The following is a 45,351-nucleotide window of genomic DNA, read 5'->3' as shown; positions in this document are numbered from 1 at the left end:
TTAGCGTGGGACATGAAGGCCTCCAGGTCGTGAAGCAGTGCATTCAGCAGCTCCACTTCACAACCGGAGGCCTTCACCTGTCAGACGAATCCGCTACAACCACGGAACAACGTCCCTGGACATCACACCTAGCGCGGCTGCCATCCGGCTTCGTCTGCCTGCTCGCCGCGGCAGGGGCCTGCGGATACGACACCGAAGGGCCCGCCGCCTCGCGAGCGGACGAACGGACTCGGATACCGCCTCGCCCGCCTTGAAGCGAAGGCCCTAGGCCGTGGAGCCGGGGATCCAGGAAGTTGCGCACGAGCCTATATACGTATAGTCTCCCTATACGTAGATCATCGATCTGCGCTCGAACCGCCATCTCCGAGGAGACCCCGATGTCAGCACGTGGCTCAGCACCCGACACCCCAGTACCCGGCTCGGCACCCGACTCCGCAGCGTCCGACACCGCAGGCGAAGCGGCGATGCCGTACGGCATCACGCTCGAACGCGAGCACCCCTTCGACCCGCCCGCCGCGATCATGGCCCTGCACCGCGGCGCCGAGATGCGGCGCATGCGCTACCACCCCAACGGCACCGTGGGCTGGCTCGTCACCAGCCACCGCCTGGCCCGCAAGGTCCTGGCCGACCCCCGCTTCTGCGCCCGCCTCGGCGGCCCGGCCCAGGCGCCCGTGCCGATGCCCGGCCTGGAGCTCTACGGCGACTTCGAAGGCGACTTCCCGGTCACGCCCGGCATGTTCATCGAGATGGACCCGCCGGACCACACCCGCTTGCGCCGCAAGCTCACCGGCGTCTTCACCGTCAAGCGCATGAAGCAGCTCGAACCGCGCATCGCCCAGCACGTGGAGGACCGCCTCGACGCGCTCGCGGCGGGCCCCAACCCGGCCGACCTGGTGCGGGACTTCGCGGTGCCGGTGCCCTCGCTCATGATCTGCGAACTGCTCGGCGTCCCGTACGACCAGCGCGAGCGATTCGAAGCGGACTCGGCCGCACTGTTCACCATGGACGCCGGCGCCGAGGCCAAGACGGCCGCGATCGGGCGCCTCTTCGGCTTCGTCGGCGAACTCGCCGCCGCGAAGCGGGCCGAACCGACCGACGACCTGCTCTCCGACCTCGCGGCCGACCCCGACCTGAGCGAGGAGGAGGTCGCGGGCATGGCGGTCCTGCTCCTCATCGCCGGGCACGAGACCACCGCGAAGATGCTCGCGCTCGGCACCATGGCGCTCTTGGAGAACCGCGACCAGTGGGACCTCCTGCGCGACCGGCCCGAGCTGATGGCCGGCGGCGTCGAGGAGCTGCTGCGCTACCTCACGATCATCCACACCGGCATCATCCGCCAGGTCAAGACCGATTTCGAGTTCGAAGGGCACCGGATCCGGGCCGGCGAGTACGTCACGGTCTCGGTCCAGACCGCCAACCGCGACGAAGCGCACTTCATCGAACCGGACCGACTCGACGTCACATCGGACGCCAAGGGCCACTTGACGTTCGGCCACGGCGTCCATCAGTGCCTCGGGCAGCAGCTCGCGCGCATCGAGATGCGGATCGCGTTCTCCCGGCTCATCGCGCGCTTCCCCGGCCTGCGCCTGGCCGTCCCGGCCGCCGAGGTCCCGATGGTCACCGGCCAGAACTTCTACGGGGTCGCCGCACTCCCGGTGACCTGGTAGCGGAGGCCACGGTGAAGATCATCGCCGACCGCGACCGGTGCGCCGGCGCGGGCATGTGCGCACTGACCGCCCCGGAGCACTTCGACCAGGACGACGCGGACGGCCTCGTCGTGCTCCTCGCCGACGAAGCCGAGGACTGCGACACCGAGGTCGCCGAAGCGGTGGACCTGTGCCCGTCCGGAGCACTCCGACTCCGGTAGGCCGGTCCGGCGTCTAGTACCCGGGAGCCTGGTGTTCCGTTGCGCTGCAACGGGGCACCGGGCCGCCCTTGCGCCCGTCCGGTCCGATTGCGCCTACCGGCGGTGCGCACCGCCGCCGATCGGGACTGATGCCGTCCGGATGCGGCCGCGCAACGCTGAGGCGGGCGAGGATCGCGGGACCCGCGGTCCTCAGCGCAGGCCCCGGTCGCGCGCGTAGATCGCCGCCTGCGTCCGGTCGCGCAGGCCGAGGCGGGTGAGAATCCGAGAGACGTGGTTCTTCACCGTGCCCTCGCTCAGGTACAGCCGCGCCGCGATCTCGCGGTTCGAGCTGCCCGCGCCGAGGAGCCGCAGCACCTCGATCTCCCTGTCCGACAACCGGTCCGAGAGCGGCGGCCGCGCCGGGTCGCGGGACTCGAGCGCCGCCGTCAGGCTCGCCGCCGCGGCCGGATCGAACTGCACCACGCCGGTGCACGCGGTCCGGATCGCGTCGGCCAGGTCCTTCGACGGCCGGTCCTTGAGGAGGTAGCCGCGGGCGCCCGCGCGCATCGCCTCGACGATGCTGTCCTGGTCGTCGAAGGTCGTGAGCATGACGACCAGGCACTCCGGGAGCCGCTCGCGCAGCGCCCTCGTCGCCGCGATCCCGTCCGTGCCGGGCATCCGCACGTCCATGAGCACGAGGTCCGCCGCCGAGGCCACCGCCGCCTCGACCGCCTCCCGCCCGTCGGCCGCCGTCCCCACGACCTCGATGCCGTCCTGCAGATCCAGCAGCGCCGCGATGCTCTCGCGAACCAGCCGCTGGTCGTCGGCCACGACCACCCGGATCGCCCCCGGTTCGCCGCTCATGCGCACTCCGATCGAATCGGTACGGGCCGGCCACCGTTCACGCACGCCCCTCGCCTCGGCGCCGGCCGTCCACCGCCCATACCGCGGTCCTCCATTCGGAACCATTGCGCGCCTTTGCCGTTCATGCGGCGGCCGCACTCGGTACGACGGCCGTCAGCCGCGTTCCCGCCCCGGGCGCGCTCTCGACCGCGAGCGATCCGCCGACCAGCTCGAGCCGCTCCCGCATCCCCGTGAGCCCCGACCCCTCAGTCCCGGCCGCGAACCCGCGCCCGTCGTCGGCGACCACGAGCCGCGCCCGGTCCTCGCCCAGCCGCAACCGGATCTCGACCCGCTCGGCCCCGGAATGCCTGCGCGCGTTCGTCACCCCCTCCTGCGCGGCCCGGAACAGCGCCACCAGCGCGTCCCGCGTGAACCGGCGCTCGTCGCCGCCGGCCTCGACCACGACCGCGGGCACCCGGCCCGACCGCAGCGCCAGCTCGTCGAGTGCCGCCGTCAACCGGAACGGCTCCGCGTCGGCGCGCAGCGTCCGCACCGACGCCCGGACCTCCTCGAGTGCGCGCTGCGCCGAATGCCGCGCATCGGCGACCGCCGCATCCGCCACGGCCCCGTCGCGGTCCCGGTACGCCTCCGCCTTCTCCAGGAGCACGCTGATCGCCGTCAGATGGTGCCCGAGCCCGTCGTGGATGTCGCGGGCCAGGCGCCCGCGCTCCGCGGCCGCCGACAGGTCCGCGACCTGGTCCGCGTAGGCCCGCAGCCGCGCGTGCGAGGACTCCACCCGGGCGCGCTGGCGCTGCTCCTCCACGGCCGCCGAGGCCATCGCGACCGCCAGGACGAGCCCGATCGCGAACATGAGCACATCCGCCACCGCCTCGGTCCGGCCGTGCCAGCCCGGATCGGCGGCCTGGAACGCGATCACGATGCCGCCCAGGCAGAGCGCTCCGATCGCGACGCTCGCGACCGGCCCGAGCACGAAGTACGCGCCGAACGGCAGCAGCAGGAGCAGCACCCGCGACAGCCCCGACCCGTCCGCCGCGGCCACGACCAGCACCAGCCCCAGCCGCACCGCCAGCAGCAGCGTCCCGGGCAGCGCCGGGGAGCCGGCCGGCCAGCGGCGGCGCTCGAACCGGTCGAGCGCGGCCAGCGCCGCCAGGCCGGCCGCGAACGGCACCGCGTCCGTGTCGCCCAGGCCGCGGGCGCCCGCGTAGGCGCCGGCGACCGCGACGGCCGCGTACAGGACCGTCGAGACCCACGGGACCGGTGCCGCGGGGAGGCCGTCGGAGCGCCGCAGCGGGCGGGGGAGGGGCATGACCGCAGGATATGCAGCAGGGACGGGCCGGTCAACCTGCCGGAGGTCATGTGCCGCCCGGCACCCCGCGCGGGTGACATGCGGCCGCCGGATCCGGTCTCGCGGCACTGTCCCGGCGGCCCCGGCGCCCTTAGCGTCGACGGCATGACCACGACACTTCGCCTCGGCGCCGCCACCGGCGCCGCCTGCGGCCTCATCATCGCCCTCGCCTCCGCAGTGGAGATCGCCACCGGGGAGACCGTCGCCACGAGCTTCGCCCTCGGCATCGCCCCCGCGCTCGGCCTGCCCCTGATCGTCGCCCTCCACCTCGGCCACCGCGGCGATGCCCGCGGGCTCGGGTCCGCCGCATACGGGCTCAACCTGGTCGGCCTCGGCCTCTTCGGCGGCGCCGGCTTCGCCCTCAACCTGGTCCTCGTCCACTTCGACCCCGTCGTCACCGACGCGCTGCCCGGGCCCGTCACGGCCGCGCTCCTCGGCAGCGCCCTCGTCTTCGCCGCCGGGACGATCCTGTTCGGCATCGCGATGCTCCGCGCCGGCGTCTACCCGCGCCTGCCCGTCGCCGTCTACGCGTTCGCGTTCCCGCTCATCGCCCTGCTCGCGCCCCTGCCCGACAACCTGTTCATCAGCGCCGTCCACATCGCGAGCGGCGCGGCCCTCGTCTGGCTCGCGTCCGCGGTGAACGCGAGGGCCCGCACGGCGCCGCTCCCGGTTTAGCGCCCGCGCGGAAACCGGCCCCGGACACGGCGGCGCTCTTCGTCCGATTCGGAGAGCGCCGCCGGTCCAGAAGGTACTGTCAGCGCATGGGCGGCCTGGCACCTGAGGAGCGCAAACGACTCGAAGAGGTCGTCGCCGCGCGCATCGGGGCCCGCTCCGGCGGCGCCGCCGCGCTGACCGCCGCCTACCTCGACGCCGTCGAGCGCAACGCCTACGCCCGCACCGTCGGCCCCGGCCCCGTCCCCACCAGCCTCACCTCCGAACGCGCCGAGCTGCTCTTCGAGATCTGCAGCCGGCTCGAGCGCGTCGTCGAGGACTTCGAGATCCAGGCGCTGTTCCGCGTCACCGAGACCCAGGCCCGGTCCATGCGGAAGATGCTCCTGGCCACCCACACCGACGAGGCCAACCGGCTCGACCACGCCTGGTCCCTCGTCGGCGCCCGCCGCGCCGGACGCAGGAAGGGCGCCAAGGTCACCGGCGAGGTCATCGTCTTCGACGACGAGGACCGCCGCAACGCCTTCACCGCCTTCGCCGCCCGCACCGGCGTCCAGGTCGAGCGGGTGCTCGGCGAGGGCGACAGGCCGTGGCAGGTCATCGTCGCCGATGACTACCCCGCGGACCGGCTCCCGGAGTGAGCCGTGGACGCCGAGCACGCCCGGGACCTCATCCTCATGGCCGCGAGCCCGCCGTTCGTCGGCGTCTGGGCCCTCGTCCTCTACGCGGGCCGCACCCTCGCGAGCGACGTGCGCCGGCCCGGCCGCGGCTGGATGACCCTCGTCTTCGGGGTCGTCCTCTTCGCCTGGTTCGGCGTGTTCCTCGCGCTGGCGACGCCGCTGGTGCTCGAGGCGGTGACGGCCGAGGGCGCGGTGGAGCCGGTGTTCGTGATCCTCGCGTTCACCTGGCTCGCGGTCGTCGGGGTGCTCGTGTTCCTGGCCGCGAAGACGAAGACGGTGTGCCGGTACCTCGTCGAGTCGTACCGGCGCGGCCAGGGCCCGTGGCCGGTCGCCTGGATGCGCCGCTGGGTCGGTCGCTGACGGGGCCTGCGTCGGATTCGGTGTCGTACGGTTTCGCTAGTATGTGCGGAACTGCTGCTCTCCATTGAGCATCGGGACCGCTTCCGCACTCGTTGCCGCGTCGCCGTTCACGGGCGCTCCGGTGCCGCGGTGCGCGATGGACATATTCCTGTTAGGAAGGCGACGCAGTGGCGAAGAAGACCGTGGTCACGTTGTTCGACGACATCGACGGGAGCGAGGCGGCCGAGACGGTCGAGTTCGGCATCGACGGCTACCTGTACACCGTGGACCTGTCGAAAGCGCACGCCGACGAGCTGCGGGACCGCCTGACGGCCTACCGGGAGTTCGGGACCGAGCTCGGCCGGTACCACGCGAGCAAGGCCCCCGCGATCCGCTCCCCGCGCCTGCCCGGCCGCGAGGACCGCGACCGCAACCGCGACATCCGCCGCTGGGCCGAGGAGAACAACCTGCCGGTCAAGGCCCGCGGCAAGCTCCCCGACGGCGTCGTGGCCCGCTACAACGAGGCCCACGCCTAAGCACCGGCATCCGCCGGATCCGCACGGATCCGGCGCCGGGCTTCACTGAAGGCCGTCCGGCCGCGAACCGCAGGGCCCGCGGCCGGATTCCGCGTTCCCCGCTACCGGTCGAGGACCTCGCGGAGGGCCGCGGCGAACTCGTCGGGCTTCCCGGTCTGGCCGTACTCGCCGCCGAGGAAGGCGCCGTGGTCGCCGGGGAACTCGGTCGCCGGGACGCCGATCCGCTCGGCCACGGCGCGCGCGCCGCGGGCCGCGAGCGTCTCGCCCGAGTCGGCGCCGACGCCCAGAACGATCCTGGTGGTGGCGGCGCGGAGCGCCTTGAAGTCGTGCTCGTGCTCGCCGCACGTGACGATGTTCTGGCCCACGAGCGGGTCGTCGCGCGTGCCGTCGTCCTCGGTCGGGAGGCCGAAGTCCGCCGGGTTCGGCGCCGGCTGCTCCAGGTACGCCGAGGTGAGCGGGCCGTCGTGCGACACGAGCGCGATGAACTTGGCCATGGCCGGCCCGAAGCCGGACTTCTGGTAGGTGTCGCGGATGTCGTGGAGCACGGGCAGGACCTCGTCGCGGTCGGGCAGGGCGCTCGTCGCGGGCGGTTCGTGCGCGACGAGGGTCCGCACCTGCTCCGGGTGGCGGGCCGCGAGCACGAGGGCGTTCACGGCGCCGCCGCTGCTCGCGAACACGTCCACCGGTCCGCCGCCGACCGCCTCGATGACCCGGTGGAGGTCGTCGGCGTGCTCCTCCGGGGTGGACTCGGCGGCGCCGTCGGTGCGGACGCTGCGCTCGGCCCCGCGGGGGTCGTACGTGACGACGCGGCGGTCCTCGAAGTGCGACGCGAGCGTCACGAAGCCCGCGGCGGCCATCGGCGAACCGATGACGAGCAGCGTCGGCGCGTCGCCCCCGCCCTCGCCCTCGCGGATGTCGTAGTGCAGCACCGCTCCGGGTACTTCCAACGTGAACGTCTGCGGTTCGGTCATGGTGATCTCCTCATCTCATGGGTTCCTTCGCTTAGGACGAGACTGGATCACCGGATTCATCGCCGCACCGGATATCTCCGATCCGCCCGGACAGGACGGCGCTCGGGCGGGCACAATCGAACCGAGCCGAGGAGGACGAATGATCATCCACGTGGACCGCTCGAGCGTCGCCATGGGCGACGACGTCGACCCGCACCAGATGGACGTCGAGCTGCCGGAGGCGAGCACGATCGCCGAGGCGGTGGCCTACCTGCGGCAGCGCAAGTACCTCGCGCAGATCGCGGGCGGGCGGGCGACCTGGGTCCTGGAGGTCAACCGCCGCCCGACGGCCGTGATCGCCCAGCAGTGGGCCGAGCCGAAGTTCCTGACCGACCCGACCGACACGCTCGGCTCCTTCGGACCCGACGTCCGGCTCGTGTTCCGGTACCGCGCGCAGATCGACCCCCAGGACCTCTACGACACCCTCTCCCAGCGCGACTAGGGCGGGCTAGCCACTGAGGACCGCGAGGCGCTGGGTCGCGCGCGTCATCGCGACGTACCGGTCGACGGCTCCTTCGATGCCGCCGCCGAAGTCCTCAGGGTCGACGAGGACGACCAGGTCGAACTCGAGGCCCTTCGACAGCTCGGGCGTGAGCGAGCGGACCCGGCGGCGCGGCTCGAACCAGGGGGCGCCGATGACGCAGGCGGTGCCGTCGGCGTGCTCGGCGAGCCACGCCTCGAGCAGCCCGTCGAGATCGGCGACCGGTCCGTACTCGACGGGGACGCCGCTGCGGCGCACCGAGGTCGGGACGTTCGCGTCGGGGAGGGCGGCCTTGATGACCTGCTCGGCCTCGGCCATGACCTCCTCGGGGGTCCGGTAGTTGATGCTCAGCGACGCCATCGTGATGCGGCCCATGCCGACCCGTTCGAGCCGCTCGGTCCATGACTCGGTGAACCCGTGCCGGGCCTGGGCGCGGTCGCCGACGATCGTGAAGCTCCGCGACGGGCAGCGCTGGAGCAGCATCTGCCATTCGGCGTCGGTGAGCTCCTGCGCCTCGTCGACGACGATGTGCGCGAACGGCCCCGCGAGGAGGTCGGGGTCGGGGGTCTCCAGGTCCTCGTAGTGCACGAGGGCGTCCTGGAGGTCGGCGCCCTTGAGCAGGATCATCTCCTCCACGTTGCCGTCGCCGGCTTCGAGGATGTCCTCGACGACCTTGTCGATGACCTCCCGTTCGGAGGCGATCTCGGCCTCCCGGCGGCGGGCCCGGCGGGACGCCTCGGGGTCGCCGAGGCGCCGGCGGGCCGCGTCGAGCAGCGGCAGGTCGGACACGGTCCACGCGAACGGGTCCGGCCGCTGGAGCCGTTCGACGTCGGCGTCCTCCAGGTGCGGCGCGCACCACCGCAGGAACTCCGGGGAGGCCCAGAAGGCCGCGACCAGGTCGGTCGGTTCGATCAGGGGCCACGCCTTGTCGAAGACCGCCAGCAGTTCCCGGTTGCGGGCGAGGGAGCGTCGCAGGAGCGCCTCCGAGACGTCCTCGTCGCCGGGGAGCTTCGCGAGGACGATCTCGACGAGCTCCTGCCACACCTGGTCGCGCGCTTCGTTGTGCGGGGTGTCGGTGCCGGCCGCGGCGAACGCGTCGGCCCAGTCCTCCGCGTTCAGGTACACCTCGCCCCAGTGCGTCTCGACGCTCAGGCCCCGTTTCGGCGGCTGCTCGTAGCGGCGGGCGGCGGGTTCGACCGCCTTCACGAGGTCGGCGGAGGCCTTGAGCCGCGCGGTCTCCGGGTCCGTCTCGGGGGCGGCGTCCGCGCCGCCGGGGACGAGGTCGCGCAGGGTGCAGGTCTGCACGCCCTCTTCGCCGAGGCTCGGCAGGACGTCGGCGACGTAGGCGAGGTAGGGCTCGTGCGGGCCGACGAACAGCACGTCGCCGCGGTGGTGCCCCAGGCGCGGGTCGGCGTAGACGAGGTAGGCGGCGCGGTGGAGGGCGACGACGGTCTTGCCGGTGCCCGGGCCGCCGTCGACGACGAGCGCGCCGCCGGACCCGGCGCGGATGATCGCGTCCTGGTCGGCCTGGATGGTGCCGAGGACGTCGCGCATCCGCTCCGAGCGGGTCCCGCCGAGGCTCGCGATGAACGCCGACTGGTCGTCGAGCGCCGCGTGCCCTTCCATCCCTTCGGGAGTGAACACCTCGTCCCAGTAGTCGGCGATCCGCCCGTTCGTCCAGCGGTAGCGGCGCCGGCTCGCCAGTCCCATCGGGTTGCCGTGCGTCGCACCGAAGAACGGTTCGGCGGCGGGGGTCCGCCAGTCGAGCAGCAGGCGCCGGCCGTCCGCGTCGGTGAGCCCGAGCCGTCCGATGTAGACGGTGTCGCCGCCCGCGGCGACGATGCGGCCGAGGCACAGGTCGAGTCCGTAGCGGCGCAGGGTGTTCAGGCGGGCGGTGAGCCGGTGGATCTCGCGGTCCCGGTCGGCCGCGTGCTGGCCGTCGAACTGCCCCGTGCCGCCGGGCGCCTTGCGCGCGGCCTCCAACCGGGCGGACAGGTCGCGGACGGACCGGTCCAGGCTCGCCGCGATCGCCGCGAAGTGCCGCTCGTCGGCGGCGATGAGCGCCGGGTCGGCCTTGGCCGCCAGGTTTTCGGGCAGGTCGAACGCGCTCTCGTGCCGGGTGCTCATGCGGCGGCCCCTTCGATCAGCAGCCGCGCGGCCCGCGCCGCGCCGTCGGTGCGGAACTGCGCGGCGACCGCGGCCGCCCGCCCCGCCGTCTCGGGCGCCAGCGCGGTCTCGAGCGCGGCCGACATGGACTCGAAGGTCGGGACCGGGCCGTCGTGCCCGGCGCCGATGCCGAGCGCGGCGACGCGGCCGGCCCAGTACGGCTGGTCGGCGATCTGGGGCACCACGACCTGCGGCGCGCCCGAGACGGCGGCCTTGTGCGTCGTGCCCGCCCCGCCGTGGTGCACCACGGCCGCCATGCGCGCGAACAGCTTCCGGTGGTTCGCCTCGCCAACGGTGAAGCAGTCGTCGCCGTCGCCGGCGAGGTCGGCCCAGCCGCGCGAGAGGACGATCCGGCGGCCGCGGTCGCGGACCGCCGCGACGGCCGCCGCGGCGGCGTCCTTTCCGGACTGCCACGGCATGGAACCGAAGCCTATGTAGACCGGCGGATCGCCGGCGTCGAGGAACGCCTCCAGGTCGGCCGGGAGCGGCCGCTCGTCCGGCGCGAGCCACGCGCCGGTCTGGACGACCTCGGGGCCGGCGCCGGGCCACGGCCCGAGCACCGGGTCGGTGGCGAGGAGCGGCCGGTCGGAGAGGACGAACCCCTGCACGTCGTCCAGCGGCCCCAGGCCCATGGCGGCGCGGTGCGCGTTCAGCGCCGGGCCGTACAGCGCCCGCAGGTTCTCCGCGTCGATGTCCCACAGGACCCGGTTGTCGGTCTCGCCCTTGGGGAACGGCTTCCCCGGGCGGCCCAGCGGCCGGTGGAGCGGCGAGGGCAGCACACCCGGGACGAAGGCCGCGAACCGGTACGGGACGCCCAGCCGCTCGGCGGCGAGCGCCGCCCCGGCCGGCGGCAGGCCGGTCCCGACGACCACGTCGCACCCCTCGCCCGCGCGCAGGACGGCCGCGAACTGCGCGTCGACCAAGCGGCCCGCGAGCTTCGGCGCATCCGCCGCCGACGGCGGACGGTCCCCGCCGACCATCGGCCGGACCGGATCGCCCATCGGCACCAGCTCCACGCCCAGGCGCTCCAGGAGGTCCGCGAACTCGCGGTCCGGCGGCGCGCACACCACCGCCTCGGCGCCCAGCGCCCGCAGCGCCGCGGCGAGTCCCGCGATCGGCTCGACGTCTCCTCGCGACCCGAAGGTCGTCGCCAACACCCGCATGCCCAGCTCCCGTCTCCGCGGTCTCATGCTCAGGACAGCCATTGTGCAGCAGGTCAGCGGGGTTGTCGGCACCCCGATGCACCCCGTCGCGCGGGAGTCGGGATATAAACTGAAGTGGGAAGGAGCGATGGGCCCCTTCCCTTCGCCGTCTCTAGGGCGCTCCGGCCGAGGCCCGCTCCACCCTCCGAAATGAACGATCAAGTATCGGTGAGTTTCGATCTACTTTGGGTACCTCGACATCGGGCCGGAGTTTTGTCGCCACTGCGACGGCGGGCGGCCCACCGGCCCGCGCCCGCCGCTGAGGAGTCCGTCATGGCCACCTTTCAAGCCCTGTTCTACCTGATCGCGATCATCCTGCTGGTCGTCGCCGCCCTTCCCCTCGGCACCCGCCGCACCCGGGGCCTCGGCCTCGGCCTGCTGGCCGCCGCCTTCGCCCTGACCGCGTTCGCGGCCCCGACGTTCGACGCCGCCTTCTAGGACCTGCCCGCGGCGTCGCCGCCCACCCGTCCCGACTCGTAGGCCCACATCGCGGCCTCCACCCGGTTCCGCACGCCGAGCTTGGTGAGGACCCCCGCGATGTGGGTCTTCACCGTGCCGAGCGACAGGAACAGCCGCTCGCCGATCTCGATGTTCGTCAAGCCGATCGCGAGGAGCGCGAGGACGTCCTCCTCGCGGGCGGTGAGCGGCGCGGACGGCTCGCGCACCCGCCGGGACGGGCGCGAGAACTCGCCGAGCAGCCGCGCGGTGATCTGCGGCGAGATCAGCGCGTCGCCGTTCGCGGCGGCCCGCACGGCCTCCCCGATGAGCTGCGGGCCCGCCTCTTTCAGCAGGAAGCCCTTGGCGCCCGCCCGCAGCGCGCCGTGGACGTACTCGTCGAGGTCGAACGTGGTGATGATGACGACCGCGATCGGCTCGGCGATGCGCTCGCCCGCGAGCAGCGCGGTCGCCTCGATGCCGTTGAGGCCGGGCATCCGGATGTCCAGCAGCGCGACGTCGGGCCGCAGCCGCTGCGCCAGCCGGACCGCCTCCACCCCGTCGGCGGCCTCGCCGACGACCTCGACGTCCGGCAGGGATTCGAGCAGCAGCCGCAGGCCCGTGCGCACGGGCTCCTGGTCGTCGGCGACGAGCACGCGGATCATGCGGCACCCCGCAGCGGGAGCGACGCACGCAGCGTCCAGCCGCCCGCCGGGTCGGGCCCGGCGTCCACGTCGCCGCCGAGCAGCGCCGCCCGTTCGGACATGCCTTGCAGCCCATGGCCGTTCCCCGAATCGGGGCGCGCCGGGCCGCCGTCGTCGCGGACGACGATCCGCGCCGTCTCCGCATCCGCGGTGATCACGACGTCGACGCCGGTGGCGTCGCGCGAGTGCCTGCGGGCGTTCGTGACGCCCTCCTGGGCGATCCGGAAGAGCGTGGTCGCGACGATGCTCGGGAGGTCTTCGGGCGCGTCGATCCGGACGGTCACCTTCGGCGGCCCCGGATCGGCGAGCCGGGCGAGCTCCTCCAGGCCCGCGGTGGGCGCGTAGTCGGCGGGCGCGCGGAGCGTCCGCACGAGCGAGCGCATGTCGGCCAGGACCGCCTGCGCCTCGGTCTCGATGACCCGCAAGGACTCCGCGACCCGTGCCGTGTCGCTCGGGTCCGCGCCGGCGACCTGCGCGCGGATCACGATGGCCGAGACGTGGTGCGCGACCGTGTCGTGCAGGTCGCGGGCGAGGGCTTCGCGTTCGCGGGCCCGGATCGTGTCGACCCGCCTGGCGCGCGATTCGACGCGCTCGCGCCGCAGCGCCCCGATGAGGCAGGCGCCGCCGAGGAACGCGACCCCGGCGACGGTCTCCGCGATCGGGTCGCTGCTGAGCGAGCTCGAGAACAGCAGGCCGGCCCCGACGACGGCGGCGCCGACGATCCGGTCCCGCCCCGAGCCCCAGCGGAACAGCGCGTACGGCACCAGGAGCAGCGCGAAGGAGCTCACGAGCGCGTTCGGTTCGATGCCGGCGACGGTGTGCGCGAGCGCGAACGCCGACGTCGAGGCGAACATGACCGCGACGGCGGCGAGCGGCCGGGTGCGCCGCCACATCAGGACGGGCAGGAGCGCGAGCGTGAACAGCGTCGTGGCGACCGGCCACTGGAGGTCCGGGCGTACGGCTCCCTCGATGACGGCCAGGACGGCCGCCAGGACGACGAGTCCGGCGTCCCGGGGGCGCGGGCCGTCGGCGCCGGCGGCGCGCGGGCGCGACCAGGCGGCGGTGATGGTTCGCGGCGCGGTCCTCATGGCGTTCACACCGAGATCGTCGCAGGGCGGCGCTGCGCCGCGCGCCGGCGGGCGATCACCCACTCGGCGAACAGGGCGTTGATGATCCATCCGGCGTCCATCTGCACGAGCCGCATGAGCGCGTCGGGCTCGCCGAAGACGAGCAGCGCCGGCCCGGAGGTGAGGACCTGGGTGCCCGCGCCCATGGCGAGCGCGTACGCCCGGATCATCCACGACCCGTGCGCGACGTAGTCACGGCGGGCGATCGCGGCGACGCCGAGCGCGATGAACGCGAGCATGAGCCCGCCGACGAGGTACCGCGAGACCGCGACCGCGCCGACGTCCGTCGCGGGGACGTCGTACGACGCGGTCATCCACAGGCCCGTCGCGCCGACGACGACGCCGGCGGGCACGAGCAGGTACCGTCCCGCGAACCGGTGCCACCCGTTGTGCCGGCGGCGCAGGCCCGGCAGGAACTGGAACGCGCCGACGATCGAGTAGACGAGCGCGCCGGCGATGTGGAGGACGACGGGCAGCGGCATCTGCATGAACCGCGCGTTCGCGGCGGTCTCCGGTCCGCCGGAGGCGATGTCGCCGACGCGGAACACGCCGGCGATCGAGGGCACGAGGGCGAGCAGGAGGAGGCCGACCGCGATCGGCCAGTCGCGGCGGGCGCGGGGCTGAGGAGTGTCCATATCGCCATCCTCGGCTCGGTCGCGGCCGGCCCGCTTCAGCCATGTGGCCGGACCTCGGACCGGGCGGCGCGGCGCAAGCCGGGCGGCACGCGCGGCGATGCCTCCTGCCTGGCACCGGTGCCGTCTGCTCGGGGAGGCGGCCGCAGTCCGACCGGGCCGCAGGCCGTGCGAACGGATCACGTCCTCGTCGCCGACCTGGACGAGTACTCGGCCGTAGCCGCCGGGCCCGCCTCGGGTTCGTCTGGGCGGTCACCAGCCGACCGCACCCGATGCACCCACCGCTGCGCGCCCGCCGCTGCGCCGGCGAACGACCGAGCACCCCTGCCGCCCCGGTGGCACCGGCGGGTCATCCTGTACCCGACCGATCCGCACCGACCCGTGGGAGTCGACATGGCCGCCGCCGCGCGCGACAAGGGCGCGCAGCGCCCGCACCCCGCCGTCACCGCGGTGCTCCTCACGGTCGTCGGCCTCATCCTGCTCGCGTTCCCCGTGGCCCTGTACGCCAACGCGGCCGCCATGATCGACGGCTACCGCGCCGCCAACGGCCAGGCCGGCATCCCGGGCACGGCGACCGTGGAGAGCGAGTACGACAACCGCGGCGAGCAGGTCTGCACCGGCGTCTTCACCCCCGCCGACGGCGGCCCCGCCGTCGAGACGCGCATCGAGGTCTCGGGCCGCTGCGAAGTCGGCGAGCAGGTCGAGGCCCGCCTCATGGAGGGCCGCCAGTCGCCGTTCATCGGCTACGACCGGCCCCGCGCCTGGGCCGCCGGCTCGAACGACTGGGCGATCTACCTGCCCCTCGTCATCCTCTTCGGCCTCCTCAGCCTCCCGATCGCCCTCTTCCTCGCCATGCTCGCCGCCAAACTCGGCAAACGCCTCCTCCACGGCAGGTCCACTCCCGAGCTCTAGCCCGGCTCCGAACCCTAGGATCGGCGCATGAAGCTCGGCGGCTCGTTCTGGCGCCGATGCTGCTCGTCGCGGCCCCGGACCTGTGGTCCGCCGTCGCGGTCCTCCTGGTCGCGAGCGCCGCGTTCGGCGTCTTCAAGGTCGCGGTCACCTCGCTGCGCCACCGCCTGGTCCCGTCCGACCTCCTCGGCCGCACCGTCGCCGCATCGCGCACCGTGGTCCTCAGCTAGGAAGCGGTCGGCGCCCTGGTGGGCGGCCTCGCTGCGACCGTCTGCGGCCTCGACGCCCCGTTCCTCCTCAGCGCCGTCTTCGGCATCACCGGCATCGCCCTCTGGCTCCGCCGAGGAGGCCGCCTCCGCGGCACCGCCCTCACCGCACCCGCCTAAGACCCGGAACTGCGGTCAACGCGCCAGGCGCCCTGACGACTGGATCTCCTCACCGTAAGAGGGCGGTGCGCCTCCTGTACCCTTGCTACGGCCGTCCTCTGGGGCGGATCCGGGACGTGGCGCAGCTTGGTAGCGCACCCCGTTTGGGGCGGGGGGGTCGCAGGTTCAAATCCTGTCGTCCCGACATATAGGCGGACACGACCATTGCGTGTCTTCGGGCGGTCCGGCGACCGCGATTCACGCCTGGAAGACCGGGCTCGTGGCGTGAAGCGGCGGCCCTCATCAGAGGACCGCCGTTCGGTGCGTTGGGGTGTGCTGGTCAGGGGGCCGGCGGATGGTCGAGGTTCGGGCAGGTCCGGTCGCGTCGGAGGTGGTCGAGGTCGGTCAGGTAGGCGTCGACGATGTCGTCGATGCAGTCGCTGACCTTGCCGTAGACGGTGTGCCCGTAGCCTGCGTAGGTGAGGAGTGGCTGGTCGGCCTGGTCGGCGACGGAACGCGACCAGGGGTGGACGCTCGCGTAGTCGTGGAGGGTGCCGACGACCAGAAGCGGTGGGGCGTGGTCGAGGTCGAGGGGCCCTTGCGGGTTGGTCTGCTCGATGCCGGTGCCGAGGCAGCCGAGGAGGTTGTCGTTGTAGGGGCTCCATTCGACCGTCGGGTAGGCCGCGGCGACCCGCTCGGCGAGGTCCTGCCAGGCCGCGAAGTCGGGCACGGGGTAGGACCAGTCCTGGCAGTAGATCGGGAGGGCGGCGTAGTTCACCGGTTCGACCTCGGGCGCCGTGAAGGCGGTGGCGGCGGGTGTGCCGTCGCGGAGGGCGGCGAGGGCGGCGGCGAGTCCGGGCCAGCGCTGCGGGAAGTTCGCGGCGAAGGCGGTGGCGGTGAGGGCGTGGAAGTCCACCGGCTCGCCGGTGGCGGGGTCGGTGAGCGTCCCGGCGCGGGCGGCGGTCTTGAGGTGCTCGTAGGCCGCGGCGGCGCCGCCGTCGAGGGCGCAGCCGGGCGCGGTGTCGCACCAGGCGGTGAACGCGGTGAAGTTCTCCTCGAAGGCGGCGGTCTCGGCGCTGGCGAACTTTCATGCGGTGTCGACGGCGTGGTCGAGGTTGCCGTCGAGGACCATGGCGCGGATGCGGTGCGGGTAGCGCTCGGCGTACTGCTGGCCCATGAGGGTGCCGTAGGAGTAGCCGAGGTAGTTGAGGTCGCCCTCGCCGAGGGCGCGGCGGATGCGTTCCATGTCCTCGACGGTGGTGCGGGTGTCCATGTGGTCGAAGAGGGGCCCGGTGCGTGTCCGGCAGTCGTCGGTCAGGGCGGCGTTGGCCTCGAGTCGGGTCTCGAACTCGGCCTGGTCGGCCGGGTGCGCGATCGCGTTCGCGGCTTGTACGAGCGCCGGGTCGCACTTGACGGGGGTGCTGGTGTTGACGCCGCGCGGGTCGAAGCCGATGACGTCGAAGGCGGGGTGCGTGAAGCCGTCTTTGACGGTGTCGACGCCGGAGCCGCCCGGACCGCCGGGGTCGACCAGGAGGGAGCCGATCCGTTCGCCGGGGCCGGTGGCCTCGGCGCGGGCGAGTCCGATCTCGATGGTGCCGCGGCGGGGGTGGTCGTAGTCGAGGGGCGCTTCGATGGTGGCGCAGTCGATGTCGGGTCGGTCGGGGCACGGCTGCCAGTCGATGCCGCGGCCGGTCTCGGCCGCGGCCGCAGGCGCGGTGAACGCCGTGGCGGCGAAGGTCGCCGCCAGGACCGCCAGGGTGGCGGCCAGGCGCTTGGCGAGGTGGTGGGTGGGTCGCATCGGGTCGCTTTCGTGTCGAAGGACGCGGGACGCTAGGGCCTGCCGGCGGCCGGGCATCCCGCTTTCGGTGGGGTCGTTGTCAGGCGGCGGCGAGCGCGGTCTCGATGACGCCCGCGGCGACGGCGATGATCAGGATCGCGGCGTGCTTGACGGCGTTGGTTCTCTGCATGCGGGCAACGCTATTGATGCGGCGCAGCGGAAACCATCCTGTGAGCACTGCGGTGCGAGGTGAGGCCAGCCCCACCAGGCGGCCGCCCGGCAGCCTGGGGTGACCAGTGACCTGCAACGTTACGAGGCAGGCAACGACGACTCGTACTTCGAGTACCGCGCGAAGAAGGAATGAGTGTCCACCGGAACAAGGCGGCTGGTCCTCACCGCCGTCGGGACCGGTCACGTTCCCTTCGCCGTACCGCCCTGCTGAATCCCAGCCCCCGCGCGCCTGCGGCGTACCCGAGGAAGCCCGAGCGGCGCACGGGCGCGCCCGAGCGCACCGGAAGGCCCGGCTCGTCCAATTCGAGGTCGACGGCCTAGCAGGCAAGCGCTTCACGACCGTTGATTCGTCCATATACAGGCTCGCTTCGACCATCGCGAATACAGGGCCGGCATGAATACCATTCGATGTGGCTCAGCGCAGAGTCGTGAATCCGCCTATTGCCCGAGGCATGGAGTACCGCTTTTCAGGCCCTTCGAGCCTTGCTCGGCAACCGCCGATAGGCAATTGCAAATGATTCATAACGCCGCTGCGGTGAGCGACAAGCTGGAGATTCCAGCTCGATCGTCCGAGCCCAGCGAGGCGCGGACACTCCACGAAGGACGAAGGAGACTGTCGTGAAGCGACGCGCGTTCGCCGCCACTGCGATTGCAGGTCTGGCGGCCCCCCTGACGGCGTGCAGCGGATCAGAGGACGAGGGCGGCGACGGCGGCCCGGTCAACCTGGTGGTGTGGGAATCCCTGGAAGGGCGCTCCGACTTCATCAAGCAGGCCGGTGAGATCTACGCCAAGGACCATCCGAACGTCACGATCGAGTACAAGAACGTCGAGCTCGGCGACGCCCTCGGGCAGATCGCCCTCGACGGCCCGGCCGGGGTCGGCGCGGACGTGTTCGCCGCTCCGAGCAACGTCACCGGCGATCTGGTCACCGGCGGGCACATCCTCGCCGTCGCCGACCCGGACGCGCTGAAGAGCGCCCTGGTCGAAAGCGCGATCAAGAGCGTCACCTACCAGGACCAGATCTGGGGCGTCCCCGTCACGCTCGACACCTACGCACTGTTCTACAACAAGGCGTACGTGACCGAGGTGCCGACGACCTGGGACGAGGTCATCGCGTTCAGCACGACGTTCAACGCCGAGAACTCCGGCAAGTACGGGTTCGCGTTCAACCCCTCGATCTACTACGCGGCCCCGTTCGTGTTCTCCGCGCCCGACAACCTGCTGTTCGGCCCGAACGGCGACGACCCGGCGACGCCGAACACCGACACGCCGGCGGCGGTGCAGGGCCTGACCGAGATGCTCGCGCTGCGAGCAGTCCTCGACGTGGCGGCCAACGACCTCGACCCGGCGACGGTCGACACGCTCTTCGAGAGCGGGCAGGCGGCCATGACGCTCACGGGTTCGTGGAACATCCCGGTGTTCACCGACGCGGGCATCGACTTCGGGGTCACGACGCTTCCGGCGCGGGCCGGGACCGACCAGCCGTCGGGGTCGTTCGCGAACTCGCGCACCATGTTCGTCTCGGCGTACACGAACCACCCCGAGGAGGCGCAGGACTTCGCGGCCTTCCTCTCGAGCCCGGAGATGCTCCGACTGGCATACGAGCTCACCGGCTCGGTCCCGCCGGCGGACACCGAGATCGACAGCGAGGCGACCCTGGGCCTGGTGGAGTAGGGCGAGTTCGCCTACGCGACACCGTCGATCCCCGAGATGACCCTGTTCTTGACCACGATGGACTCGGCGGTCATCAACATCTGGAACGGCGCGGACATCGAATCGGAGCTGGCCACGGCCACCGAGGCCATCGTGAACCAGTGACCCGGTAGCCCTCGTCTTCCCGCGGCACCTCGATCCATCGGATGTCGGGGTGCCGCGGTCGTTGGAAGGAAGTGCCATGACCATGACCTCACCGCCGCGCGCCGAGGCGGCGCCGGCCCCCGCAGAACCGGCCGGGCGCGACCCGGGACGAGCCCGCGTCCGCATGCTCGCCCTGTCGTTCATGGGCCTCGCCCACCTCACCGTGCTGCGCCAGCGCTACAAGGGCGCGGCGTTCGCCGCCGTCGAGATCGCGTTCCTCGCGTTCGTGCCGCACCTGCTCACCAGGCTCGGAGGCCTGGTCACGCTCGGCGAGCCCGAGCCGAGCGTGCCCGTGAAGTTCCGGGACAACTCGCTGTTCATGCTGGTCGACGGCGTCCTCGCGCTCGCGGTCGTCGCGGCGTTCGCCGCCGTGTACTGGATCTCCGTGCGCAGCGCGCTGGCCGACCACCGGCTCGGAACGCACACCCGGAGCACGCCGGCGCGGACGCAGCTCGCCACGATGGCGACGCGCGCGTTCCCCGTGGCGGGCCTGGCGCCGACGGTGCTGCTGATCCTGTTCTTCGTCGTGGTGCCGCTGGTGTTCTCGGCGCTGGTGGCGTTCACGAACTACTCCTCGCCCCAGCACCTGCCGCCGGGGAACACCGTCGACTGGGTCGGCCTCGACAACTTCGGCGACATGCTCGGCGGCGACCAGATGTGGACGGGCGCGCTCGGCCGCGTCTTCGTCTGGACCGTCGTGTGGGCCGTGCTCGCAGTCGCGACCTGCTACGCGGGCGGGATGATCCTGGCGGTGGTCCTGCACGAGTCGAAGATCCGCGTCAAACCGCTCTTCCAGGCGATCTTCATCCTGCCGTACGCCGTGCCCGCCGTGGTCTCGCTCCTGGTGTGGCGCAACATGCTCAACGGCGCGTTCGGCTCGGTGAACAAGACCCTCATGGAGCTCGGGATCATCGACCAGGCGATCCCGTGGCTCACCGCTCCGCTGCTCGCCCGCTTCACGGTCATCCTCGTGAACCTGTGGTGCGGCTTCCCGTACTTCATGCTCCTGACGCTCAGCGCGATGACGGCGATCCCGCAGGACGTGAAGGAGGCCGCCGCTCTGGACGGCGCGAGCGGCCTGCAGCGGTTCCGGTACGTGGTCCTGCCGCTGGTGCTCTACCAGACCGCGCCGCTGATCATCATGTCGTTCGCGTTCAACTTCAACAACTTCGGCGCGATCTACTTCCTCACCAACGGCGACCCGACGGTGGCGGACACGACGGTGACCGGCGCCGGCGCGACCGACATCCTGGTGAGCTGGCTCTACCAGATCACCATCGGCCTGATGAAGTACAACTACGGCTCGGTCGTGGCGGTGCTCATCTTCCTCGTCCTGGCGCCGATCGCGATCATGCAGTTCCGCCGGACCAAGTCGTTCAAGGGAGACTTCTGATGCGAACGGACAAGCTCGCCTCGCTCATCTGGAACACGGTCGTCTTCATCGGCTGCGTCCTGCTGTCGCTGGTCGTCGTCTGGCCGATCCTGTTCACGCTCAGCTCGGCCGTCTCGCCGGGACGCTCGGCCGCCGCGCTTTCACCGCTGCCGTTCGCCAACGGGTTCACGTTCGACAACTTCGCCCACCTGTTCACCGACACCCTGTACCCGCGGTGGTTCCTGAACTCGTTCATCGTGGCCGTCTCGACGTCGATCGGCACGCTGCTGGTCGCGTCGCTCGCGGCGTACGTCTTCTCGCGCTTCACGTTCACCTTCAAGGGCTCCCTGCTCACGAGCATGATCGTGCTCCAGATCTTCCCGTCGTTCGTCGGGATGATCGCGGTGTACGTGGTGCTGGTGCGCATCGGCGCGCTCGACGCGCTCTGGGGCCTGGTCCTGGTCTACCTCGCGGGGAACCTGCCGTACTCGATCTGGCTGGTCAAGAGCTACCTCGACACGATCCCGAAGGGGCTCGACGAGGCCGCTCGGATCGACGGCGCGTCGCACTTCCGGATCTTCGCGACGATCGTCATGCCGGTCGCCCGCCCGATCCTGATCTTCCTGGCGGTGACGACGTTCGCGGCGCCCTGGATGGACTTCATCTTCCCGAAACTGGTGCTGCGCAGCACCGAGACGCAGACGCTCGCACTCGGGCTGATCAGCTTCGTGTCCGAGAAGAACAGCGACTTCACGACCTTCGCGGCCGGGGCGGTCATCGTCGCGATCCCGTTCATGGTCTTCTTCCTGGTCACGCAGCGGACCCTGGTGACGTCGCTGTCGACCGGCGCGGTCAAGGGCTGACCCTCGGCGGCGAACGGCCCCGGCGCGAATGCGCCGGGGCCGTTCTCGTCGGTCGCCGGGCCGCCTGCCGGCCCGGCGGCGGGCTACCGGAGCGAGCCCGCGTTCTCCCTGTAGGCCTGGAAGACCGGGAGGGCGACGCCGTCGAAGTCGAACAGCGTCGTGTTGCTGATCGGGTTGGGTGCCCCGACCTGCCAGCCCGCGCCGGGGACGCCGAGGAAGATCGGGTCCCAGTAGATGTCGCCGAGGACGGTGCCGGCCGGGAGCGCCTTGACGGCGGCGATGAGCTCGCGCATGAAGTCGCGCTGGCTGATCGGGTCCTCGCCGTACCGGTAGTTGTCGTGGAGCTGCCCTTCGACGCCGTCGTGGGTGACGGGGTGCCAGTTGAAGCCGGTCTCCATGATCATGATCGGCTTGCCGAACCGCTCGTGGGCCCAGGTGAAGAACGGCGCGACGGTCGCGACGTCCTTCTGGGTCCAGAACGGGTAGTACGAGCTGCCGATGACGTCGTAGGGGACGTTCCGCTTCTCGATCTCGCCGAACCACCACTCGTACTTGCCCTGGTCGCCCGCGGCGTCGAGGTGGAGGATCACCTTCGCGTCGGGCAGGGTCTCGTGGACGGCGTTCGCGCCCGCCGTCAGGAAGTCGGCCATCACGTCGAGGCTGCCGCCCTCCTGCCAGGAGCCGCCGTAGGGGAGCAGCAGGCCGCCGGCGGTCTCGTTGCCGAGCGCGACGTAGGCCGGGGGCGTCCCCTGGGCGACCATGCGGTCGAGGAAGTCGCTCGTGTACTCGTGGACCAGGCGCTCGAGTTCGGCCACGGCCTGGTCGTACGGCAGGTCGTTCACGTAGCGCCATTCCAGCGGGATGTCCTGGATCTCGCCGTTGCTCCAGTAGTCGCTGTAGTGGAACGTCAGCTGGATCTCCATGCCGGCGTCGCGCGCCCGCCGGGCCAGGTTCAGGATGTCCTCGGGGTCCTGGAAGCCGTCCTCGAGGTACGAGTCGGGGTAGCCGATCCGGTGGTTCTCGGGGCCGGTGTCGTTGTAGAGCCGCAGGCGGGCCAAGGTCACGCCGTTCTCGGCCATGAGCTCGACCGGGTCGCGGACCGCGCCGGTCTCGTCGCGGAAGACCCCGCCCAGGCTCTCGATGTAGTTGAGCTGGGTGAGGTCGCCCCCGGCGAGGAAGTCGTCGACGACCTTGCCGGTGGTGAGGGCGGTGTCGTCGAAGAGGACCTCCTGGCCTGCCGAGCCGGTCAGTTCGAAGCGGACTTCGATCTGGCCGCCGGCGGTCGGGACGCCGCGCACCGTCACGGGCGTCCACCCGGCGCCGGTCGGGATGCCGGTCCGCCGCCACTCGGTGCCGCCGAGCGCGACCGAGCCGCCGTCGAGGCCGTTGCTGCGGGTCCAGACCTGGACGTCGTAGGCGGAGGCCTTCTGGCGGGAGAGGACCTGGCTCACCGTGGCGGTGCCGTCGGCGGTGAACGAGACCTTGAGTGCGTTCCGGCCGCTGCGGGCGTCGGCGACGAGGCTGACGTTCGCGCCGGTCGCGGCGACCTGCCAGCCGGGGACCGGCGACGTGGCGACGGCCTCCTCGAAGCCGCCGTTGCGGAGCCCGGACGCGGGGGCGGGCCGCGCCTCGGCGGGCACGGACAAGGCGAGCGGTACGGCCACTAGGGCCAATGTGGACATGAGTAGGGCGACGCGCGCCTTCGTGATTGCGGGGAACCGCATGGGACCTCCTTGCGGCGGTGGCGCAGCACTGCGCTGCGGAGCGGGTCCGCCGTCGCCACCGCATCGGAATGGATGAATGCAGGCGCCGAAAGCGTAAGAGCGCCCCATGCGGTCGGCCGACAACAATCGAGGTTCATCCATACATCGCATTCGAATGTCCATGATCCCCATGTGGCGGAACCATTCTGGAAAACGCTCTCGAATGCGCCGGCCGCATGCTTCACGTACCGCTCGGCCGCCCCCGGTACGCGCTCGGGGTCATGCCGTGGACCCGGGTGAACTGGCGGGAGAAGTACATCGGATCGTCGAAGCCGGCCTCGCGGGCGACCGAGGCGATGGAGAGGTCGGAGCCGTCGAGGAGTTCACGGGCCCGCGTCATGCGCAGGTTGACCTGGAACTGGAGCGGCGAGACGCCGAGGTTGTCGCGGAACAGCGCGGTGAGCTGCGAGGCGCTCAGGCCGACCATCGAGGCCAGCGCCGTCACCGAGGTGCGGTGCGGGGTCGTGGCGCGGAGGTGGTCGACGGCCCGTTCGAGCGGGTTGAGGGTCGGCCCCGGGTTGCGGCGGCCGGTGGCGATCACCTGGGCGATCGCATGCCAGGCCGCGCCGGAGGCCCTGGTGAGCGACGAGGTGGTCAGGCCCGAGTCGAGGGCGTCGATCACCTGGGAGACCAGGCTTGCGACGGGCGCGGGGTCGCGCAGGTGGGTGACGCGCCCGCCCGCCGCCGAATGCGCGGTGCGGACGAGGTCGGTCGCGTCCGAGCCGGTGAAGTGGAACCACCAGAGGGTCCAGGGGTCGGCCTTGGACGCTCCGTAGGCGTGGGGGCGGTCGGCCGGGAGCAGGACCACGCCGCCGCGCGAGACGGCGAACTCGGTGTCCTCCGAGCGGCACCAGCCCTCGCCGTCGGTGCACACCAGGAGGATCTGCTGCCTGGCCCCGCGCGGGCGCGAGCGGCCGTGCCGGGCGGCGTGCGGGAAGTACCCGGCGTCGGTGACCAGCAGCTTCCCGGTGACCGGATGGCGCAGCGCCTTCTCGACCGTGGAGCGGGGGACCACGAGCATGCGCTGGCCCGCGAAGCCCTCCCTGATGCCGTCCTGGTCGAACACCATCGTCGATTCATCCATGTCCTCTAGTGAAATGACCATCGACACTCATGTCAAGTGCCCATACGCTCGATGCATGTCAACCGAAGAGTCCAAGATCGTGCTTCCCGACGCCCCCGCCGCGCTTGCTGAGCAGGCGGTTCGCGCGTGGCGGGAGCCGGTCGTGATCGACACGTACGAGCCGGCCGCGCCCGACCGGTACCCGGCGTATCTGGATCAGCGGGTGTATCAGGGTTCGAGCGGCGCGGTGTACCCGCTGCCGTTCATCGACGCGGTCTCGCGCGAGAAGGCGCCGCGCGAGTGGGACGCGATCCACCTCGAGAACGAGTACGTGCGGCTCATGATCCTTCCCGAACTCGGCGGTCGCATCCACATCGGACTCGACAAGACCCGCGGATACGACTTCTTCTACCGCAACGAGGTCATCAAGCCGGCGCTCGTCGGGCTGGCGGGTCCGTGGGTCTCCGGCGGCGTCGAGTTCAACTGGCCGCAGCACCACCGGCCCGCCACCCACCTGCCGACCGAGGCGCTGATCGAGCGCGAGGACGGCGGCGCGGTGACGGTCTGGTGCTCCGACCACGATCCGTTCGCGCGCATGCAGGGTATGCACGGCATCCGGCTGCGGCCGGGCAGCGCGCTCATCGAGCTGCGGGGCCACCTGGTCAACCGCACCGACGAGGTCCAGACCTTCCTGTGGTGGGCCAACGTCGCGGCCGAGGTCCACGACGACTACCAGTCGTTCTTCCCCACCGATGTCCGCGTGGTCGCCGACCACGCCAAGCGCGCCACCACGACGTTCCCTGCGGCGCAAGGCCGCTACTACGGGGTCGACTACCCCTCCCAGCGCACGGCCGAGCGCCCGGACGGCGACCGCCTCGACTGGTACCGGAACATCCCGGTGCCGACCTCGTACATGTGCCTGGGCACCGAGGACGACTTCTTCGGCGGCTACGACCACCGCGCCCGCGCCGGGTTCGTGCACTGGGCCGACCACCGCATCGCACCGGGCAAGAAGCAGTGGACCTGGGGCAACGCCCCGTTCGGCTGGGCCTGGGACGCGCACCTGACCGACACCGGCGGGCCGTACGTCGAACTCATGGCCGGCGTCTTCACCGACAACCAGCCCGACTTCGCGTTCATCGCCCCCGGCGAGACGAAGACCTTCTCGCAGTACTGGTACCCGATCCAGGACACCGGACCGGTCCACCAGGCCACGTTGGACGCCGCGGTCCGCCTCGACGCGGACGGGGACCGCGTGCGGATCGCCGCGGCCGTCACCGCGCCCCGCGCCGGCGCCCGCATCACACTGCGTTCCGGTGACACGGTCCTGTTCGCGAGCGACGCCGACCTCGCCCCCGGCGCGCCGTTCGTCCACGAGCTCGCGCTCGACGCCCCCGCCGCCGACCTCGAACTCGCTGTCCACCACGGCGGTGACACCCTCGTGACCTGGCGCCCCCGCACCGAGCCGGACGAGGCCGGGACGGCCGAGCCGGCCACCGAGCCTCCCGCGCCCGGCGACATCGACTCGGTGGACGAGCTCTACCAGACCGGCCTCCACCTCGACCAGTACCGGCATGCGACCCGCTCGCCCGAGCCGTACTGGGAAGAGGCGCTGCGCCGCGACCCCGGCGACGCCCGCTGCAACACCGCGCTCGCGGCCTGCCGCGCGAAGGCCGGGCTGCTCGACGAGGCCGAAGCCCTGCTGCGCAACGCGATCGAGCGGCTGACCCGCCGCAACCCGAACCCCCGCGACGGCGAAGCCCACTACCGGCTCGGCCTCATCCTCGCCCGGCAGGGCCGCGACGCCGAAGCCAGGGAGGCTTTCGGGAAAGCGCTCTGGGACGAGGCCTGGGCCGACGCCGCCGCGGTCGCGACCGCCCGCCTCGACCTCGCCGCGGGACGCGACGCCGAGCCGGCGCTGCGCGAACTGCTCGCCCGCAGCCCGCGGCACGCCCAGGCCCGCAACCTCCTCGCAGCGGCGCTGCTGCGCCGCGGCGACCGGGCCCGCGCCGCCGAGACCACCGCGCGCACACTCCGTGACAACCCGCTCGACGCGTGGGCCCGCGACCTCGCCCGCCGCGCCGGGCGCGAGGCCGAACCGACGAGCGACCCGACGATCGCGCTCGACGTGGCCCTCGAATACCGCTCGATCCGCGAAGACGAGGCCGCGATCGAACTCCTCGCCGCCGCCGCGTCCCTCCCGGCCGCACCCGGTCAGACCAACGTCGCACCCCTTGCATGGCTTCACCGCGCCGACCTCGAATTCGCGCGCGGCGACGCCGAAGCGGCCGATGCCGCACTGCAACAGGTCCACGATCTCGACCGCACCTGGTGCTTCCCCTCGCACAGCGAGGACGACGCCCTCGCGCGCCTGCGCGGGCACCGCCCCGACGACCCGGTCCTCGCATCGCTCGCCGGGCACCGCCTCTATGCCGCCGGCCGCCGCACCGAAGCCATCGCGGCCTGGGAGACCGCCGCGGCGACCGGCGACCCGGTGGTCTTGCGCAACCTCGGCGTCGCCGCCCACAACGTCCAGCACGACCCCGAGCGCGCCGCCCGCTGGTACGAGCGCGCCCGCGCCGCCGCGCCCGACGACGCCCGCCTGCTCTTCCAGGCCGACCAGCTCGACGGCCGCCGCGGCCTCGACCCCGCGAAGCGGGTCGCGGCCCTGGAGGAGCTGCGCGACCTCGTCGACGTCCGCGACGACCTCTCGGTCCAGTTCGCCGAGCTCCTGACCGCCGTCGGCCGCCCAGACGAGGCCGTCGGTGTGCTCGCCGGCCGCGCCTTCCAGCCCTGGGAGGGCGGCGAGGGCCGCGTGCTCGCCGCCTGGGAGGAGGCGCATCTCGCCCTCGCCCGCACGGCGATCGGGACCGACCCGCAGCGCGCCGTCGTCCACGCCCGGGCCGCGCTCGAACCACCGCACAACCTCGGCGAGGCTCGACACCCGCTCGCGAACACCGCCGACCTCCACCTCGTCCTCGGCGACGCCCTCGCCGCGGCGGGGGAGGACCTCGCCGCCCGCGCCGCCTGGGAGCAGGCCGCCGCGCAGGAAGGCGACTTCCAGGGCATGCGGGTCCAGGCCCACTCCGAGCACACCGCCGCCGCCGTCACCGCGCTGCGCCGCCTCGGCAAGCACGACGCCGCGACCGCGCTCCGCGACGACCTCGAGCGGTACATCGCCGAGCAGGCCGAGACGGCCGCGACGATCGACTACTTCGCGACCTCCCTGCCGACGATGCTGCTGTTCACCGTGGACATCCAGGCCGTGCACGACACCCGCGTGCTCGTCCTCCGCGCGCAGCTCGCGCACCTGGACGGCGACACCGGCCAGGCCGCGGACCTGGCGCGCCGCGTCCTCGCCCGCGACCCCCTCAACCCCTACGCCCGCTCCGTCGCGTGACGGACATGCGACGCTGACCGCGAAAACGCTCAAAGGAGAGACATGAACGCCCACGAACTGCGGGTCTCCCCGCCCGCCCCGCCCCTGCGCGACCACCTGCCCTTCGGCGAGCCCGAAGGCGCACCCGACCGGATCGAGGTCACCAGCCGGTGGTTCGAGCGCGGCGGCCGCCCCTGGTTCCCGATCACCGGCGAGATCCACTACTCGCGCATTCCGCGCGAGCGCTGGAGCGAAGTCCTCGGCCACGCCCGCGCCGGCGGCCTCGACTCCGTCGCCACCTACGTCTTCTGGGCCGCCCACGAACCCGAACCGGGCCGCTTCGACTGGTCCGGCAACCTCGACCTGCGGGCGTTCATCGAACTCGCCGGCGCGCACGGCCTCGACGTGATCGTCCGCATGGGGCCGTGGGGCCACGGCGAGTACCGCTACGGCGGCTTCCCCGACTGGCTCATCGCACAAGGCCTCGCCACCCGCACCAACGACCCCGCCTACCTCGGACTCGTGCGCCCGCTCTATGCGCAGATCATCGCCCAGATCAAGGGGTTGACGCACGCCGAAGGCGGGCCGGTCATCGGCGCGCAGGTCGACAACGAACTGTACGACCAGCCCGACCACCTCGCGACGCTCCGCGAGATCGCCGAGGAGCTGGGCCTGCGCGTGCCGATCTGGACCGCCACCGGCTGGGGCGGCGCCCAGGTCCCCGAGACGCTCCTGCCGCTCTACAGCGCCTACTCCGAAGGGTTCTGGGAGGACGAGACCGTCGAGTGGCCCGCCTTCGCGCCCTTCCACTTCCGCTACTCCGAGGTCCGCGACGACCTCACCGTCGGCGCCGACCTGCGCGAAGCGCTCGACGGCATCGCCACCGAGTCCGCCGAGCCGCTCAAGCACGACGACCGGACCCCGTTCGCCACCTGCGAACTCGGCGGCGGCATGCACGTGGCCTACCACCGGCGCCCCCTCGTCTCGCCCGAGGACGTCGCGAACCTCGCGCTCGCGAAGATCGGCTCCGGCTCGGCCTGGCAGGGCTACTACATGTACGCCGGCGGCACCCAGCGCACCGGCGCCCACGGGACCGAACAGGAATCGCACGCCACCGGCTACCCCAACGACGTGCCGGCCCTGACCTACGACTTCCACGCGCCGATCGGCGAGCACGGCCAGATCCGCCCCCACCACCACTACCTGCGCCGCCACCACCTGTGGCTCCACGAGGAGGGGCACCGGATCGCCGCCATGGAATCCATTGTGGGCGGAGGCGGCGACGACCCGGACGAGCTGCGCTGGGCCGTCCGCTCCGACGGGAAGAGCGGCTACCTGTTCGCCACCACATACCAGCCGCCGAAGCGACCCATCGCCGCCCAGCCCGGCGTCCAGTTCACCGTCCGGTTCGACGGCGTCGCCGGGGACGACGGCTCAGTGACCGTCCCCACCTCCCCGGTCGACCTGCCCGCCGGGGTCTCCGTCGCCTGGCCGCTGCGGTACGCCCTCACTGAAGGACTCGAACTGCGCAGCGCCACAGCGCAACTGCTCACCCGCATGGACGACCTCGTGGTCCTCGCGGCCACCGACGGCGTCCCCGTCGAGATCGTCCTCGGCGACGGCACCATCGTCGACCTGCCCGTGCCGCCCGGACCCGAATGCTTCGTCGACCTCGACGGCGTGCGCCTCCTGATCCTGGACGACGCGAGCGCGAACCGCCTCTACAAGCTCCCCTTCGCCGGCCGCGACCGCCTCGTCCTCGCCGACGCGCCCGTCTACGCCGAGGACGGCGACCTCGTCGTCCACCCCGACGCCGAACACACCGCGATCGCGATCCTCCCCGCACCGGACGGCCTCGAAGCCCGCGGCGCCCGCCTCGAACCCACCGGCGGCACCGACTGGGCCGCCTGGACGCTCACCGCGGACGACGCCGGCCCGATGCCCGTCCAAGTCGACCCGTCGCCCGGCCCCGCCACCGCCCCCGAGCCCCGCCGCGGCGGTCCCATGGAACGGCTCAGCGCCCCGACCGACTACACCGGCGCCGCGACCGTCCATGTCGATGTCGCGGACTTCGGCGACGCCGACCGGGCCCTGCTGCGCCTCGACTGGACCGGCGACACCGGCCGCGCCTACATCGGCGCCGCGTTCGTCAGCGACCACTTCTGGCACGGCCGCGTCTGGGACATCGACCTCACCCCGCACCGCGAGGCCGTCGCCGAGCACGGCGTCCGGCTCGAGCTCCTGCCGTGGCGGCGCGCCACCGGCGTCTGGGTCGACCCGACGGTCCGCGGCGTCCAGGACGGCATCGCGATCGACTCGGCGACGATCGTCCGCGTCGCCAAGATCCGCCTCAGCGCTGCGGGTGAACGGTGACCGGCCTCGACCGACGGCGACTGCTCCGCCTCGCCGGGACCACCGGTCTCGGCGCCGGCGCGCTGGCCGCCTGCACTGCCGGCGTCAAAGGGGACCCGATCGCGTCGGGCCCGGTGACACTCGACCTGTGGACCCACGACCCCGGCTACGCCACGTACTTCACCGGCGCCGCGACCGACCCGGCCATCACCGGCGGCAGCGACTGGCAGTACTCGATCGAGGTCACCTCGATCTCGCCCGCCGACGTGGTCTCCCGCACCATCAACCAGGCCGTCGCCCAGCGCCCGCTGCCGAACCTCGCCGGCCTGGTCATCGACCAGTTCCCGCGGGTCATGCGCTCCGGGATCGCCGAGAACCTGTTCGTCGACCTCACCGACCTCACCGCCGGCCTCGGCGACCGGCTCCTCAAGACCCAGCCGTACACCGTCGACGGCCGCGTCTACGCGATCGAGTCCGACAACTCGATCTCGGTGATGTGGTACCGCGCCGACCGCTTCGCCGAACTCGGCATCCCCGAGGACGTCGCGACCTGGGAAGAGCTCCTCGCGATCGGCGCCGAGATCGCCGCCGACACCGGCGAGGCCATAGGCATGGTCTCCAACGGCGACAACGGCGCCATCGTCAACGGCTTCACCCAGATGCTGCTCCAGCGCGGCGGCAACCTCTACGACGCCGACGGCGACCTCGCGGTCCTCTCCGAGGAGTCGGTCGAAGTCCTCGCCCTCATGGCCGAAGGCGTGCGCACCGGAGCGCTCCTGTCGATCGCCGACCCGTACGGGAGCGCGGCCGCCGCCGCGCTCAAGGACGGCAGGCTCATCGCCACCGTCATGCCCAACTGGTACAAGGTCTACGGCCTCGAAGCGAACGCCCCCGACCAGGCCGGCCTGTGGCGGGCCCGCACGATACCGAGGTTCGCCGCAGGCGGCCACACCGCCTCCACCCTCGGCGGCACCGCGTTCGCGGTGCTCAAGGACCAGGCCGAGACCGACGCCGCGCTCGACTTCCTCGAACGCGCCTACCTCACCCCGGAAGGGCAGCTCGCCCGCTACGGCGCAGGCGGGTACCTGCCGACCCTCGTCGACCTCTACGACGCCCCCGAGTTCCAGGGGATCACCGACCCGTTCCTCGGCGACCAGCGGATCTTCGAGGTGTACGCGGCCGCCGCGACCGACATGCCGCTGTTCTACCAGGCCGCGGACGCCTCGCTGCTGCGCGACAGCCTCGGCGGCCCGATCCTGCGCGCCGTCAACGGCGAGACCGACCCCGAGGCCGCGCTCCGAGAAGGCCTGCGCGCGTACGAAAGGCAGGCATCCGAATGAGCACCGGCACCGCTGCGCTCAAGTCCGGCCGGACCTCCTGGGCGCCCTACCTCTTCATCTCGCCGTTCTTCGTCCTGTTCACCCTGTTCATGGTCGTGCCCATCGCCGCGGGGATCTACCTGAGCCTGACCCGGTGGGCCGGCCTGGGCTCGCCCGAGTACATCGGCGCCGACAACTACACGCGCCTGTTCCAAGACCCCAGCTTCGGCGCGGCCCTCGTGAACACCGCGATCTACACCGCGTTCGCGCTCATCGTCGTGGTGCCGGTGTCGCTGCTCATCGCGCAGGCGCTCAACGCCCGCGGCCTGAAGCTGCGCGACTTCTTCCGCCTCACCTACTTCATGCCGGTGGTGCTGTCGCCGATCATCGTCGCCCTCGTGTTCGGGCTCGTCTTCGACGGCGAGTACGGCCTGTTCAACGCCGTACTGGAGGCGCTGTTCGGCTTCGGCGGCGTCTCCTGGCTCACCGATCCGTTCTGGGCCCGCGTCGTCGTGGTGATCCTGGTCCTGTGGCGCTGGACCGGCTACCTGACGATCTTCTTCCTCGCCGGCATGCAGGCGATTCCGCGCGAGATGCACGAAGCGGCCGAAGTGGACGGCGCCGGCCCGGTCCGCCGCTTCTTCTCGATCACCCTGCCGCAGCTCAAGCCCGTCACGGCGTTCATCGCCGTCACCATGCTGGTCAACACCGCGCAGATCTTCGAGGAGCCGTTCCTGCTCACCCAGGGCGGCCCCGGCGAATCCACCCTGTCGGTGTCGATGTTCATCTACCGCTCCGCGTTCCAGCGCCAGGAACTCGGCTACGCCGCGGCCGCCGGCGTCGTCATGTTCATCATCATCTTCGTGCTCGGGCGCGTCAGCTCGAGCGCCTTCGGCGTCGGGAGGAACCGATGACCACGACCGCACCCGACCGCTCCGCCGACGCGCCCGCGGCCGACCCGGCGCCGGCCGCGACACCGGCGCGCCGCCCGCGCATCCGTCCAGGCCGAATCGGCCTGTACACCACCCTGTCCCTGCTGGTGGCCGTCTACCTCGCGCCACTGGTGTGGGCCCTGTCGTCCTCCTTCAAGGACCGCAGCGAGATCTTCTCGTTCCCGCCCGAGCTGTGGCCCGCCGAACCCACCACCGCCAACTACACGACGCTGCTCGAGACCCAGCCGTTCTGGAACTGGATGCTCATGAGCACCGGCGTCGCGCTGGCGAGCACCGTCGCGGTCGTGTTCCTGTGCTCCCTGGCCGGGTTCGGGTTCGCCAAGTACGAGTTCCGCGGCAAGCGGGTCCTCTTCGACGTCATGTTCTCGTCGCTGGCGATCCCGTTCGCGGTCATCGTCGTGCCGCTGTTCATCCTCGTCGCCAAGCTCGGACTCGCCCACCCGCTGTTCGCCCTGATCGTCCCCTGGGTCGCCCCCGCGTTCGGCATCTTCATGATGCGCCAGTACACCGAGCAGACCGTCCCCGACGAGATCCTCGACGCCGCCCGCATCGACGGCTGCTCCGAGTTCCGGATCTTCTGGGCCGTCGTGCTCCCGCTCCTGCGCCCCGCGCTCGGCGCGCTCGCGGTCTGGAGCTTCCTCGGCGCCTACAACAACCTGCTGTGGCCCCTGGTCATCGTCTCCGAACCCGAGTACTACACCGTCCCCCTCGGGCTCCAGGCGCTGTTCGGCGCCGAAGGCCGCCAGTACGACCTGGTCCTGGCCGGCTCCGTCCTCGCCGCCGTCCCCGCCATCGCCGTCTTCATCGTCCTGCGCAAGCAGCTCGTGTCCGGACTGACCGCCGGGGCGGTGAAGTCATGACCGGCCGGCCGTGAGGAGCGGCCGCTCAGCGTCCGATCCGCCGCCGCGCCTGTCGGCCGTCTCGCCGAACGCGCCCTTCGGAATCGACTCCGTTCTGGCGGAAGTCCTCCTCACCGGCGCGGGCTGCGCATCCACATCACCAGGTGCCAGTCCTGGTCGTTCGCGAGCGGGTCGGAGCGGTGGGCCTTGCGGCCGTCCACGCTGGACGGCATGACGAATGCGCAGGTCGCCGAACCGTCCGGGAAGTAGTTCGCCATGTTGGCGCGGAAGACCGCGTCGGCGATCCGGTCGGTCTCGGTGGTGCGCAGGTCCTCGGGCAGGCGCAGCAGCGTGGCGGCGGTGAGGGTGCTCCAGTAGTGGGGGAACACGTCGCCCCACAGGCGTTCGATGCCGAACCAGTAGCCGTCCCAATGCCGGATCGCCACGTGGTGGAGCCGGGCGTGCGGCTGCGGCCCTCCGAAGGCGAGGAGCCACGGGAGGCGTTCGGCGATGCCGTCGTGGAACACCTGCTCGCCGGTGACGGCGTGCGCCGCGATCAGGAGGTCGACGAGCGGGGCCACGATCGACTGCTCGTAGTTCACCTCATGGGCCGGAAGACCCTTGCCCGCCTTGACGAAATGGCGGGCGCTCGCCACGATCCCCTCGCGCAGCGCCTCCGCCCGGGCCGATCCTCCTGCGGCGTCGAGACTCTCGGCGATCGCGAGCACGGTCTCCGACAGGTGGATCGACAGGTGCTCGATGCCGCCGAGCGCGAAGTTCCGTTCGACGATGCGGGCGGCCTTGTCGAGCGCGGCCGCATCCGAGCGCAGGCGGTACCGGTCGTGGAAGAACTGGGCCAGCCACGGCGCGTCGTACAGCCGGGGCAGTCGGGGAATCTGGGTGCCGCGGGTCGGTGTCGCCTCACCGTCGAGCAGGTGCCGCCAGGCGAACTCGGCCCAGCCCGACAGGAGCGGTTCGACCTCTTCGGCGTCGACCCATCCGCGCAGGGCCGCGAGCTGGATCAGCACCGGCATGGCGATGCGCTCGGATCCGTCGGTCCAGTCGTTCCAGTCGTTGGTCGGATGTGTGGTCTTCGTGCGCACGTCGACCGGGACGAACGCGTGCGCGAGCAGCCCCGGCCGCTCGCGGGCGATCTGGTGGCGCACGATGTAGTCGATCCGCCGCCGCACGGCCTCCTCGAGCGGCGCGTGGAACAGCACCTCGGTGCGGGCCGTGCCGTCGATCTCGACGGTGTAGACGCCGTGTTCAGGGGCGCTGACCGCGAAGGTCCGCTCCGCGATCCTCTCGACCGTGGCATCAGGGCTCGTCACGTCCGATGCCGTGACGGTGATCCGCTCGCCGGTCCGGGCGCAGAACGAGGAGAACTGCGCGGGCGCGTCGGTGGCCGCGGTGAACTCCTCGACGGTGTCGTACCAGCCCAGTTCCCATTCGAGGACCAGCGAGTCCCCGGCCTCGACCCGCAGTTCGGGCTGGCCGCCGAAAGCCTCAGGGTTGCGAGCACGGTCGGTCGCCAGCAAGGCGATGTGGCCGCGGATGTTGGACTGCGACCCGGGGTTGCGCGACTCGATCGAGTAGGCGCGGACCGCGCCTTCGCGCACGATCAGGCCGAGGTTCGGCCCGGCCCCGGACATCGGCTGGGCGAGCGCCCAGGCCCACGTGCCGCCGGTGAACAGGTGCGCGTGCACGGCGCGGTCCAGGGACTCCTCGGCGCCGGTGTAGAGGTCGCCGAACGGGGTCTGGACGCCTAGTCCGGTGATGCGCAGCGGCGTGTCACCGTCGTTGACCACCGCGTAGCGCTCGCGCAGGACCGCGCCGTCGGTCCAGCGCCGCACTTCGACCCGGACGCCGTCGAGCAGCGGATGCACCGCCTCAGTGCCGCCTTCGACAGTGCCGCCTTCGACAGTGCCGCCCTCGATCGTGCCGCCCTCGACTGTGCCTCTTTCGATGGTGCCGCCGTCGACCGCGCGCAGCTCGGCCGGCGTGTGCCAGCGGGCGCCGCCGCGGTCGGTGACCAGATGCCCTGAGCCCCACTGGTGCTCGATCGAATGCCAAGCCGTGTCGGCGGTGTCCAGGAGGAAGCGGCGCGCGGGGGCCAGCCGGTTGGCGAACTGAAGCGGGGCGCCGGTGACCGGATCGAGGACGGCGTGGCCCTGCCCGAATGCGAGCGTGGTCGGTATCGAAGGGGAAGACACGGTGAAGACGACCTTTCTTCGCGGACTGAGGACAGTCGCAGAACCGGGTGCGATCGGCGGTGGTCGCGAGGGGGTCACGCGATCGTCGATACGTATCGACGATATCAGGACGGCGACCCGCCCCTGGACGGCCCGTCCTCAGGTGAAATCGGCCGTGGTCGCACGGCGCCGCAGCCCGGAGGGTGCGACCAGGCGCAGGCGGGGTTCGTCTTCGTTGCCGTCCAAGCGCCTGACCAGCAGCTCCACCGCCATGCGCGAGACCTCGCGTGCCCGCGCCGACACATTGGTCACCGGCGGATCGAACGACTCGGCGATGCCGTCGGAGCACAGGCCGAGCACGGACACGTCGACCCCCGGCCGAAGGCCGCGGAACTGCGTGAGCTGCATCAGCCACTCGGTCGCCTGCGGGGTCCGGGCGATCAACCCCAGGCGGTGATCGCGCTGCTCGAGCAGCCGCGGCGCGATCGCGTCGATCCCGGCCCAGCCCGGCTTAGGCGGGTCGACGACCGCGAAGCCCAGGCCCCGTTCGTCGGCGCGAGACCGGCACGCCTCATGGAACGCGCTGATGAACCAGTACTCGCCGGGGTCGACCATCTCGCCGACCAGCGCCGCGTGCTCGTGGCCGGTGTCGGCGAGCTCGTCGATCAGCATGGCCGCGGCACGGGGCGCGTCGTAGTCCACCGCGTCGAGCCCCGACAGGTCTGCGGGTGTCCCGATGAGGACCACGGGCAGGTCCAGCGCGGCGGCGGTCGCGATCCGCTCGTCGTCGAGCTTGATGTCCATGAGAATGAAGGCGTCGCAGGTCGAACGCCCCGCCAGCCGTTTCAGACCCTCGGGCCCTTCGTCGGTGGTGACCAGTACGACGTCGTACTCGTGTTGACGGGCCGTTTCCACGATCTCGTCGATGTAGGGGACGGTGTCGCGCGGATCGGCGCGCTCGCCGAGGCGGACCATGAGGGCGATGACGTTGGTCTTGCGGCCGCGCAGGGCCCGCGCACCGGCGTTGGGCTGATAGGTCAGCTCTGCGATCGCGGCTGCGACACGGTCCTTCGTCTCCTGCGAGACCGAGCGCTTCCCGCTCATGACATAGGAGACGGTGCTCTGCGAGACGCCCGCCAGCGCCGCCACGTCACGGCTCGTCGGCCTCGAAGGACGGCCGCTTCGATCACTCATCCGACCATCGTAGAGAGGAAGGGGAGACCGGTCCCACGATGGAGAACTCCTCGGTACCGCTTTGGCGGCGGGGCCGGTCGCTGTCGTGCCGGTCCGGGTGACCGTGACCGTGTAAGTGACGGTGTCGCTGCCACCAATGGAAGGTGGAGTGGCAGTCTCGTCCCGGTGAGGGTGCAGAGCGCACGCAGGCGACATTGTCAATTGTAAGTATTAAGTCGCGGTCGGTGGCCGGAGGTAACGCCGAGTTTGAGGGCAACGCGCGATCTCTCTTCTGCGTCTCTGATCAGGCATGGCCTAGGTCTGCCCTGGGCTTCGATTCTTGAGCGGACCAGAGTCGGTCCAGGTCGGGCGTGACTCTTTCCGGGATTTCGCTGGTGGCGCGTCCGGTTGCCGATCGGCTGGGGTTCAGCCGCCGGATGTTGACTTTGTCAGGTGCCTGTATTAACGTATCGGCGTTTTCGCTCTAGGATCCCGAGACGAACCGGGCTCCTCGAGCAAGGCGCGCCCCTCATGCGGCGCAGATCCGCGTGCCGCGGTTCACCGAATTGCGTTGCCTCGGCATACCCCGTCCACCACTCCAGGGAGCACTCGTGAACGATCGACCGCGCGACGACAGCGCCTCGCCGGCACCGGGAACGCAGGCACGCGGGCTGCTCGTCGGCGCCAACTACCACCCCCACGACTCCGGTCCCGCGACCTGGCGCCGGGACGCGGCCATGATGCGCGAAGCCGGGATCACGGTCGTGCGCCTCGGCCACCTCGCCTGGGACACCTTCGAACCGGCCGACGGCGAGTTCACCTTCGAGTGGTTCGACGAGGTCATGGACCTGATGCACGACAACGGCATCGGCGTGATCCTCGACATCGCGGTGCGGCCCGCGCCGCTGTGGCTGCACCGCAAGCACCCCTCGATCGACGTGGCCGACCCGGCCGGCAACCGGCTCTACGCCAACCACCGGTACATGGACGACGTCGGCGACCCGCACTTCCGCGCCCACGCCAAGCGCTTCGCCGAGCACCTGGTTCGCCGCTACGCAGCACACCCCGCGCTGGCCGCGTTCGGCATCGACAACGAGCCCGGCGACGGCCCGATCTCCTACTCCGAGACGGTCAGGGAGCGGTTCATCGCCTGGCTCGAAGCGAAGTACGGCACCCCCGACGCCCTCAACGCCGCCTGGGCCGGGCAGCGGTGGTCGCGCCGCATCGGCGACTTCGAGGACGTCGGCCTTCCGGCGCCCGGGAACGGGGGAGCCGCGCCTGAGCGGGTCCTGGACTTCCGCCGGTTCGTCTCCGGCGAAGTGAACGCCTACCTGACCGAGCTGCTCGGTGTGGTCGAGACGCACGCGCCGGGCGCGTTGACCACCACGAACATGTGGTACTACAGCCCGCTTCGGCAATTCGACTACGCCCCGATCGCCTACACCGGCCGGCTGAACCGCGCCGGGAACGGCTTCTACCCCGGCAATTCGATCCTGGACGACGACGGGCTGCGCGGCGCCCTGTTCGGCATCGCCCGCATCCAGTACGAGAACACGAACCCGTTCTGGTGCACCGAGTTCACCACCATGACCGCCACCCCCGGCTCGATCCGCAAGTCCGCCTATGCCTCCCTCATGCTCGGCAACCAGCTCGTGTGCGGCTGGACGTGGCAGACCATGCACGCCGGCGAAGAGCAGTTCCTCCAGGGCATGGTCGACTGGGACGGCCGGCCGAACCGCAAGCTGGACGAATACCGCCGCATCGCCCAGGAGTTCGCCGAGATCGGGGCGCACTTCCCCTACCGTCCCGAAGCCGAGATCGCGGTGGCGCTCGACTTCCCGAGCCAGATCGCCTCCGCGGCCCTGCCCGAACGCCACGACGCGCAGGCGCGGACCGCGTTCGAGGCCGTCCTCGACCGCAATCTCGACGCCCGCATCATCGACTTGTCGCGGAGCGACCTCGATTACAAGATCCTCATCGTCCCGGGCGTGCTCGTGCTCGATGAGGAGGCGGCGGCGAAGATCCGCTCGTTCGTCGAGCGCGGCGGCACCGCGATCATGACCTCCTGCTCGGCGACCCTCGACGCGAACGGCCAGGCGTTCGACTCGACCAGGCCCGGCCGGCTGGCCGATGTGTTCGGCGTCCGCGTCGGGTCCTATGAGGAACCGCAGTTCCTCAACGAGCTCGCGCGCGGGCGCGCCGGGGACCACGGCCTCGACCTCGTCGTCGGCGGCGACCGGATCTCCCTGACTGCGCCCCGGTTCGACCTCGTCGAGCCCGGAACCGCCGAGGTCCTCGGTACCACGGCCGGGCTCGACCGGGACTACCCGATCGTCACGGTGAACGGATACGGTGCGGGACAGGCGATCTATGTGGCACTTCCCGTGCGCCGCGAGGTGCTAGGCAGGGTGCTCGACGACGAGATCGACCGGCTCGGCCTCCGCAGAGGCCCTGCCGTGCCCGCCGGTGTGATGGCGCGCCGGATCGACGAGGACCACGTGCTGTACGTCAACCTCGACGGTGAACCGAAACCGATCGAACTGTCCGGCAAGGCCACGAGCCTGCTCAGCGGCGACGGCTACGACGGCGGCTTCACCCTCGGCGCGTTCGACGCCGAGTTCATCGAGACCGCTCCCCGAACCGCCTGACCGCAGCCGTCGAGCGGCGAGGGCTGCTTCCGGCACCCGGATGCGGCCGGCCTGAAAACGTAGGGGCGACTCCGAGTTCTCGCGGGAGAGTGACAGGCGTGCCATGGGCCGGGCGCCGAGAGGCTTCGGCGGAGCGCGGAGACGACGCGATGGTGCTGCTCGATTACCGTGTGATCATGTACGCACCCCGTGGCCCCGGTTCCATCGAACTCGGTGTCGACTTCGGAACGTCCCACACCGTCGCCATCCTCCGCCGCCCCTCCGACCGGGAGCGGCCGCTCCTGTTCGACGGCTCGCCGCTGCTGCCCTCGGCGGTCTTCGCCACTGAGGACGGCGGGCTCGCGACGGGCCGGGACGCGCTCCGGGCCGGGGTGCGGTCGCCGGGCCGGTTGGAGCCGAACCCGAAGCGGCGCATCGACGACGAGACCGTCCAACTCGGCAGCCGCGAGTACCGCGTGGTCGAGCTGTTCGCCGCCGTCCTGGCCCGCGTCCGCGAGGAGGCCGTCCGCGTGGCGGGGTCGCTCGACCAGGTGCGGCTGACCGTCCCCGCGACGTGGGGCCCGCTGCGGCGCCGCCGCCTCGCCGACGCCGCCGCCGAGGCGGGGCTCCCCGAGCCGCTGCTCGCGGCCGAACCGGTGGCCGCCGCGGCGTACTTCACCGAGATCCTCGGGAACCGGGTGATGCCCGGATCGGCCGTCGTCATCGCCGACTTCGGCGCCGGCACTTTCGACGTCAGCGTCGTCGCCCCGGCCGCCGGCGGCTTCGAAGTCCTGGCCGTGGCCGGCCGCGACGACATCGGCGGGCTCGACCTCGACGCCGCCCTGGTCGACCACTTGGGACGCCAGTTCGCCGGCGATCCGGCCTGGCAGCGCCTCGCCCGGCCGCAGCACGAATCCGACCGCCGCCAGCGCCTCGCCCTGTTCGACGAGGTCCGCGCCGCCAAGGAGCAGCTCTCGCGGCAGACCAGCGCCGACGTGCTGGTGCCCCCGCTCGACGTCACCACCCATCTCACCCGCGGCGAGCTCGACCAGGTCGTCACCCCGCTCCTGGAGCAGGCCGTCGCCCTCACCGGGGCGTCGATCGTCCAAGCAGGACTCGGCCGCGACCGGATCGCCGGGCTCTTCCTCGTCGGCGGCGCCTCCCGGATGCCGCTGGTCGCGACCCTCCTCCACCGGGAGCTGGGGACCGATCCGACCGTGCTCGAGCAGCCCGAGCTCGTGGTGGCCGAAGGCAGCCTGCTCGTCGCGCAGGCCGCACCGGTCCCGCCGCTCGACGAGGACGAGCCCGCACCGGCCACCGTCGCCCTGCCGAAGGTCGTCCTGCCCCAGTCGCCGCCGCAGCAGCCGAAGCCGTTCATCGAACGGCAGGCGCCGCAGCCGCGACGGCAGCGAAAGCGGCGCTCGCGGCGGCTCCTCGCCGCCGCCGCGGCACTGGTCCTGGTCGCGGGCCTCGCCGCAGCCGTCGCCTGGTGGCCCGAATCCCCTTGGCGCGACGGGAACGGCGGCGGCGAAACACCGTCGGGGAGCCAGGCGGTCGACCAGTCCGATGACCCGACGACAGCGGCGGTCGACCCGTTCGCCACCACGTTCGTCTCCGGGAGTGCCGACGGACGCCTGCGCGTCTGGGACCTCGAGACCGGCGCGCTGAGCGACGAGTACGACAGCGGCCAGGAGATCGTCTTCGAGACCGTGATCGCCGCCGACGGGGACGCCCGGCTGGCGGTCTCCTCCGGCGGTGACGGCACGGTGCGGGCGATCGACATCCGCGACGGCACCGAGACCGTCAGCATGGCGGTCCACGACGACTTCATCGGCGACCTCGACGTGACCGCGGGCGCGGACGGGCACCTCCTCGCCGCCACCGGCAGCAACGACGACACCGCGAAAGTCCTCGACCTGACCGACGAATCGGAGCTGGCGACCTTCACCGGGCAGTCCGACGACGTCCGCGTGGTCCGCTTCGCCCGGATCGGGGAGCGGCTCGCGGTGGTCTCCGGCGGCAACGACGGCGTGGTCCGCGTCTGGGACGCCTTCTCCGCCGATCCGATCGGCGAGTTCACCGGACACGACGCGCCCCTGCGCATGCTCGCCGTCGGCGAACTCGACGGCCGCCCGGTCGTGGCCTCGGGCGACGAGGCCGGGTCCGTCCTGGTCTGGGGCCTCGACGACCACGAGGTGATCGGCGAGATCGCGCACGACGGCGCGGTCCGAGCCGGCGCGTTCATCCAATACGGCGGGCAGGCCGCCCTGATCGCGGGCGGCGACGGATCGGCGATCCTGATCTCGGACCCGGTCTCCGGGACGGAGCTCGGCCGCCTCGAAGGCCAGGCGTCCAAACTGTCCTCGATGGCCGTCGACTTCCGCGACCCCGACCGGCCCCTGGTCTTCGGCGGCGGCTTCTACGGGGTGATCCAGATCTGGGACCTCGCCACCGGCGAGGTGCTCCGCACCATGCCGCCGGAAGGCGACGCCACCTACGTGGAGACGATCGCGGTACCGGCGGACTGAACCGCGGGCGATCGGCGCGCCGCCCAAGGCCGCAGCACAGCTCAAGGCCGCCGCACAGCCGAGCCCGGGCCGCGTCTTCTCCGTTACGCGGTCGGCCGGTTGGGGGAGTACCGCGGGCGGCCGTCGGGGCGGTAGACCTGGGTGGTCACGCCTTTCTCGTCGGTGCGCGAGGCCAGCACTTCGAGGGCCAGGTCCGGGCCGTCGGCCGGGAACAGGCGCGTGCCCTGGCCGAGGATCACCGGCACGGTGAACAGGATGATCTCGTCGACCAGGTCGTTGGCGAGCAGCCACCGGACGAGGGCGCCGCTGCCGTGCACCTGGAGCTCGCCCTCGCCGGTCTTCAACTCGCGGATCGCCGCGCCGAGATCGCCGGAGAGGACGGTCGTGCCGGCCCACTCGGGGTCGGTCAGCGTGTTGGACGCGACGTACTTGGGTTTGGAGTTGAACGCGGTGGTGATGCGGTCGCTCCCCGGGTTCTCGGCGGCGGCGCGGACCCGCTCCTCGTCGCCCCAGTAGGGGGCGAAGATCTCGTAGGTCTTCCGGCCCAGCAGGTAGGCGTCGGCGCGCTCGCAGAGCCGGTTGATGTACTCCAGCGTGTCGTCGCCCCAGACCCCGAGTGCCCAGCCGTCGCGGGTGAAGCCGCTCGCGAGCTCCTCCTCGGTCGCATGGCCGTTGGCCTGCATGACTCCGTCGACGGTGATCTGCGTGATCGTGGTCAGTTTCATCTCATCGCCCCCAGCGCTGCGTTGCTCTCACCTGTCATGACGACGCCCGGGCGCGCGACTCATCGATCGCGGCCGGGCGCCGCCGCGGTCGACCGCCATCAGAGCAGCACCGGCGCGCCGGGGGACAGGGAACGTTGGAATCGGTTGGACGAGCGCGCCGACGGCCCGCGGCGTCAGCCGGCCCGAGGTGCGTGCTCGGCCGGTCGCCGCGGCGCGGCGTGCGCGCGGATCCGGTCCCGGACCAGCCTCCCGATCCGGTGGGTCAGGAAGATGAGCGCCAGGCCGTTGAGGGCGTGCACCAGGAACAGCCACTGGCCCCAGGACGTGCCCGGGACGCTGGCCAGGCCCATGCCGTGCTGGAGCAGCACCAGGAAGGTCCCCAGGGCGGTCAGCCACGTGACGGTCGACCCGGTGCGCGCGGCGAGGGCGAGGAGGACCGCCGCCGCATAGGCGAACAGGATGACGTCGCCGTTGACGAAGTGCATCCGGAAGCCGTCGCCGATGCCGCCGCCGTACCCGACGCCGAACCCGGCGAGCGCGAACTGGACGACCAGCAGCGCCAGCAGGAGCATCATCCACACGCGCAGGAGCCTCGCGAAGACGGGGTTCATGCCGTCACCGCCGTCCGCGCCGCCCGCAGGGCGCGCTTCTCGTCGGCCGCCCGCTTCGCCAGGCGCGCCACCACCACCTGCACGGTGAGGATGCCGAGGCCGTTGGCGGCGTGGAGGGCGAGGCCGACGGCGCCGCCGGTGCCCTCGTTTCCGAAGGCGTGCGCGAACGCGCCCTGCATCACGACCATGACGAGCGAGAGGACCGTGAGCAGGACCGCCTTGAGCCCGGGCCGGGCGATCAGCGCGAAGACCACCGACAGCATGAGCCAGAACATGAGCATGCCGCCGTTGCCGATGTGGGCGATGAAGCGCATGGTCCGGTCGCCGCCGGTCGAGACGGCGCCCCAGCCGGCGAGCCCGACCTGGAGCACGAGGAGGAGGACGACGAAGCGCGTCCATCCCATGAAGAACCGCTTCACCGCGACCCCTCCCCGCCGCCGGACGCCGGGAGTCGAGGCGGGCGGTGGCCGCCGGGGTCGCGGCCACTGGCCGGTGCGCTGTTTCGCCGTTGCATGCGCGCCAGTCTGCCGCCGTCCTCGCCTCGGGGTATCGGCCTCGGGGAGGCAATCGGGCTACTCCGCAGGAGGTACGGCGACCGCGCGGCGTACCTCCTGCGGAGGCGCGAGCGCGGCCCGGAGCGCCGTGCGCCGCCGCCCGGCTCCGGGCCGCCCTGCACGCGCGGATCCCCACCCCGCCAAGGAGAACGGCACCAGTCTGCCGCGCCGGGACCGGTCCCGCGCCGGCCGTGCTCCACTGGGACGGTCTCGACCTCGAGGAGCGCCGCCATGCACCCCGGACCCGTCCCGTCCGCACCGGAGGCCAAGCCCCCGGCGCCGTCCCGCCGCGCGACCGACCCGGTCGCCGCCGTCGCCGGGAACGCGACCATGCTCGGCATCGGCTACATGCTCATGCGCCGCCCGATCGCGGCCGCCGTCGCGCTCGCCGGAACCGGGTTCCTGCTGTGGTCCGCCGCCGTCCAGACCGAGAATCCACTCTGGAGGTTCCTGCTGCCGGCCTGGGGCCTGGCGATGATCGTCCACGCCTGGTGGCTCACCCGGCGCACGCGCCCCGAGCCCCTGGTCGACCTCGTCGAACCCGACCCGGCCCGGCGCCCGCGGTTCTTCGCCGCCACCGCCGCCTCCCTGGTCCTGCTCACCCTGGGCTGGTTCCGGTTCGACGCGTGGTGGATCTCCCGCGACGCCGAGACCGCCCACGCCGCAGGCGACTGCGAACGCGCCACCGCCGTGCTCGAGCGCTTCGACGCGGTCCACCGAGTCGCCTTCGGGCCGATCACCCTGCGCGGCGAGGAGGAACGCGAAGCCTGCGCCCTCCTGCTCGCCGCGCTCGACGAGCCGCCGACCGAGGCCGCCGACACCGTCGCCGAGTACATGGCCCACCCCGGCGCCGAATGGGACGGCGCCGGCGCCAAGCGCGCCGAGTTCCTGCTCGACGCCTCGATGACCCCGGGCGAGCCCGAGCTGTCCACTATCGAGGAGGCGTTCGGGATGCTCACGTCGACGCTCGAGGAGCACCCGGACCAGGCAGGGACGGTCAGGGCCGCCGTCGAGGAGTTCATGGCCGACCTCGCCGAGGCCCCGGCCTGCAACGGCTACGCCGTCGACGACTGGATGGCCGGCCGGACCTGGGACGAGCCGGCGCTCGCCGAGCCGGTCGCGGCCGCCTCGGACCAGGTGCCGGTCAGGATGCTCCAGTGCGCGCAGGACCGCACCGAATCGGAGGACCTCCCGGGCGCCGGGATCCTCTACCGCGAGTTCCTCGCCGCGTACCCCGGTCACGAACTGGCCGGCGAAGCCGCCGACGGCATCCTCGACTCCGGTGCGTACTGCGGCGATCCGGTCGCCTACCCGGGCGCCCCCGAGTACGAGGGCGCCGGGCCCCACCCGATGCGCCTCGTCGGCGGCTGGACCGCCGAAGGCCGCGGCTTCCCCGAGTCCTGGCTGGGGGCGACCGCGGACGAGACCCAGCTCGTCGTGTGCGTCGACGCCGAGGTCGGCGGCTTCCAGGACTCCTGCCGCTACGGGGACGGCTCCTTCACGGCCGTCTTCTGGGCCCACAAGTTCACCATCAAGGCGTACGAGCTCCGCACCGGCGAACTCGTCTCCGAGTACACCCGCGAGATCGGCGACCCGTGCCCGGACTACCTGGACGGCACGTACAGCACCGTCTACGTGTACTGGTCCGGCGACATGCTGGGCATGGCCTCCGAGTTCACCGACGCCGAGTTCCGCGGGATGTTCGCCGACCTCGTGAACTGAGGCCCGCGCGGACCCGCCGGGACCGGAGCCCGGCGGGTCCGGCGTGCGCGGAGATTGACAGGGATCGAAGCCGCCCATATCATGGTCCCGCCCTCACCTGAAAGTTTCATGAAACCGCCGAAACTTTCGGACCCTTCGTAT

The 45,351-nt window shown here is 71.9% G+C and carries 39 protein-coding genes and 1 tRNA gene; 23 read left to right on the top strand and 17 right to left on the bottom strand.

Features of this window, described 5'->3' with window-relative positions; genetic code table 11:
* The first annotated feature begins 377 nt into the window (after positions 1 to 377).
* Together GFD30_RS10870 and GFD30_RS10865 are read left to right on the top strand one after the other, a co-directional pair.
* The gene (locus tag GFD30_RS10870; protein WP_227996055.1) at positions 378 to 1,667 is read left to right on the top strand and encodes a cytochrome P450; all 1,290 of its coding nucleotides are present in this window, start codon (positions 378 to 380) and stop codon (positions 1,665 to 1,667) included.
* Between the two features lie 11 nt (positions 1,668 to 1,678).
* The gene (locus GFD30_RS10865; RefSeq protein WP_322633146.1) at positions 1,679 to 1,867 is read left to right on the top strand and encodes a ferredoxin; all 189 of its coding nucleotides are present in this window, start codon (positions 1,679 to 1,681) and stop codon (positions 1,865 to 1,867) included.
* A gap of 189 nt (positions 1,868 to 2,056) precedes the next feature.
* Here the strand turns inward: GFD30_RS10865 and GFD30_RS10860 are convergent, their stop codons facing one another.
* Together GFD30_RS10860 and GFD30_RS10855 are read right to left on the bottom strand one after the other, a co-directional pair.
* Positions 2,057 to 2,710 (bottom strand): response regulator, encoded by a 654-nt coding sequence (locus GFD30_RS10860; protein ID WP_153025206.1) that lies wholly within the window; start codon positions 2,708 to 2,710, stop codon positions 2,057 to 2,059.
* Between the two features lie 121 nt (positions 2,711 to 2,831).
* Positions 2,832 to 4,016, bottom strand: coding sequence for a sensor histidine kinase (locus GFD30_RS10855; protein ID WP_153025205.1), 1,185 nt, complete (start codon positions 4,014 to 4,016; stop codon positions 2,832 to 2,834).
* Between the two features lie 144 nt (positions 4,017 to 4,160).
* Here GFD30_RS10855 and GFD30_RS10850 point away from each other — a divergent pair, with 144 nt between their 5' ends.
* The 4 genes from GFD30_RS10850 (at position 4,161) to GFD30_RS10835 (ending at position 6,279) form a co-directional block, all read left to right on the top strand.
* On the top strand, positions 4,161 to 4,730 hold the full coding sequence (locus GFD30_RS10850; RefSeq protein WP_153025204.1) for a hypothetical protein: 570 nt from the start codon (positions 4,161 to 4,163) through the stop codon (positions 4,728 to 4,730).
* An 86-nt stretch (positions 4,731 to 4,816) separates the two neighbouring features.
* Positions 4,817 to 5,365, top strand: a complete 549-nt coding sequence (locus tag GFD30_RS10845) for a hypothetical protein (protein ID WP_153025203.1) — start codon at positions 4,817 to 4,819, stop codon at positions 5,363 to 5,365.
* 3 nt (positions 5,366 to 5,368) lie between these two features.
* Positions 5,369 to 5,764, top strand: a complete 396-nt coding sequence (locus tag GFD30_RS10840) for a hypothetical protein (RefSeq protein WP_153025202.1) — start codon at positions 5,369 to 5,371, stop codon at positions 5,762 to 5,764.
* 167 nt (positions 5,765 to 5,931) lie between these two features.
* The gene (locus GFD30_RS10835; protein ID WP_153025201.1) at positions 5,932 to 6,279 is read left to right on the top strand and encodes a histone-like nucleoid-structuring protein Lsr2; all 348 of its coding nucleotides are present in this window, start codon (positions 5,932 to 5,934) and stop codon (positions 6,277 to 6,279) included.
* Between the two features lie 101 nt (positions 6,280 to 6,380).
* Here the strand turns inward: GFD30_RS10835 and GFD30_RS10830 are convergent, their stop codons facing one another.
* Positions 6,381 to 7,250: an alpha/beta fold hydrolase gene (locus GFD30_RS10830; RefSeq protein ID WP_153025200.1), complete on the bottom strand. Its 870-nt coding sequence runs from the start codon at positions 7,248 to 7,250 to the stop codon at positions 6,381 to 6,383.
* A gap of 139 nt (positions 7,251 to 7,389) precedes the next feature.
* On the opposite strand from GFD30_RS10830, the gene GFD30_RS10825 reads away from it, so the two are divergent.
* Positions 7,390 to 7,731 (top strand): hypothetical protein, encoded by a 342-nt coding sequence (locus tag GFD30_RS10825; protein WP_153025199.1) that lies wholly within the window; start codon positions 7,390 to 7,392, stop codon positions 7,729 to 7,731.
* 6 nt (positions 7,732 to 7,737) lie between these two features.
* Here GFD30_RS10825 and helR read toward each other — a convergent pair whose 3' ends face one another.
* Entirely contained in the window at positions 7,738 to 9,897 is a 2,160-nt protein-coding gene (helR, locus tag GFD30_RS10820) for an RNA polymerase recycling motor ATPase HelR (RefSeq protein ID WP_153025198.1), read from the bottom strand.
* Positions 9,894 to 11,099, bottom strand: coding sequence for a glycosyltransferase (locus GFD30_RS10815; protein WP_153025222.1), 1,206 nt, complete (start codon positions 11,097 to 11,099; stop codon positions 9,894 to 9,896). The genes helR and GFD30_RS10815 overlap by 4 nt, the downstream gene beginning before the upstream one ends.
* Before the next feature lie 312 nt (positions 11,100 to 11,411).
* On the opposite strand from GFD30_RS10815, the gene GFD30_RS26255 reads away from it, so the two are divergent.
* Entirely contained in the window at positions 11,412 to 11,576 is a 165-nt protein-coding gene (locus GFD30_RS26255) for a hypothetical protein (RefSeq protein WP_194201923.1), read from the top strand.
* Here GFD30_RS26255 and GFD30_RS10810 read toward each other — a convergent pair.
* The 3 genes from GFD30_RS10810 to GFD30_RS10800 are packed head-to-tail and all read right to left on the bottom strand — an operon-like array spanning position 11,573 to position 14,039.
* Positions 11,573 to 12,238, bottom strand: a complete 666-nt coding sequence (locus GFD30_RS10810) for a response regulator (RefSeq protein ID WP_153025197.1) — start codon at positions 12,236 to 12,238, stop codon at positions 11,573 to 11,575. The genes GFD30_RS26255 and GFD30_RS10810 overlap by 4 nt on opposite strands.
* Positions 12,235 to 13,365: a sensor histidine kinase gene (locus GFD30_RS10805; RefSeq protein ID WP_227996072.1), complete on the bottom strand. Its 1,131-nt coding sequence runs from the start codon at positions 13,363 to 13,365 to the stop codon at positions 12,235 to 12,237. Before GFD30_RS10805 ends, GFD30_RS10810 begins: the two co-directional genes overlap by 4 nt.
* Positions 13,366 to 13,370: 5 nt before the next feature.
* The gene (locus GFD30_RS10800) at positions 13,371 to 14,039 is read right to left on the bottom strand and encodes a DUF2306 domain-containing protein (RefSeq protein ID WP_153025196.1); all 669 of its coding nucleotides are present in this window, start codon (positions 14,037 to 14,039) and stop codon (positions 13,371 to 13,373) included.
* 390 nt (positions 14,040 to 14,429) lie between these two features.
* Between GFD30_RS10800 and GFD30_RS10795 the strand changes: the two genes are divergently transcribed.
* The 4 genes from GFD30_RS10795 to GFD30_RS10780 all read left to right on the top strand — a co-directional run bounded on the left by GFD30_RS10795 (position 14,430) and on the right by GFD30_RS10780 (position 15,515).
* Complete coding sequence (locus tag GFD30_RS10795) at positions 14,430 to 14,948, top strand: hypothetical protein (protein WP_153025195.1); 519 nt, start codon at positions 14,430 to 14,432, stop codon at positions 14,946 to 14,948.
* Between the two features lie 56 nt (positions 14,949 to 15,004).
* Complete coding sequence (locus GFD30_RS10790) at positions 15,005 to 15,175, top strand: hypothetical protein (RefSeq protein WP_153025194.1); 171 nt, start codon at positions 15,005 to 15,007, stop codon at positions 15,173 to 15,175.
* Positions 15,176 to 15,193: 18 nt separating this feature from the next.
* Positions 15,194 to 15,331 carry a hypothetical protein gene (locus GFD30_RS10785; RefSeq protein WP_153025193.1) on the top strand — a complete coding sequence of 46 codons (138 nt, stop codon included), beginning with the start codon at positions 15,194 to 15,196 and terminating at the stop codon, positions 15,329 to 15,331.
* A 110-nt stretch (positions 15,332 to 15,441) separates the two neighbouring features.
* Positions 15,442 to 15,515 (top strand) — tRNA-Pro (locus GFD30_RS10780).
* 135 nt (positions 15,516 to 15,650) lie between these two features.
* Here GFD30_RS10780 and GFD30_RS27905 read toward each other — a convergent pair.
* Positions 15,651 to 16,226, bottom strand: coding sequence for an alpha/beta hydrolase (locus tag GFD30_RS27905; RefSeq protein WP_153025192.1), 576 nt, complete (start codon positions 16,224 to 16,226; stop codon positions 15,651 to 15,653).
* 171 nt (positions 16,227 to 16,397) lie between these two features.
* Entirely contained in the window at positions 16,398 to 17,108 is a 711-nt protein-coding gene (locus tag GFD30_RS10770; protein ID WP_194201922.1) for an alpha/beta fold hydrolase, read from the bottom strand.
* 828 nt (positions 17,109 to 17,936) lie between these two features.
* On the opposite strand from GFD30_RS10770, the gene GFD30_RS10765 reads away from it, so the two are divergent.
* The 3 genes from GFD30_RS10765 (at position 17,937) to GFD30_RS10755 (ending at position 21,410) form a co-directional block, all read left to right on the top strand.
* On the top strand, positions 17,937 to 18,992 hold the full coding sequence (locus GFD30_RS10765; protein WP_153025190.1) for an extracellular solute-binding protein: 1,056 nt from the start codon (positions 17,937 to 17,939) through the stop codon (positions 18,990 to 18,992).
* A 220-nt stretch (positions 18,993 to 19,212) separates the two neighbouring features.
* Entirely contained in the window at positions 19,213 to 20,568 is a 1,356-nt protein-coding gene (locus tag GFD30_RS10760) for a carbohydrate ABC transporter permease (protein WP_227996053.1), read from the top strand.
* Positions 20,568 to 21,410: a sugar ABC transporter permease gene (locus tag GFD30_RS10755; RefSeq protein ID WP_153025189.1), complete on the top strand. Its 843-nt coding sequence runs from the start codon at positions 20,568 to 20,570 to the stop codon at positions 21,408 to 21,410. Before GFD30_RS10760 ends, GFD30_RS10755 begins: the two co-directional genes overlap by 1 nt.
* A gap of 83 nt (positions 21,411 to 21,493) precedes the next feature.
* On the opposite strand, the gene GFD30_RS10750 is transcribed toward GFD30_RS10755, so the two are convergent.
* Both GFD30_RS10750 and GFD30_RS10745 read right to left on the bottom strand, forming a co-directional pair.
* On the bottom strand, positions 21,494 to 23,134 hold the full coding sequence (locus GFD30_RS10750; protein ID WP_153025188.1) for a glycosyl hydrolase 53 family protein: 1,641 nt from the start codon (positions 23,132 to 23,134) through the stop codon (positions 21,494 to 21,496).
* A gap of 220 nt (positions 23,135 to 23,354) precedes the next feature.
* Positions 23,355 to 24,257 (bottom strand): AraC family transcriptional regulator, encoded by a 903-nt coding sequence (locus tag GFD30_RS10745; protein WP_153025187.1) that lies wholly within the window; start codon positions 24,255 to 24,257, stop codon positions 23,355 to 23,357.
* A 55-nt stretch (positions 24,258 to 24,312) separates the two neighbouring features.
* On the opposite strand from GFD30_RS10745, the gene GFD30_RS10740 reads away from it, so the two are divergent.
* Genes GFD30_RS10740 through GFD30_RS10720 form a run of 5 tightly spaced genes read left to right on the top strand, consistent with a single transcriptional unit; the run spans position 24,313 to position 33,099 of the window.
* On the top strand, positions 24,313 to 27,636 hold the full coding sequence (locus GFD30_RS10740; protein WP_194201921.1) for a DUF5107 domain-containing protein: 3,324 nt from the start codon (positions 24,313 to 24,315) through the stop codon (positions 27,634 to 27,636).
* A 42-nt stretch (positions 27,637 to 27,678) separates the two neighbouring features.
* Positions 27,679 to 29,988 carry a beta-galactosidase gene (locus GFD30_RS10735; protein WP_153025185.1) on the top strand — a complete coding sequence of 770 codons (2,310 nt, stop codon included), beginning with the start codon at positions 27,679 to 27,681 and terminating at the stop codon, positions 29,986 to 29,988.
* Positions 29,985 to 31,307, top strand: a complete 1,323-nt coding sequence (locus GFD30_RS10730) for an ABC transporter substrate-binding protein (RefSeq protein WP_322633145.1) — start codon at positions 29,985 to 29,987, stop codon at positions 31,305 to 31,307. Before GFD30_RS10735 ends, GFD30_RS10730 begins: the two co-directional genes overlap by 4 nt.
* A complete protein-coding gene (locus tag GFD30_RS10725; RefSeq protein WP_153025184.1) occupies positions 31,304 to 32,200 on the top strand; it encodes a carbohydrate ABC transporter permease in 897 nt (298 codons plus the stop codon). Before GFD30_RS10730 ends, GFD30_RS10725 begins: the two co-directional genes overlap by 4 nt.
* Positions 32,197 to 33,099, top strand: coding sequence for a carbohydrate ABC transporter permease (locus tag GFD30_RS10720; protein ID WP_153025183.1), 903 nt, complete (start codon positions 32,197 to 32,199; stop codon positions 33,097 to 33,099). The genes GFD30_RS10725 and GFD30_RS10720 overlap by 4 nt, the downstream gene beginning before the upstream one ends.
* A gap of 110 nt (positions 33,100 to 33,209) precedes the next feature.
* Here the strand turns inward: GFD30_RS10720 and GFD30_RS10715 are convergent, their stop codons facing one another.
* A complete protein-coding gene (locus GFD30_RS10715) occupies positions 33,210 to 35,291 on the bottom strand; it encodes a hypothetical protein (protein WP_227996052.1) in 2,082 nt (693 codons plus the stop codon).
* A gap of 138 nt (positions 35,292 to 35,429) precedes the next feature.
* Entirely contained in the window at positions 35,430 to 36,464 is a 1,035-nt protein-coding gene (locus GFD30_RS10710) for a LacI family DNA-binding transcriptional regulator (protein WP_194201920.1), read from the bottom strand.
* Between the two features lie 590 nt (positions 36,465 to 37,054).
* On the opposite strand from GFD30_RS10710, the gene GFD30_RS10705 reads away from it, so the two are divergent.
* Positions 37,055 to 39,091, top strand: a complete 2,037-nt coding sequence (locus tag GFD30_RS10705) for a beta-galactosidase (protein ID WP_322633144.1) — start codon at positions 37,055 to 37,057, stop codon at positions 39,089 to 39,091.
* Between the two features lie 176 nt (positions 39,092 to 39,267).
* A complete protein-coding gene (locus tag GFD30_RS10700) occupies positions 39,268 to 41,598 on the top strand; it encodes an Hsp70 family protein (protein ID WP_153025181.1) in 2,331 nt (776 codons plus the stop codon).
* Between the two features lie 83 nt (positions 41,599 to 41,681).
* Here GFD30_RS10700 and GFD30_RS10695 read toward each other — a convergent pair whose 3' ends face one another.
* From GFD30_RS10695 to GFD30_RS10685, 3 genes are all read right to left on the bottom strand, one after another.
* A complete protein-coding gene (locus tag GFD30_RS10695) occupies positions 41,682 to 42,323 on the bottom strand; it encodes a dihydrofolate reductase family protein (protein ID WP_153025180.1) in 642 nt (213 codons plus the stop codon).
* A 173-nt stretch (positions 42,324 to 42,496) separates the two neighbouring features.
* Positions 42,497 to 42,934: a hypothetical protein gene (locus GFD30_RS10690; RefSeq protein WP_153025179.1), complete on the bottom strand. Its 438-nt coding sequence runs from the start codon at positions 42,932 to 42,934 to the stop codon at positions 42,497 to 42,499.
* Complete coding sequence (locus GFD30_RS10685; RefSeq protein WP_153025178.1) at positions 42,931 to 43,338, bottom strand: hypothetical protein; 408 nt, start codon at positions 43,336 to 43,338, stop codon at positions 42,931 to 42,933. The genes GFD30_RS10690 and GFD30_RS10685 overlap by 4 nt, the downstream gene beginning before the upstream one ends.
* Before the next feature lie 381 nt (positions 43,339 to 43,719).
* Here GFD30_RS10685 and GFD30_RS10680 point away from each other — a divergent pair, with 381 nt between their 5' ends.
* Positions 43,720 to 45,210, top strand: coding sequence for a hypothetical protein (locus GFD30_RS10680; protein WP_153025177.1), 1,491 nt, complete (start codon positions 43,720 to 43,722; stop codon positions 45,208 to 45,210).
* Positions 45,211 to 45,351: the final 141 nt, after the last annotated feature.

The sequence above is a fragment of the Glycomyces albidus genome (genome assembly GCF_009451885.1).
Lineage (GTDB): Bacteria > Actinomycetota > Actinomycetes > Mycobacteriales > Micromonosporaceae > Glycomyces > Glycomyces albidus.
This window is presented reverse-complemented; position numbering and strand designations above follow the sequence as displayed.

Excerpts from the sequence above, each read along its gene's own strand:
- GFD30_RS10870 (WP_227996055.1), top strand. The coding sequence starts at position 378 with ATGTCAGCACGTGGCTCAGCACCCGACACCCCAGTACCCGGCTCGGCA.
- GFD30_RS10860 (WP_153025206.1), bottom strand. The coding sequence starts at position 2,710 with ATGAGCGGCGAACCGGGGGCGATCCGGGTGGTCGTGGCCGACGACCAG.
- GFD30_RS10855 (WP_153025205.1), bottom strand. The coding sequence starts at position 4,016 with ATGCCCCTCCCCCGCCCGCTGCGGCGCTCCGACGGCCTCCCCGCGGCA.
- GFD30_RS10850 (WP_153025204.1), top strand. The coding sequence starts at position 4,161 with ATGACCACGACACTTCGCCTCGGCGCCGCCACCGGCGCCGCCTGCGGC.
- GFD30_RS10845 (WP_153025203.1), top strand. The coding sequence starts at position 4,817 with ATGGGCGGCCTGGCACCTGAGGAGCGCAAACGACTCGAAGAGGTCGTC.
- GFD30_RS10830 (WP_153025200.1), bottom strand. The coding sequence starts at position 7,250 with ATGACCGAACCGCAGACGTTCACGTTGGAAGTACCCGGAGCGGTGCTG.
- GFD30_RS10825 (WP_153025199.1), top strand. The coding sequence starts at position 7,390 with ATGATCATCCACGTGGACCGCTCGAGCGTCGCCATGGGCGACGACGTC.
- helR (WP_153025198.1), bottom strand. The coding sequence starts at position 9,897 with ATGAGCACCCGGCACGAGAGCGCGTTCGACCTGCCCGAAAACCTGGCG.
- GFD30_RS10815 (WP_153025222.1), bottom strand. The coding sequence starts at position 11,099 with ATGCGGGTGTTGGCGACGACCTTCGGGTCGCGAGGAGACGTCGAGCCG.
- GFD30_RS26255 (WP_194201923.1), top strand. The coding sequence starts at position 11,412 with ATGGCCACCTTTCAAGCCCTGTTCTACCTGATCGCGATCATCCTGCTG.
- GFD30_RS10810 (WP_153025197.1), bottom strand. The coding sequence starts at position 12,238 with ATGATCCGCGTGCTCGTCGCCGACGACCAGGAGCCCGTGCGCACGGGC.
- GFD30_RS10805 (WP_227996072.1), bottom strand. The coding sequence starts at position 13,365 with ATGAGGACCGCGCCGCGAACCATCACCGCCGCCTGGTCGCGCCCGCGC.
- GFD30_RS10800 (WP_153025196.1), bottom strand. The coding sequence starts at position 14,039 with ATGGACACTCCTCAGCCCCGCGCCCGCCGCGACTGGCCGATCGCGGTC.
- GFD30_RS10795 (WP_153025195.1), top strand. The coding sequence starts at position 14,430 with ATGGCCGCCGCCGCGCGCGACAAGGGCGCGCAGCGCCCGCACCCCGCC.
- GFD30_RS10790 (WP_153025194.1), top strand. The coding sequence starts at position 15,005 with ATGCTGCTCGTCGCGGCCCCGGACCTGTGGTCCGCCGTCGCGGTCCTC.
- GFD30_RS10770 (WP_194201922.1), bottom strand. The coding sequence starts at position 17,108 with ATGCGACCCACCCACCACCTCGCCAAGCGCCTGGCCGCCACCCTGGCG.
- GFD30_RS10760 (WP_227996053.1), top strand. The coding sequence starts at position 19,213 with ATGACCATGACCTCACCGCCGCGCGCCGAGGCGGCGCCGGCCCCCGCA.
- GFD30_RS10755 (WP_153025189.1), top strand. The coding sequence starts at position 20,568 with ATGCGAACGGACAAGCTCGCCTCGCTCATCTGGAACACGGTCGTCTTC.
- GFD30_RS10750 (WP_153025188.1), bottom strand. The coding sequence starts at position 23,134 with ATGCGGTTCCCCGCAATCACGAAGGCGCGCGTCGCCCTACTCATGTCC.
- GFD30_RS10745 (WP_153025187.1), bottom strand. The coding sequence starts at position 24,257 with ATGGATGAATCGACGATGGTGTTCGACCAGGACGGCATCAGGGAGGGC.
- GFD30_RS10740 (WP_194201921.1), top strand. The coding sequence starts at position 24,313 with ATGTCAACCGAAGAGTCCAAGATCGTGCTTCCCGACGCCCCCGCCGCG.
- GFD30_RS10735 (WP_153025185.1), top strand. The coding sequence starts at position 27,679 with ATGAACGCCCACGAACTGCGGGTCTCCCCGCCCGCCCCGCCCCTGCGC.
- GFD30_RS10725 (WP_153025184.1), top strand. The coding sequence starts at position 31,304 with ATGAGCACCGGCACCGCTGCGCTCAAGTCCGGCCGGACCTCCTGGGCG.
- GFD30_RS10720 (WP_153025183.1), top strand. The coding sequence starts at position 32,197 with ATGACCACGACCGCACCCGACCGCTCCGCCGACGCGCCCGCGGCCGAC.
- GFD30_RS10710 (WP_194201920.1), bottom strand. The coding sequence starts at position 36,464 with ATGAGTGATCGAAGCGGCCGTCCTTCGAGGCCGACGAGCCGTGACGTG.
- GFD30_RS10700 (WP_153025181.1), top strand. The coding sequence starts at position 39,268 with ATGTACGCACCCCGTGGCCCCGGTTCCATCGAACTCGGTGTCGACTTC.
- GFD30_RS10695 (WP_153025180.1), bottom strand. The coding sequence starts at position 42,323 with ATGAAACTGACCACGATCACGCAGATCACCGTCGACGGAGTCATGCAG.
- GFD30_RS10690 (WP_153025179.1), bottom strand. The coding sequence starts at position 42,934 with ATGAACCCCGTCTTCGCGAGGCTCCTGCGCGTGTGGATGATGCTCCTG.
- GFD30_RS10685 (WP_153025178.1), bottom strand. The coding sequence starts at position 43,338 with ATGGGATGGACGCGCTTCGTCGTCCTCCTCCTCGTGCTCCAGGTCGGG.
- GFD30_RS10680 (WP_153025177.1), top strand. The coding sequence starts at position 43,720 with ATGCACCCCGGACCCGTCCCGTCCGCACCGGAGGCCAAGCCCCCGGCG.